This window comes from Brevundimonas sp. SL161 (assembly GCF_049896985.1).
In the GTDB taxonomy this organism is placed as follows: Bacteria; Pseudomonadota; Alphaproteobacteria; order Caulobacterales; family Caulobacteraceae; genus Brevundimonas.
Genome location: NZ_JAFCVJ010000012.1, coordinates 56126 through 104351 on the forward strand (window position 1 = coordinate 56126; position 48226 = coordinate 104351).

Below are 48226 nucleotides of genomic sequence, written 5' to 3' on the forward strand. Positions count from 1 at the left end.
ACATGTGCGTGGGGTTCTTCGGGATCCAGATCGGTTTCGGCCTGCAGAACGCCAACACCAGCCGAATCTTCCAGACCCTGGGCGCCGAGGTCGACAGTCTCGCCATCCTGTGGATCGCCGCGCCCCTGACGGGCCTGCTGGTCCAGCCGATCATCGGCCATCTCAGCGACAAGACCTGGACGCCGCTGGGCCGTCGGCGACCCTATTTCCTGGTCGGCGCGGTGCTGACGTCGCTGGCTCTGGTGGCGATGCCGAACAGCCCGACCCTGTGGTTCGCGGCCGCCATGCTGTGGATCATGGACGCCTCGATCAATATCACCATGGAGCCGTTCCGCGCCTTCGTCGGCGACCTGCTGCCCGACGAGCAGCGGACCGCCGGCTATGCGATGCAGAGCTTCTTCATCGGCACGGGTGCGGTGTTTGCGTCGTGCCTTCCGTGGATCCTGTCAAACCTCGGCGTCGCCTCCGTCGCGCCCGAGGGGATCACCCCCGACAGCGTCCGCTGGGCCTACTACATCGGCGCCGCCTGCCTGTTGTCGGCCGTGCTGTGGACCGTCTTTTCGACGAAGGAATACAGCCCCGAACAGGTCGCCGCCTTCGATGCCCACCGCGCCCTGCCCGGCCAGCTTCCCGACGGTGAACAGGCCCCTGCGCGGTCATCGAAATCCTACATCCTCGGCGGTCTGGTCTGGGCCGCCGTCGGCTTCGCGGGCTTCATCGGCGTCGCGGGGGCCGGGCTGGAGAAGGAACTCTATATCGCCGCCGGAGGCATCGCCGCCTTCGGGGTTTTACAGATCGCCGTCGGCGCCCTGCATGCGGCGAAGGCCTCGAACGGCGTGACCGAGATCGTCGATGACATCTTCCGCATGCCCGAGGCCATGCGCGGCCTGGCCGTGGTCCAGTTCTTCAGCTGGTTCGCCCTGTTCGCCATGTGGATCTACACCACCGCCGCGGTCACGGCCGTCCACTACGGCACGAGCGACACCACCTCGGCGGCCTACAACACCGGGGCGAACTGGGTCGGAGTCCTGTTCGGCGTCTACAACGGCGTGGCGGCACTGGCGGCCTTCGTCATCCCGGTGCTGGCCCGGAGGACCGGCCGCCGGGGCGCGCACGCCATCAACCTGGTGCTGGGCGGACTGGGCCTGATCGGCATCGCCATGATCCGCGACCCGGCCCTGCTGTGGGTTCCGATGATCGGCGTCGGCTTCGCCTGGGCCTCGATCCTGTCGATGCCCTACGCCATCCTGTCGGGCGCCGTGCCGGGGGGGAAGATGGGCGTCTATATGGGCATCTTCAACATCTTCATCGTCGTGCCCCAACTCCTGGCCGCGACCATCCTGGGCCTGACGCTGAAGCACTTCTTCGCCGGCGAGGCGATCTGGGCCTTGGTCATCGGCGGCGGGTCGTTCTTCATCGCGGCCGTGTGCGCCCTGTTCGTCAGGGAGCCCGGGGCGGCATGATGGATCGGCGCGCCCTCCTCGTTGCGCTTGCGGCCCTGCCCTTTGCCAGCGCTGTACGGGCCGAGCCCGTGGCCGGCGGGCGGCTTGTCGAATACCCGGACATGAACTCGGCCCAGGCGGCGACGCGCAATGTCACCGTCTGGCTGCCTCCGGGCTACGACGTCGGCGCGGACCGCCATCCCGTCCTCTACATGCATGACGGCCAGAACCTGTTCGACGCGGCCCGGGCCCCGTTCGGAGAATGGGGCGTCGACGAGCATCTGGTCCGGCTGATCGCGACCGGCCAGGTGCGGGCTCCCATCGTGATCGGCGTCTGGAACACGCCGCTGCGCCTGCGCGAGTACGTTCCGTCCGAGCTGATCGCGGCCCTGCCCGACGCGACCCGCGCCGACGTCGAAACCCTCTATGGCGGCGCGTCCCTCTCGGACGGCTATCTGCGGTTTCTGGTCGAAGAGCTGAAGCCCCGCATCGACGCGGACTTCCGAACGCGGCCCGGGCGCGACGACACGGTCATCATGGGCTCCAGCATGGGCGGGCTGATCTCGCTCAGCGCCCTGATGCAATATCCCGACGTGTTCGGCGCCGCCGGCTGCCTCTCCACCCATTGGCCTCTGCGGCGTGACGCGCTGCAGGGAGAAGCCCTGGCGGCCTGGCGCGAGACGGTGGTCGCCGCCTGGTCCGGCGTCATCGCGGCCGGCCTGCCCGATCCGGCGACGCACAGACTGTATTTCGATCGCGGCGACGAGACACTGGATCAGTTCTACGCCTTCTTCCAGTCGCGCATCGACCAGGTGGTCACGGCTGCGGGCTGGCCTGCCGATCGTTTCCGGACCCTGGTCTTCCCCGGCGCCGAACACAACGAGAAGAGCTGGAACAGCCGGCTCGACATCCCCCTGACCTTCCTGCTTCCGCCCCAGTGAAAGTGATCCCGATGCGTAGTCTGACCGCCGCCCTGATGCTGAGCGCCGCCCTCCTGCCGCTGGGCGCCTGCGCTTCGATGAGCGCGGCCCCTGTCGCCGTCGCGCCGCAGATCGCCGAAGGCGTCGCCCCCGGCGCGCCGGGCGCTGTTCCGACCTGGTCCAGCGCCGTCAAACAAGGCGTCGGCGCCTCCTACGAGGCCTATGTCGACCGCCAGTATCGCGACGGCGGCCGCACCGGGACCGTCTCCCGCGTCTGGTTCTCGATCGCCGACGGGGTCCTGACCGAGACCATGTACGGCCTGATCCACGAGGCCCAGATCAAGCAGATGCGCTTCGCCGTGATGACCGGAACCGGTCTGTCCGTCGAAGGAACCGACACCACTTCGCGCATCGAATGCCTGCACACGGACGCGGAAGGCCGCCCCCTGTCGCCCGCCTACCGCGTGATCACCCGGGACAGGCAGGACCGGTTCGAGATCGAGAAGCACGTGTACACCGACCCTGACCGCCAGAGCCTGGTCGTGCGCACGATGATCCGCGCCCTGTCCGGCCCGGTCACCCCGTATCTGCTGCTAGAGCCGCATATGGCCAATACGGGCGTCGGTGATCGCGGCGCGGCCTCGACCCGGTCACTCAGCGCTGTGGAGGGCGACGTCGCCCTGAGCCTCGTGGCCAGCACGCCGTTCGAGGCGGCCAGCGTCGGGTTCTTGGGTGCGTCCGACGGCCTGACCGACCTCGCCGACGGGCGTCTCGATCACGCCTATGCCGCCACAGGGTCCGAGCCGGGCAACATCATGCTGACCGGCGCCCTGCCGACGGTGGGCCGGGGCCAGACCCTGAGCCGCGATTACGTCATAGGCTTCGGCGAGAACGCGGCCGGCGCCGAGGCCCAGGCAGCCGGGACCCTGACCGACCTCGACGGCGCGCTGGAGGCATTCACCGGACAGGGCGAAGCAGTCGGCTGGGAGGACTATCTCGGCTCCCTGACAGAATTGCCGCGCCTGGCGGAGCAGTCCACCGACGGCGGCAAACTGGCCTACGCCTCGGCCCTCATGTTGAAGGTGCAGGAGGACCGCACCCATGCGGGCGCGCTGATCGCCTCCCTCTCCAACCCGTGGGGCGACACGGTGGACGCGACCAACAGCTCGACCGGCTACAAGGCCGTCTGGCCGCGCGACTTCTATCAGGTGGCCATGGCCCTGATGGCGCTGGGCGATGCGGAGACCCCCGTCGCCGCCTTCCGCTACCTGCCCCAGGTTCAGGTGACGGCCGAGACGCCGGGCAATACTGGCGCGACCGGCTGGTTCCTGCAGAAGACCCATGTCGACTGCCAGATCGAATGGGTCGGGGTCCAGCTGGACCAGACCGCCATGCCGATCATGCTGGGCTGGCGCCTGTGGAAGGCGGGCGAGGTGTCCGACGCAGAGATGGCGCTGATGTACACCCGGATGATCAAGCCGGCCGCCGACTTCCTGGTGGACGGCGGCACGATCGCACTCGACTGGAACGACCGCACCATCACCCCGCCGTGGTCGCAGCAGGAGCGCTGGGAAGAACAGGAAGGCTACTCCCCCTCGACCACCGCCGCCGTCATCACCGGCCTGACTGTCGCCGCCGAGATCGCGCGGGCGTCCGACGACGCCGCCTCCGCCCACCGGTACCAGGCCGCCGCCGACGACTATGCGTCGAAGGTCGAGGCGCGGATGTTCACCACCGAAGGGACGCTGGGCGACGGCGACTATTTCGTCCGCCTGAGCCGCAACGAGGACCCGAACGACCACGCCCCGCTGGGTGAGAATAACGGCCAGGCCGCCCTGCCGGAGGATCAGATCATCGACGGCGGCTTCCTGGAGCTGGTGCGCTATGGCGTGCGCCGGGCTGACGCGTCGTCGGTCCTGGCCACCCTGCCCGAATACGACGACCAGACGCGCGAGGATCGCCTGCGCGTCCGCTACGACGTCGGCGGCGCGCCGGCATGGAGACGCTACGGCAACGACGGCTACGGCGAGAACATGGAGACCGGCGGCAACTACGGCCTGGGGGGCATGACGCCGGGCCAGCGCGGTCGCCTGTGGCCGATTTTCACCGGCGAGCGGGGTCACTACGAGCTGGCGCGGGCGCTTCAGGGCGGCGCGTCCGAGGCCGAGATCCGCGCGATCCGTGAGACCTATGTCGCCGGCATGGAGGCCATGGGCAACGACGGCTACCTGTTGTCCGAACAGATCTGGGACGGGGTCGGCGATCCGACGGCCCACCGTTATCAGCCCGGCCAGGGCACCAACTCCGCCACCCCCTTGGCCTGGAGCCATGCGGAGTACCTGAAGCTGTTACGGTCGCTGGCGGACCGGGCGGTCTGGGATCGCTACGCTCCCGTCGCAGAACGCTACAGCCGATAACGAAAACGCCGCCCCGGATCGCTCCGGGGCGGCGTTTTCAGGTTGGTCCAGAGGAAGACTAGAACAGGACTTTCAGCGTGGCGACCGCGCGGCCGTCGTACAGCGGAGCGTTGTCGACGTCTGTGTCGTGATAGCGGACGTCGAAGATCAGGCTATCGGTGAAGGCGTAGGCGGCGCCCACGTTCCAGGTGACGTAGTCGCCGGTGACGTCCAGCCACTGCTTGCCGACGGCGCCGGAGACCGTGACCTTGTCGATCGGCGTGAACGCCACATTGCCTTCGACGTAGGTGGCGGTCTCGTCCACGCCGAAGAAGTCCGGCGAGTAATAGACGGCGACGCCGGCGGTCACCGGGCCGATCGCGCGGGACGCGGCGGCCTTCACCTCGACGTAGTCGTAGTCGGAGGCCTGGTCGTCATGAGCGTAGAAATAGCCGACCGCGCCGAGGTCGAAGGCGAAGCCCTGCGCTTCGAAGCGGAAGCCGCCGTAGGCGTCGATCTCGGCCGAAGTGTCGTCGCCGAAATCGACGGTCGAGGCCCAGACGCCGCTGTAAAGGCCGCCGATGGTCATATCGACACCACCCGAGAGGGCGAAGTTCTCGTTGGACTGGCTGGCGCCGCGGAAGACGTAGTCGTTGGTCGCCGCCGCGTTGAAGGCGAACTCCGCGTCCTGGGCCAAAGCGGCGCCGGCCGTGGCCAGGGTGGCGATCGCGGCGGCCAGGGCCGCGCAGGAAGCTTGCAGTCTCATCTCGGTATCCCCGTGTGTTCTGTTTGAATCTGTCAGATTGGCTACCGGGCGCGAGGAAAGTCGCGCCCGGCGGAACCGTCGTCAGTGTTCCAGGGCTTCGCCGTGGAGTGTGGTGTCGAGGCCTTCGGCTTCCTGCGCATCCGTCACGCGAAGCCCGGTCGTGAACTTGCAGATGATCAGGATGATGAAGGTGCCGACCGCCGAATAGGCGATGGTCCAGGCCAGGCCAAGGGCCTGGGTCGGGATGTTGGCGCCTTCGCCCAGGCTGTTGATCGCGGTCGTGGCGAACACGCCGGTCAGCAGGGCGCCGATCAGACCGCCTGCGCCGTGGATGCCGAAGGCGTCCAGAGAGTCGTCATAGCGGAGCAGTTTCTTGATCCACACCGAGGAGATGTAGCAGACCGGTCCGGCGATCAGGCCGATGATGACCGCACCCTTCGGATCGACGAAGCCGGCGGCGGGGGTGATGGCGACCAGACCGGCGACGACGCCGGACAGCATGCCGATTAGCGACACCTTCTTCTTCTCGATGACCTCGACAATCTTCCAGGTCAGGGCGGCGGCGGCGGCGGCCAGGATGGTGTTCAGCAGGGCGACGCCCATCAGCTCGTTGGCCGCGCCCGCGGAACCGGCGTTGAAGCCGATCCAGCCGACCAGCAGCAGCGAGGCGCCGATCATGGTCAGGACAGGGTTGTGAGCCGTGATGACGTCGGTGCCGTAGCCCTTACGACGACCCAGGAAGAGGGCGCAGACCAGGCCCGCGACACCCGAGTTGACGTGAACGACCGCGCCGCCGGCGAAGTCCAGCACGCCGGCCGAACCGAGGAAGCCGCCGCCCCAGACCCAGTGGCAGATCGGTGCGTAGATCAGCAGCGACCACAGGGCGGTGAACAGCAGCAGGGCCGAATATTTGAACCGTTCGGCGAAGGCGCCGGTGATCAGGGCCGGCGTGATGATGGCGAAGGTCATCTGGAAGGAGATGAACAGGAATTCGGGAATCCCGGGCAGCAGGGCGTTGGCCGTCTGCAGGGAAATGCCGTTCAGGAAAAGGGCGTCGAAGCCCCCGATATAGGGCTGGAGTGCCGGGTCGGCGTTGGCGCTGAAGGCGATCGAATAGCCGGCGATGAACCAGACCAGGGTCACGACGGCGAACACGCCGACCGACTGGGTGATGGTGGCCACGACGTTCTTGCGACGGACCATGCCGCCGTAGAACAGGGCCAGACCGGGGAGGGTCATCAGCAGGACCAGTGCGGTCGAGGTACCCAGCCAGCTGGTGCCGGCGGCGTCGAGCTCGAGCGCGGCCTGGTGGGCCAGAAGCGTGGGAGCGGCTGCTTCTTCCTCGGGAACGATCGCCTCGGCCACCTCGGTGGCGGCGGCTTCGACCGCAGCGGCGGCCTCCGCGATCGGAGTGGCCGGAGCTGCGGCCTCGGTGGTCGGGGCCGGCGCAGCGGCTTCCTGGGCGAAGGCGCCCCCCGTGTAGAAGAGTCCGATGGTTAGAAGACAGAGGGCAAGGATGCCCGGTAGCCGATTGAACAACTGCGACCTGAATGCATCCCCTGTGTGATCTCGCAGTTGCGAACTGTTTACCGCAAACGCGAGAGACGCAAGGGGTTGAGCCGTATCCGGCGCAATTTTCGTGTGCGTGTCGTGGGTTACACAACCATGCACGGCAAGTTATTACCTTAGCCGTCGCTGCGGCGCGCAATCGTTTCGCGCGCCGCAGCTATGATGAAAAGGTTAACCCCAGTGCATCTGAACCCGGTGCGCGGCGGCCCAGTGGATGGCCCGGATTGCGTCGATGATCGCCTCCGCCGCCGCCCGTGTGCCCAGTTCGCCACCCAGGTCCGCCGTCGTGGCGCCAGCGGCCAGCACGGCCGCAACCGCCGCCTCGATCGACGAGGCCTCGTCGTCCAGGTTCAGGCTGTGACGCAGCATCATCGCCGCCGACAGAATGGTTCCGACCGGGTTGGCCAGGTCCTGGCCGGCGATGTCCGGCGCCGAGCCGTGGATCGGCTCGAACAGGCCCGGTCCCGATTCGCCCAGCGACGCCGACGGCAACAGGCCGATCGAGCCGCCCAGTACGGAAATCTCGTCAGACAGGATGTCGCCGAACATGTTTTCCGTCAGGATGACGTCGTACTCTCGCGGCTTGCGGATCAAATGCATGGCCATGGAGTCGACCAGGGCATGCTCCAGCTGGACCTCCGGGAACTCCTCGGCATGGATGCGGGTCACGACCTCCCGCCACAGCCTTGAGGTTTCCATGACGTTGGCCTTGTCGACGGACGTAACCTTGCCGCGCCGTTGCAGGGCGGTCTTGAACGCGGCGCGGGTGATGCGCTCGATCTCGGGCACCGTGTAGATACACAGGTCCGAGGCCATCGTATCGGTGCGGGTCTTTTCGCCGAAATAGACCCCGCCGGTCAGCTCGCGAAAGACGATCAGGTCGACGCCCTCGACGATCTCCTTCTTGAGCGGCGAGCGGTGCGCCAGGACCGGCGATACCTGCAGCGGACGCAGGTTGGCGAACAGCCCCATCGCCTTGCGGATGCCAAGGAGTCCTTCTTCCGGGCGCCGCGCCCCGCCGTCCCACCTGGGTCCGCCGACCGCGCCCAGAAGCACGCCGTCAGCCGCCAGACAGGCAGTTGTCGTCTCCGGCGGCAGGGGATCGCCGGTCGCGTCGATGGCGGCGCCGCCAATCAGATGCTCCTGGAACTCGAACCTGTGGCCGTAGAAGTCGGCAATGACGCGCAGCACGTCCCTGGCCGCCGAGATCACCTCCGGCCCCACGCCGTCGCCGGGCAACAGGACGATGTTGTAGGTCTGGGTATTCGGCATCACGCGGGCTCCGGGGAATGGGTACGCTCGTAGGACTCAATGTCAGGCATGTGTTTCTGGAGCCAGCCCAGGGTGTCGACTCCGTCCAGCAGGCATTGGCGCGCGAAGGGCTCGACCACAAAGGTGACCGGCGCATGGTTGCCCCGGAGGACCTCTCCAGCTTCCAGGTCGATGGTGACGACCTGTTCCGGGTTGGCGACCAGATCCTCCCAGGTCGCCTGATCGACGACGACGGGCAGGAAGCCGTTCTTCAGGGCGTTGGAGGTGAAGATGTCGGCGATCGAGGTCGCGATCACGGCCCGGAAGCCGTAATCGTACAGGGCCCACGGCGCATGCTCGCGCGACGAGCCGCAGCCGAAATTGTCGCCGACGACCAGGATGCGATGCTCGGCCGGATCGATCCGGTTCAGCACCGCTTCCGGCCGCGCCGAGCCGTCGGCCTCGTAGCGCCAGTCGTAGAAGGCCTTCTGACCCAGACCCGTGGCCTCGGTTGTGGTCAGGAAACGCGCCGGGATGATCTGGTCAGTGTCGATGTTTGCTTGCGTGAGGACCAGCGTCCGCGAGGTCAGGATTTTCAGGGGTTCAGGCATGCGCGGTCTCGCTCAGATAAACTCGCGGATCGGTCAGCACCCCGGCGATGGCCGTGGCCGCCGCCGTCGCCGGACTGGCCAGGATGGTGCGGGCGCCCTTGCCCTGGCGGCCTTCGAAATTGCGGTTGGACGTCGACACGGCCAGCTGGCCGGGCAGGACGAAGTCGCCGTTCATCGCAATGCACATCGAACATCCGGGGATGCGCCACTCGGCGCCCGCCTCGGTGAAGACCTTGTGCAGACCCTCGGCTTCGGCGTCGCGGCGCACGGCCTCGGAGCCCGGCACGACCAGCATGCGGACGCCCGGCTTCACCTTGCGCCCCCGCAGCACTTCGGCCGCCGCGCGCAGGTCGGGCAGCCGACCGTTGGTGCAGGAGCCGATGAAGACCACGTCGACCGCCTGGGTCGTCGTCGTCTCGCCGGCCTCGAACCCCATATAGGCCAGGGCCTTGCGGTCGCTGTCGGATTTGGGCTCGGGCACGCGCGACCCGATCGGCGAACCTGCGTCCGGCGTCGTGCCCCATGTCGCCATCGGGCAGATGGCGGCGCCGTCGATCACGATCTCCGCGTCGAAGACCGCGCCCGGATCGGTAACCAGCGTCAGCCACTCCGCCGCCTTCGCCTCATAGGCCTCGCCTTGCGGCACATGTTTGCGTCCCCGCAGCCAGTCGATGGCCACGGCATCCGGCGCGATCATTCCCGCCCGCGCCCCTGCCTCGATCGACATGTTGCAAAGGGTCATCCGCCCTTCCATGTCGAGAGACCGTACCGCCTCGCCGGCGTATTCGATGACGAAGCCGGTGCCGCCGCCGAAGCCCAGTTCGGCGATGACGGCCAAGGCCATATCCTTGCCCGACACGCCCGACTTCAGGGCGCCGGTGACCGTCACCCGCATGGCCTTGGACTTGCGCTGCAACAGGCACTGAGTCGCCAGCACATGGCCGACTTCCGACGTGCCGATGCCGAAGGCCAGCGCCCCGAAGGCCCCATGCGTCGCCGTATGGCTGTCGCCGCAGACGACGGTCATCCCCGGCTGGGTCAGGCCCAGCTCCGGCCCCATGACATGGACAACGCCGCGATCCGGAGAACCCCAGCCGGCCAGGTCGATACCGTGGCGGGCGCAGTTCTCTTCCAGCCGCGTGACCTGAGACTTCGCCTCGGCCGTCACATACGGCCGCTCGCCGTCGATGGCCGGAAGGGTCGGGGTCGAATGGTCCAGGGTCGCGAAGGTCCGATCCGGGCGACGGACCGTCAGCCCCCTCGCCTCGATCTCGGTGAAGGCCTGGGGGCTGGTGACCTCGTGGACCAGATGCAGGTCGATATAGAGGACGCCCGGCGTCTCGGCTGTTTCCGGCGTGACGACGTGGGCGTCCCAGACCTTGTCGAACAGAGTCCGGGGCACGCGGGTGTCAGGCCGCGACATGCGCATGCCTCTGCGTCGCCGTGCAGATGGCGATCAGTTCGGCGTCGTCGATCTCGCCGATCTCATCCGCCCGCGTCTTGAAGGCGGCGAAGGCGTCGTTCAGGTGGTCGCCAGTCAAAGGATAGCCCAGCACCTCGGCCCGCTTCTGCACCGCCGTCCGGCCCGAGTGCTTGCCCAGCACGAAGAAGCTGCCCGAGAAGCCGACATCCTCGGGACGCATGATCTCATAGGTGCGGGCATCGGCGTACATGCCGTGCTGGTGGATGCCGGCCTCGTGGGCGAAGGCGTTGATGCCGACGATGGCCTTGTTACGCACGATCGGCGAGTGGGTGACCTCACTCAGTGTGCGGCTGGTTTCCAGGAGCTTCGTGGTGTCGATCCCGGTCGTGACGCCATAGCGTTCGGCGCGGACGCGCAGGGCCATGACGACCTCTTCCAGCGCCGCGTTGCCGGCGCGTTCGCCGATGCCGTTGATGGTCGATTCGACCTGACGCACGCCCGCCTCGATCGCCGACAGGCTGTTGGCGACGGCCAGGCCGAGGTCGTTGTGGCAGTGGGTCGAGAAGATCACGTTCGGGAAGTTCGGGTGGATCCGCGCGATCAGGAACCGGTACAGGCTCGCGATCTCGTCCGGCGTGGCATAGCCGACCGTGTCGGGCACGTTCAGGGTCGAGGCCCCGGCGCCTGCCGCCGCTTCCAGCACCTCGGCCAGGAACTGCGGTTCGGTGCGGATCGCATCCTCGGCCGAGAACTCGACGTCGTGGAAATGGGTGCGGGCGTATTCGACCGAGCGCACGGCCTGGGCCAGCACCTGATCCGGCGTCATCCGCAGCTTGGCGGCGCGGTGGATCGGGCTGGTGCCGATGAAGACGTGGCAGCGACGGCGTTTGGTCCCCCGCAGCGCACGATAGGAGGCGTCGATGTCACTCTCGTTCGAGCGCGACAGGGAACAGAAGACCGGCCCGCTGTCGTCCTCGGCCATCTCGCCGACGACCGCGCGGATGCAGTCCTCGTCGCCCGGAGAGGCGGCGGCGAAGCCGGCCTCCATGACGTCGACGCCCAGAGCCTTCAGCGAGCGACCCATGCGAACCTTGTCGTCGGGCGACATGGAGAAGCCCGGCGCCTGTTCGCCGTCGCGCATGGTGGTGTCGAAGACGATGACCCGGTTCGGGTCGGTGACTACTCGATCGATAATGGAGCCGGTCATGCTGCGGCGACGCTCTGATAGCCGTATGTCGAGGCGGCGAACCCAACGCGGGTGGCGCCGATCAGCTTGTCGATCTGGCGGGCCAGGTTCTCGGTGCAGCGTCCCTCGTCTCGGCCGCGAACCTGCAGCTGGACGCGGCGCATCGCGCCCTCGTCCGACAGGCTCATGCCGTCGATGTGGAAGCCCCGACGCTCCACGAGACCGATGAGGCGCTGGAGCGAGCCGTCGGCCCGGTCGATCTGGATCTGGATGGTGTCGGTCATCACATGTCTCCTTCGAAGCGCGTGTCGTGCATCATCTCGCCGTTGGACTTGCCCGGAGGGACAAGCGGCCAGACGTTCTCTTTGGGGTCGATCAGAACGTGCATCAGGCACGGACCTGGCGCGGCCAGCAGACGGGCGATGCCGTCGGTGACCTGGTCGCGCTGGTCGATCATGAAGGCCTCGATGCCGAACGCTTGCGCCACGGCGACGAAGTCGGGGTTGTCCGACAGATCGACCTCGGAATAGTTCTCGGCGAAGAACAGCTCCTGCCACTGGCGCACCAGGCCCAGGCTCGAGTTGTCCAGCAGCACGATCTTCAGCGCGACGCCGTAGCGGCGCAGGGTCGCCAGCTCCTGGATGTTCATCATGAAGCTGCCGTCGCCAGAGATGGTGACGACGTGGGCGTCGGGCTTGGCCAGCTTGGCGCCCAGGCCGGCCGGCAGGCCGTAGCCCATCGCGCCCAGGCCGCCAGACGTCAGGTGGGATTCAGGACGCGAAAACGCGCAGTGCTGGGCCACCCACATCTGATGCTGGCCGACGTCGCACGCGGCGATGAAGCTGTCGCCGGCGGCCTTGGACAGTTGGTTCAGCAGGGCCGGGGCATAGACCCCCTCGCCCGGCGCGTCGTAGCGGAAGGCGTTGCGCTTGGCGTTCGAGGTCGAGCGGATGATCCACGGATCGATGGCCAGCGAAGCGCTCGCCATGCGGCCGGTCAGGATCTCGATGCCCGCCTTCAGCTCGCCGATGACCGGGACGTGGACGGCGCGCAGCTTGCCGATCTCGGCCGGGTCGATGTCGAAGTGGACGACCTTCGCATGGGGGGCGAACTCGTTCAGCTTGCCCGTCGCGCGGTCGTCGAACCGGGCGCCGAAGACGATCAGCAGGTCGCTTTCCTGCACCGCCTCGTTGGCCGCCTTGGTCCCGTGCATCCCCAGCATGCCCAGGAAGCCCGGCGCGTCGGTGCGGATCGAGCCCAGGGCGTTCAGGGTCGAGACGCTCGGGATGCCCGTGCGCTCGGCGAAGTCGCGGAGGGCCTCCACGGCGCCGGCGATCTTCACCCCGCCGCCGATGTAGATCAGCGGACGCTCGGCGGCGCGGATCAGTTGCTCCGCCTCGGCGATCGCGGCGTGATCCAGCGGCGTGACTTCGTTCGGATAATGGAAACCGAAGTCCTCCGACGTCATCCCGACCTGAACGTCCTTGGGCAGATCGACCAGGACCGGACCGGGGCGACCCGAGCGGGCGACGTGGAAGGCTTCCTCGATCACGGCCGGGACGTCGGCCGGATCGCGCACGACCCACGAATGCTTCACCAGCGGCAGGGTGACGCCCAGGATGTCGATCTCCTGGAAGGCGTCGGTGCCCATCAGATGGGTGGCGACGTTGCCGGTGATGCAGACCATCGGCACCGAATCCATCATCGCGTTGGCGATGCCGGTGATCAGGTTGGTCGCGCCCGGACCCGAGGTCGCCATACAGACGCCGACCTTGCCGGTCGCCCGGGCATAGGCGTCGGCGGCGAAGGCCGCGCCCTGCTCGTGGCGGACCAGGATGTGCTTCACGCCGGCGCCGGTCAGGGCGTCATAGACCGGCATGATCGCCCCGCCCGGATAGCCGAACACCACATCAACGCCCAGCCGGTCCAGGGTTTGGACGAGCAGCCGGGCGCCGCTCTGGGGAGCGGTTGCGGCCTTGGCGCTGATGGCGGTGGCGACGGCGGTCATTGCGGTTCTGAGGCTTGCTTTTTTGCGGTTGGACTATGCGGCTTCGGCGGTCTTGGGCGCGTGCAGCCAGGCCATCCGCTCGCGCAGACCGGCCCCGACCGACTCGATCAGATGCTCGCTGTCGGCCTTGACCAGGGCGTCATAGGCGCCCTTGCCGGCTTCGTTCTCGGCGATCCATTCGCGGGCGAAGGTCCCGTCCTGGATCTCGGTCAGGATCTCTTTCATCCGGGCGCGGGTCTCGGCGTTGATGACGCGCGGGCCACTGACGACGGAACCCCATTTGGCGGTCTCGGAGATGAACTCGTTCATCTTGCTGATGCCGCCCTCGTAGAACAGGTCCACGATCAGCTTCAGCTCGTGCATGCATTCGAAATAGGCGATCTCGGGCTGGTAGCCGGCTTCGACCAGGGTGGTGAACCCGCTCATGACCAGTTCCTTGGCCCCGCCGCACAGGACGGCCTGTTCGCCGAACAGATCGGTCTCGGTCTCTTCCTTGAAGGAGGTCTCCAGCAGGCCGCCGGTCGCGCCGCCGATCCCTTTCGCATAGCCCATGGCCCGGTCGCGGGCCTTGCCGGTCGCGTCCTGCTCGACGGCGAACAGGGCGGGAACGCCGCGTCCGCGCGCGTACTCGCGACGGACCAGATCGCCCGGCCCCTTGGGCGCGACCAGGATGACGTCCATGTCCTTACGCGGCGTGACGCGGCCGTACAGGATCGAGAAGCCGTGAGCGAACAGGATGGCCACGCCCTTCTTCGCATTGGGCTCGATGACCGTCTTGTAGATCTCGGCCTGGGCCATGTCGGGCGTCAGGATGGCGATGATGTCCGCCCCCTTCACGGCCTCCGAAGGCTCGGCCGTGGCGATGCCATCGGCGGTGGCGTTCTTCCAGCCCTTGCCACCGTGACGGACGCCGGCGACGACGTCGTGGCCAGACTCCTTCAGGTTCTGCGCATGGGCGCGGCCCTGGGAGCCATAGCCGATGACGGCGATGCGCTGACCGGCGATGACGCCGGGACGGATGTCGTCGTTGGTATAGATTTCCATGGCTCAGGCTTCCTGCGTCTGTCGTTGGTCCGCGCGGACTTGAGCCGGCGGCGGGTTGGGAATGGTGACGGCGCCCTGGGCGGCGGAGGCCACTGAGGCGCGGTACTTGGCGAAGACGCCGGTCGCCACGTTCAGCGGCGGCGCGACATGGCCGGTCCGCCGCGCGGCCAGGTCGGCGGCGACATCGATGCGGCGCGCGGTGACGTCGATGGTGATGCGGTCGCCGTCGCGGATCAGGCCGATCGGCCCGCCCGCCGCAGCTTCAGGCGACACATGCCCGGCGACGAAACCGTAGCTGGCGCCCGAGAACCGGCCGTCGGTGATCAGGGCGACGTTATGGATGCCGCGACCCTTCAGGGCTGCGGTGACCTGCAGCATCTCGCGCATGCCGGGGCCGCCTTGCGGACCTTCGTAGCGGATGACGATGACGTCGCCCTCGCCGACCGAACCGTCCTGGACGGCGTGGAAGGCATCTTCTTCCGAGTCGAACACGCACGCCGGGCCTTCGAACCGGTCGACCTTGTGGCCGGTCAGCTTGATGACGGCGCCGTCCGGGGCGATGTCGCCGTAGATCACGGCATAGGAGCCACGCGGGCTGAAGGGTTCGGCGACCGTCGAGACGACCTGCTGGCCCGGAGTCTCCTCGGCCTCGGCGGCCTCGGCGAACAGGCTGCGGCCCGAGACGGTGGGCGCATTGACGATCTTGCCGGCCTCGGCCAGCCGCTGGGTCACCAGACGGGTGCCGCCCGAGGCGAACAGGTGGGAGGCCAGGAAGCGACCGCCCGGCTTCAGGTCGCAGATGACCGGCGTCTCGTCGCAGGCCGTGTTGCAGTCCTCGACGCCGAATTCGATGCCCGCCTCGATGGCGATGGCGGTCAGGTGCAGCACCGCATTGGTCGACCCGCCCGAGGCGGAGACGGCGGCGGCCGCGTTCTTCAGCGAGGCGCGGGTGATGTATTTGCGCGCCGTATCGCCGGCGAAGACGCGCTCGACGATCAGTTCGCCGCAGCGATGACCCTGGGCGCCCTTCATCGGATCAACGGCCGGGACGTCGTTCGCTCCCATGGGAGACAACCCCATGACCGACAGGGCCATGGCCATGGTGTTGGCGGTGAACTGGCCGCCACAGGCGCCGGCCCCCGGGCAGGCCGCCCGCTCGACCAACTTCAATTGCTCGTCGTCGATAGTCCCGGCGCCGTGCGCGCCGATGGCTTCGAACACCTCCTGGATGGAGATCTCCTTGCCGCCGATGACGCCCGGCATGATCGTTCCGCCGTAGTAGACCAGACCCGGAATATCCATCCGGGCCAGGGCCATGGCGGCCGCCGGGATCGTCTTGTCACAACCGACGATGCAGACGACGCCGTCCAGCTGATGCCCCTGGACCGCCAGTTCGATCGAGTCGGCAACGACCTCGCGGGAGATCAGCGAGGCCTTCATGCCCGGGGTGCCCATGGAGATGCCGTCGGTGACGACGATGGTGTTGAAGTCGATCGGGAAGCCGCCGGCCGCGATGATCCCGGCGCGGACGTCTTTCGCGAGCCGGTCCAGGTGCATGTTGCATGGCGTCACAGACGACCAGGTGTTGACCACCGCGATCATCGGCTTCTCGAAATCGGCGTCGTCCATGCCGGCGGCCCGCAGATAGCTGCGAGCCGCGGCGCGGTTGGCTCCTGCGGTCACGACGGCGCTCCGTCGCTGTGGCGACGGGGCCGTATCTTCCGGAGTGAAATCTTGCGTCATGGTCTTGAGGCGTTCCGAGAAGGGTCCCGGATCGGCGCAACAAAAAACCCGCTTCCTTTCGGGAGCGGGTGGCTGCGTCGATCCTGATTTTGCTTGGGTTCAGGTCAGTTGCATCCACGCCGCTCCGGAGAGCAGGCCAAGGAGTACGCTGACAATAAGGGTGGTGAGGGCGGCGGGCGTGACCACAGGGCGCGTCGCTGCGACGGCGCGGGCCGTGTGGCGGATCGGGGTGTGACGGGTCTCGTGGCTCACGACCAACTCCTCATTACCAGGACATAGAGCCAGAAATCGCTGCGCCGCACAACCCGCTTTTGGAATAAACTTCCAATATCTGCCCGTCTGGATATCCAACAGGTAATAATAACCGCCGACTAAAACGCGTCGGGTGAAATCCACCGCATGCACAGCGGTTGCGGGTCGAAACGCCGCGCGCGCTGCTCCTATCCCAATCGGCCGGCACTAACCGGACGAGAGACGGAGTCAGCCATCCACCAATTCCTGCAACATGGGGGCGAGGCGCGCCTTCATGCGTTCGCATTCGTCGGCCGACAGCTTCATGCCGCCGGACAGATCGCGGCCCACGGCTACGCCCATCAGGATACCGGCCAGGATGCGGGCCCGGATCGGCGCGTCCTTGCCGCCGAGCCACTCTGTGAGCGGCTGGTAGAAACACTCCGTCGACAACTGCTGAACTATCTCAGCCGCCTTGGGCGAGCCGGCTGACTTCAGCATGATCAGCAGCCACGCGAGGTCATCGTCCTTGGCCGGGCCATAGACCAGGTCGTCGGCCATCCGTTCGCCAAAGGTCGAGCGGTCGCCCTCCATCAGGTCCTTACCGTCGCAGTCGTCGAGCACGGCCCGGAACAGCTCTTCCTTGGAGCCGAAATAGCGGGAGATCAGGGCGGGATCGACACCGACATCCTTGGCGATGTCTCGCATCCCCACCTGATCATAACTCTCGGCCGTGAACCGTTTGCTGGCCGCGTCGAGGATAGCGCTGCGGGTGGCCGCTGCGTTCCGGGGTCGATGGCAAACAGCGAAACTCAATGTGATCTCCAATAACCGTGGGAAAGGTATGGCTATGTCATCGGCTGTTGACAAGAGCAGCCGATGGACACAAGTAAGTCATCAGGCGATGACCGGGAGCTCCTCCCCCGTGATACCGGTTGCGCCCGACAGAGAATTTGCCCCTCAAGGGAGATTGCGCGCATGCGCAGGCTGAAGATCATCGCCGTGTCCGTCCTTGCGACGGGCGCGCTTTACGGCTGTTCACAACGTTCGGAGGCGCAGGGTCCGCCGCCGGCCGCGCCCGTCACGGTGGCCGTGCCGCTGGCTGAACGCGTCGTCGACTGGGACGACTTCACCGGTCGCTTCGAGGCCACCTCGTCCGTCGAGGTCCGGGCCCGCGTCGGCGGCTTCATCCAGGCCGTGCATTTCCGCGACGGCGCCTATATCCAGCGAGGCCAGCTGCTGTTCACCCTCGATCAGCGTCCGGCCCAGGCCCAGCTGGCCTCGGCCCGCGCCGCCCTCAACCAGGTCCAGGCGCAGCTGACGCTTGCCCGCACCAACCTGGCCCGCTCGGAAGGCCTGCTGGCCAGCCAGGCCGTCAGCCAGGCCGAGGTCGACACCGACAAGGGCGCCGTCCAGACCGCCGAGGCCTCCGTCGCCTCCGCCCAGGCCTCCGTCCGCGCGCGCCAGCTGGAGCTCGAGTTCACCCGCGTCACCGCTCCGGCCTCGGGCCGAGTGTCGGACCGGCGCGTCGATCCGGGCAACGTCATCGCCGGCGGATCGTCCGCTGCTGACGTCCTGACCACCATTGTCTCCTCCTCGCCGATCTACTTCGTCTTCGAGGGGTCCGAAGCCCTGTTGCTGAAGTATCAGCGCGACGCCCGCGCCGGCCGTTCCGCGCCGGTCCGCATCCGACTGCAGGACGAGAGCGACTTCACCCGCACAGGCACGCTCGACTTCACCGACAACGCGGTCGACGCCGCCTCCGGCACCATCAGCCTGCGCGCAGTCATTCCGAACGGCGACGGCTTCCTGAAACCGGGCATGTTCGCCCAGGCCCGCGTCGCCGGCGCTGGCGCCTATGACGCCCTGCTGGTGCCGGATTCGGCCATCGGCACGGATCAGGCCCGCCGCGTCGTCTCGGTCGTCGCCGCCGACGGTTCGGTCACCCCGACTCCGGTCCAGCTCGGCCCGCTGGTCGATGGCCTCCGCGTCATCCGTTCGGGCCTCCGTCCGACAGACCGGATCATCATCGATGGTCTGCAGCGCGCCATGCCGGGCATGAAGGTGGCCCCCACCAACGGCCGCATCGCGCGCCAGCCACGCCCGGAATCCGTCCCGACCACCTATGCGCCGCCAGCGGCGACCGGCACCCCCGCCGGCGCCCTGACGCAATCCGTCATCGTCGGCGACTGAGGCCAGACGCATGAACATCTCTCGCTTCTTCATCGACAGACCGATCTTCGCGGCCGTCCTGTCAGTGTTCATCACCCTGGTCGGGATCTTCGCCTATCCGCTGCTGCCGCTCGCGCAGTATCCGGAGATCGCGCCCCCCACCATCACCATCAACACCGCCTACGCGGGAGCCTCGGCCGAGACCCTGGCCGAGACTGTGGCCGCCCCGATCGAGCAGGAGGTGAACGGCGTCGAGAGGATGCTCTACCTCTCCTCGTCCTCGACCTCCGACGGCGCGGTGGCGATCACCGTAACCTTCCAGCCCGGCACGGATCTCGATTCGGCCCAGGTGCTGGTCCAGAACCGCGTCGCCCTGGCCGAGCCCCGCCTGCCCGAGGCCGTGCGCCAGGTCGGCGTGATCGTGAACAAGCAGGAATCCGGCTTCCTGATGATCCTGGGCCTGACCTCGCCCGGGAATGTCCTGAACAACGACTATGTCGGCAACTACGCCAACTCGACCCTGCGCGACCGGCTGTTGCGCATCGAGGGCGTCGGCAACGTTACCGTCTTCGGCGGCGGCAACTATTCGATGCGCGTCTGGATCGACCCGGCCAAGGCCGCCGCCCGCAGCCTGAACGCAACCGATATCGTCGGAGCCCTGCGCGGCCAGAACATCCAGGCCGCCGCCGGCTCCATTGGCCAGCCGCCATTCGCCACCAACGCCTCGGCCTTCCAGCAGCCGATCCAGGTCCAGGGCCGTCTGTCCAACCCGGACGAGTTCGCCGAGATCGTCATCAAGACCGACGCCGAAGGCAGAGTCACCCGGGTTCGCGACGTCGCCCGCGTCGAACTCGGCGCTCAGGATTACGGCATCCAGGGCTATTTCGACGGCCAGCGCGGCGTCGGCATCGCCATCGTTCAGCAGCCGGGCGCCAACGCCCTGGGCACCGCCGAACGTGTGACGGCCGAGATCGAACGCATAAAGGCCGACGCCCCAGAAGGTCTCGACATCGGCATTCCGTACAACCCGACGGAGTTCGTCGCCGCCTCGGTCGAGTCGGTGCAGCACACCCTTATCGAGGCGATCATCCTGGTCGTACTCGTCGTGCTGATCTTCCTGCAGTCGTGGCGCGCCGCGATCATCCCAATCGTGGCCATCCCGATCGCCCTGGTCGCCACCTTCGCGGTCCAGCTGGCGCTCGGCTATTCGATCAACTCCCTGTCACTGCTGGCCCTGGTGCTCGCGGTCGGGATCGTGGTCGATGACGCCATCGTCGTGGTCGAGAACGTGGAACGCTACATTCGCGAGGGCCTGTCGCCCAAGGACGCCGCCTACAAGTCCATGCAGGAGGTGTCGGGCGCCCTGATCGCCATCGGCCTGGTGCTGGTCGCGGTGTTCGTTCCGACCATGTTCGTGCCCGGGATTCCGGGCATCTTCTACCGCCAGTTCGCCGTGACCATCGCGGCCGCCTCGGTGACGTCGCTGTTCGTCTCCCTGACCCTGTCCCCGGCCATGGCCGCCCTGTTGCTGAAGCCGCACGAGGAGCACGACGAGCATGCGGCCCGTCCGACGACCGTTCTGGGAAAGGCCCGCTACTATGGCGGTTGGGCGGGTCGGAAATTCAACGAGGGCTTCGACTGGCTGGCGCAAAAGTACGGCCGTCTGACCGCTCGCCTGGTACGCACGGTCGCTGTTGTTCTGGTCGTCTATGTCGGCCTGCTCGGCCTCACCGCCTGGCGCCTGATCGACACCCCGTCGGGCTTCATCCCGGACCAGGACCAGGGCTTCCTGATCGGCGTGATCCAGCTGCCAGCCGGCTCCTCGCTGGAACGCACCAATGCGGTGATGACCAGCGCCCGCGAGATCATCGAGAATACCGAGGGCGTCGACGGCACCGTGGCCTTCTCCGGCCTGGACGGCACAAGCTTCTCGTTCGGCTCCAATGCCGCGACCATCTTCGTCCGTCTGAACGACTTCCACGACCGGACGACGCGGGAGACGACCGCCGCAGCCCTCGCCGGCGCGATCACCGGCGCGGCCCAGGGGATCCAGAACGCGAACATCTTCGTCATCGCGCCGCCGTCCATCCAGGGCCTGGGCACTGGCAACGGTTTCGCGATGATGATCCAGGACAGGTCGGGCGCCGGCTATGGCGCGCTCGAGGGCGCGACCTTCGCCATGATGGGCGCCGCGGCCCAGGCGCCGACCGAGGTTCAGCAGGTCTTCTCGACCTACAACACCGCCTCGCCGCGCGTCGAAGCCGACGTGGATCGCGATCGCGCCCTGATGATGGGGGTCCAGCCCTCCGACGTGTTCAACACGATGGGGATCTATCTAGGCTCATCCTACGTCAACGACTTCAACATGCTGGGCCGCACCTTCCGGGTCACGGCGCAGGCGGAGCCGGCCTATCGCGACGACATGGCCGACATCGCCAATCTGAAGGTTCGTTCGACCTCGGGCGCCATGGTGCCCCTGGGTTCGGTCGCCACCTTCCGCGAGAGCGCGGGGCCGTCCCGGATCGTGCGCTACAACCTGTTCCCCGCAGCCGAGCTGCAGGGTCAGGGCGCGCCGGGCGTCTCGTCCGGTTCTGCTCTGGGCATCATGGAGACCATGGCGGCGACCACCTTGCCGCCGGGCTTCTCCTACGAATGGACCGGTCTGGCCCTGCAGGAGAAGACGGCTTCCGGCGGCGCGACGATCATCTTCGTGGTCGCGGTGCTTCTGGTCTTCCTGGTGCTCGCCGCCCAGTACGAGGCCTTCACGCTTCCGCTGGCCGTGATCCTGATCGTGCCGATGTGTCTGCTGGCGCCCATGCTGGGGGTGAACGCCCTCGGACTCGACAACAACATCCTGGTCCAGGTCGGACTGGTCGTGCTGATCGCGCTGGCGGCCAAGAACGCCATCCTGATCGTCGAGTTCGCCAAGCAGAACGAGGACGAGCACGGCCTGGACCGCTGGGACGCCGCCGTCGCGGCCGCCAAGACCCGTCTTCGTCCGATCCTGATGACGTCGTTCGCCTTTATCCTGGGGGTTCTGCCCCTGGTGTTGTCGGAGGGCGCCGGTGCCGAGATGCGTCGCTCCCTCGGAGCGGCGGTGTTCTTCGGCATGATCGGGGTGACCGTCTTCGGCCTGCTGTTCACGCCGGTCTTCTATGTGATCTGCCGGGGCCTGGCCGCGAAGATTCCGCAGCGCCCTGCAGCACCCAGCGCGACCCCGACGACGGCCTCGCCCTCAGACGACGCCATCCGCAACCAGCCCACGCCAGCGCTCAACGCGCCCCGCACGGGAGACGCCGTATGACTTCCCGCCTCACCCCCATCCTGACCGCATGCGCCGCTGCCGCCCTGTTGGCGGCCTGCGCGGTCGGGCCGAAGGCGCCCGACGCCCCTCTCCCCCCTCTCGCGTCGGGCGCCTTCGTAAGCTCGCCGCTCGGGTCCGCCAGCGTCGCGACCTCGACGGCGGAGGCCCGCAGCGACTGGTGGCGGCTCTATGCGGACCCGACGCTGGACGGCTTGATCGAACAGGCCTTCGCACAGAACAACGAGTTGGAAGCCGCCGTCGCCAATCTGCGCGCCGTCCGGGCGAGCCTGTCGGAAGCCCGCTCGGGTCTGTTCCCGACGACCAACACCTCGGCGTCCGCGACCCGCGGCCGCGCCTCGGCCGCGACCACGCCCGGCCTCCCCGCTGGTCAGCAAGCGCCGGAGGTCGATATTTATGCCGTCGGCCTCGACGCCTCCTACGAGATCGACCTGTTCGGTCGCGTCGCCTCGACCATCCGCGCCGCAAATGCCGACGCCGAGGCCCAGGCCGCGGTACTCGACGTGATCCGCGTCACGGTCGCGGCCGAGACCGCCCGCGCCTATGCCGACACCTGTTCCGCCAACGCCCAGATCGCAGTCGCCGAACGCACCCTCGGCCTGCAGCGGAACACGGCCGACCTGACCCAGCGCCTGTTGGAGGGCGGCGCCGGCACAGGCCTCGACACCGCCCGCGCCCGGTCCCTGCTGGCCTCGACCCGCGCGCAGTTGCCGACTTTGCGGGCCCAGCGCGACGGCGCCCTCTATCGCCTCGCCACCCTGACCGGCGTCGCGCCGGCCGAAGCTTCCCAGGCCGCCCGGTCATGCCAACGTCCGCCGCAGCTTTCACAGCCGATCCCGGTCGGCGACGGCGCGGCCCTTCTGGCCCGTCGTCCCGACGTCCGCCAGGCGGAGCGCGCCCTCGTCGGCGCCGCTGCACGGGTCAATGTCGCCACGGCCTCTCTTTTCCCGACCATCTCGCTCGGCGGGTCGATCGGCTCGACCGCGCTGGAGGCCGGCGATCTCAGTGACGACACGTCGTATCGCTTCTCGTTCGGCCCGCTGATCAGCTGGAGCTTCCCCAACATCCAGGCCGCCCGCGCCCGGATCGAAGCCGCCGACGCCCGCACCGACGCGGCCCTGGCGACCTTCGACCAGACGGTGCTGCTGGCCCTGCAGGAGACCGAGACGGCCCTGACCAACTACGCCAACGAACTGGACCGCCGCGCGGCCCTGACCGAGGCGCGGGACCAGGCCACCAATGCCGCCCGTCTGGCCCGCCTGCGCTTCGACGCCGGCGCCGACAGCTTCCTGACCGTCCTAGACGCCCAGCGGACGGAAGCCGCAGCGGACACGACCCTGGCCCAGTCGGACGCTCTCATGACCACCTACCAGATCGCCCTGTTCAAGGCTCTGGCGGGCGGCTGGGACCAGAGCTGAGACCTGCCAAAAGACTCTCCCTCCCCCTCGGGGGAGGGTCGTCGCGAAGGGGTGGGGTGGGAACAACCGGCGATGCAGATACCGGCCTGTGATGATTTGCCTTGCCGCCCCCACCAGGTCTCCGATTCGCTTCGACCATCCTCCCTGACCGGGGAGGGTGAAATCCGCGAGCCACTCGCAATTGCGCGCATATTTCATGCGCATTACGGATGAATTGACCCCGGATCGGGGAAATCATTTGCGCTGACAGCCCTGTCTCGCCTTATATGTTGCCATGCAACAGAAAGGCCCATCCGGACCGCAAGGGTTCGTCGTCCAACCGCGCCGCCTGCCCAAGGCGGAGGCGGCCGTGCGCGTGCAGGATTTCGGCGAGATCATCGTCAAACCGACCACCGAGAACGTCGAGATCCAGGCCGGCCGCTGCACCGACTGCGGCGTGCCCTTCTGCCAGACCGCCTGCCCGTTGCAGAACAACATCCCCGACTGGCTGGGCCTGTCCGCCGAGGACGAGATGCGCGAAGCTTGGCGTATCGCCTCGGCCACCTCGACCATGCCCGAGATCTGCGGCCGCATCTGTCCGCAGGACCGGTTGTGCGAGGGCTCCTGCACCCTGAACCAGTCCGGCTGGGAAGCCGTGACCATCGGCTCGGTCGAGGCCTTCATCGGCGACACCGCCTTCGACAACGGCTGGGTCGAGCCGATCCGTCCTCTGCATGAGCGAGCCCAGTCTGTCGCCATCGTCGGCGCCGGCCCCGCCGGCATGGCCGCCGCCGACCGGCTGCGCGAACAGGGCTATCAGGTCACCGTCTACGACCGCCACGACCGCCCCGGCGGCCTGCTGACATACGGCATCCCCGGCTTCAAGCTGGAGAAGCGCGTCGTCCAGCGCCGCATCGATCGCCTGATCGACGGCGGCGTGACCTTCGTCACCCACTGCGATGTCGGGACCGACATTACCCTTGCCGAGTTGCGCGAGCGCCACGACGCCGTCCTGCTGGCCATGGGCGTCTATCAGGCGCGGGCCCTGCAGGTGCCCGGCGCCGGTCCTGGCGACACGATCCCGGCGCTCGAGTTCCTGATCCACCAGAACCGCCGCGACTTGGGCGAGGCCGACGACGACACCGGCCATCATGCCCGGGGTCGCAACGTCGTCGTCATCGGCGGCGGCGATACGGCCATGGACTGCGTCCGCACCGCCATCCGCCAGGGGGCCGAGAGCGTCACCTGCCTGTACCGCCGCGACCGCGAGAACATGCCCGGGTCGGCACGCGAGGTCCTGAACGCCGAGGAAGAGGGCATCCACTTCGAATGGCTGGGCGCGCCCAAGGCCCTGATGTCGCGTGACGGCTCGGTGTCCGCTGTCCGCGCCGCGCGCATGGCACTGTCGGAACCCGAGTTCGGCAAGCGCCGCGAGATCGTGCCGGTGCCGGGCGCCGACTTCGACCTGAAGGCCGACCTCGTCATCGAGGCGCTGGGCTTTGAGCCGGAGAAATTCGCCGCCCATCACGACGACCTCAGCCTGACCGAATGGAACACGGTGGCCACCGCCCGGTCCGGCTTCGCCACCAGCCTGCCCGGCGTCTATGCGGCGGGGGACGCGGTCCGTGGCGCATCGCTCGTCGTCTGGGCCGTTCGCGATGGTCAGGACGCCGCCGCCGAGATCGACCGTTACCTGCGTACCCGGACGGCGGAGGTCGCGGCGTGACACGTCAATCTCCGTGCATCCCCGCGAAGGCGGGGACCCAGTCCTTTGGGCGGGCTCGTATTTTCGCGTGCCCGCTGACCCCCATCCCAACCGCCCGTGCCTCACAAAAGCACTGGGTCCCCGCCTTCGCGGGGATGAGCGGAGAGTACGCATGACCTGGCTGACCAAGTATCAAGAAGACCGACAGCGCCTGATCGACGCCCACGCCTACGAGCCGTCGTCGGAGAAGGACGCCTGCGGCGTCGGCCTCGTCGCCGCGATCGACGGCAAGCCGCGCCGCGAGGTGGTCGAATTGGCCATCAAGTCGCTGAAGAACGTCGCCCACCGGGGCGCGGTCGATCCCGACGGTCTGTCCGGAGACGGCGCCGGCCTGATGGTCGAGGCGCCCCAGGCCTTCTTCGCCGAACAGGTTCGCGTCATCGGCCAGACGCTCAAGCCCGGGCCCATCGCCATCGGCCAGATCTTCCTGCCGCGCACTGACCTCGGTGCCCAGGACCGCGCCCGCGCCATCGTCGAGACAGAGGTCCTGCGCGCCGGGTTCACCATCTACGGCTGGCGCCAGACACCCATCGATCTGTCCGTCGTCGGCTCCAAGGCCGATGCAACCCGGCCCGAAATCGAACAGATCATGCTGGCCGTCCCCGCCGATCTGACGGACGACGGCGAGGCGCTGGAGCGCGAACTCTATCTGGTCCGCCGCCGCATCGAGAGCGCGGTAATCGCCGAAAGCGTGCCCGGTTTCTACATCTGCTCCCTGTCGGCGCGGTCGCTAATCTACAAGGGCATGGTCCGGGCGGAGCTGCTGGATCAGCTCTATCCCGACCTGCTGGACCCGACCTTCCAGGCCGCCTACGCCATCTTCCACCAGCGCTATTCGACCAACACCTTCCCCGAATGGCGGCTGGCCCAGCCGTTCCGGATGCTGGCCCACAATGGCGAGATCAACACGCTGAAGGGCAACCTGAACTGGATGCGGTCGCACGAGATTCGCATGACGGCCCAGGCCTTCGGCGACAGGGATGGCGACGTGAAGCCCGTTGTCCAGCCGGGCGGCTCCGACTCCGCCGCCCTCGACAACGTGTTCGAGGTCCTGGTCCGCGCCGGCCGTCCCGCCCCCATGGCCAAGGCCCTGCTGATCCCCGAGGCCTGGGCCCGCGACGAGGGCCTGATGAAAGCCGAGCACCGCGCCCTCTACGCCTACTGCAACGCGGTGATGGAGCCGTGGGACGGCCCCGCCGCCATCTGCGCCACCGACGGCCGATGGATCGTCTGCGGCAAGGACCGCAACGGCCTTCGTCCCCTGCGCGCCATGGAGACCCATGACGGCCTGCTGCTGGCGGGCTCCGAGGCGGGCCTTGCCGGTCTGCCGGAAAGCCGCATCAAGCGCCGCCTGCCGATCGGCCCGGGCCGCATGATCGTCGCCGACCTCCAGAACGGCGTCCTGCTCGACGAGATCGAGACCATCGACGCTCTCGCCGCCGATCATCCCTATACGGAATGGCTGGAGAACATGGTCGATCTGGAGCCGATCATCGGCCCCGGACCCGAGCCGCGCGCCGCCACCGGCGAGGCCCTGACCCGCCGCCAGATCGCCGCCGGCTTCAGCCGCGAAGACCTCGACCTGCTGCTCGATCCGATGATCAAGGACGGCAAGGAAGCGGTCGGTTCCATGGGCGACGACACGCCCCCCGCGGTGCTCTCCGCCCTGCCCCGGCCGCTGGCGCATTACTTCCGCCAGAACTTCTCCCAGGTCACCAACCCGCCGATCGACCCCCTGCGTGAAGCGGGCGCGATGAGCCTGAAGACCCGGTTCAAGAACCTCGGCAACATCCTCGCTGCGGAAGAGGCCCAGACGAATGTCTTCGTGCTCGACAGCCCGGTCCTGACGACCGGCATGTACGAGCGGATGCTCGACGTCGTCGGCGCCGGATCGACGGTGGTGATCGACTGCTCCTATCCCCTCCCCGAGGCCGATGCGCGCCCGGGCGGCGGCCTGCGCGCCGCGCTGGACCGCATCAAGGACGAGGTCGAAGCCGCCGTCCGTCACGGCTCCAGCCTTGTCGTCTTGACCGACGAGCGCGCGTCCGAGTCCAGCCTGTCAGTGCCGATGATCCTGGCCACCGCCGGGGCGCATCGCCGCCTGACCGACACCGGCCTGCGCAGCTTCGTCTCCATCGTCGTCCGCTCGTCCGAGGTTCTGGACCCGCACGGGTTCGCCGTCCTTGTCGGCGTCGGCGCCACGGCCATCAATCCGTGGCTGGCGCAGGAGATGTTCCAGGAGCGTCTGGATCGCGGCGCCTGGCCGGGCCTCTCCCTCCGCGACGCCTGCCTGAACTACAAGGCCGCGCTGGAGGCCGGTCTCATGAAGACGCTGGCGCGCAAGGGCATCAGCGTCATCTCAGCCTATCGCGGCGGCTGCGAGTTCGAGGTCCTGGGACTGTCCCGCGCCGTCACGGCCGAGTTCTTCCCGGGCGCCCCCTCGCGCATCTCCGGCATCGGCCTGGCCGGCCTGGAACGGGCCGCGTTGCAACGCCATGCCCAGGCTTGGACAGAGGCCACCCCCTCCCCCGCCGTCGGCGGCTTCTTCCGCATCCGCGCAGGCCAGGAAGCTCACGCGCACGATGCGAAGACGATCCACCTGCTGCAGGACGCCTGCAATCGCGGCGACTACAAGCGCTTCAAGCAATACTCAGAGGCCGTCCGCGACCAGCCGGACCTCGCCCCCCGCGACCTCCTCGACTGGCGCGAAGGCCTGAAGCCCGTCCCGGTCTATGAGGTCGAATCCGTCTCCGACATCAGGAAGCGTTTCCTGACCCCCGGCATGTCGCTCGGCGCCCTGTCGCCCGAGGCGCATGGGGTGCTCAACGTCGCCATGAACCGTATCGGCGCCCGCTCTGTCTCGGGCGAGGGCGGCGAGGATCCGGACCGCTACGCCACCCGCCCGGACGGCGACAACATGAACTCGGCGGTCAAACAGGTCGCGTCGGGCCGGTTCGGCGTCACCGCCGAATACCTGAACCAGTGCCGCGAGATCGAGATCAAGATCGCCCAGGGCGCCAAGCCCGGCGAGGGCGGCCAGCTGCCCGGCTTCAAAGTCACCGAATTCATCGCCCGGATGCGCCATTCGACCGTCGGCACGACCCTGATCAGCCCGCCGCCACACCACGACATCTATTCGATCGAGGATCTGGCCCAGCTCATCTACGACCTGAAGTCGATCAACCCGGACGCCCGGGTGACGGTCAAACTGGTCTCCGCCTCGGGCATCGGCGCCATCGCCTCCGGTGTCGCCAAGGCGAAGGCCGACTGTATCCTGATTGCGGGCCACAACGGCGGCACCGGGGCCTCGCCCCAGTCGTCGATAAAGCACGCCGGCCTGCCGTGGGAGATCGGCCTGGCGGAAACCCATCAGGTCCTCAGCCTCAACAACCTGCGCAGCCACGTCGTGGTCCGCGCCGACGGCGGAATGCGCACCGGCCGGGACATCGTCATCGCCGCCATCCTGGGCGCCGAGGAGTTCAACATCGGCACGGCCAGCCTGATTGCCATGGGCTGTCTAATGGTGCGCCAGTGCCACTCCAACACCTGCCCGGTGGGGGTCTGTTCGCAGGACCCGCGTCTGCGCGAGAAGTTCACTGGCACGGCCGACAAGGTCGTCAACCTGTTCAGCTTCATCGCCGAAGAAGTCCGCGAATACCTGGCCATGCTGGGTGCCCGCTCGATCGACGAGATTGTCGGCCGCACCGACCTGCTGCGACAGGTCCGTCGCGGCGGCGCTCACCTGGACGACCTCGACCTCAACCCGCTCCTGGTCCGCGTCGAGGCCGCCGAGAAGAAGACCTGGGCCGAGAAGGGCCGTGCCGAGGTTCCGCCGACCCTGGACGCCCGCGTGCTCAACGACGCCTGGGCCTTCCTCGATCGCGGCCAGACATCGGAGCTGACCTATCCGATCTCCAACGTCATGCGCACCATCGGCGCGGGCGTGTCCTCGGCCATCGTGCGTCGATGGGGTCCAACTGGACCGACCGGCGTCCTGACCCTGAAGCTGCAGGGTTCGGCCGGGCAATCCTTCGGCGCCTTCGCGGCCAAAGGTCTGAAACTCGAGCTGACCGGCGAGGCTAACGACTATGTCGGCAAGGGCCTGTCCGGCGCCGACATAGTGGTCAAGCCGATCGAGTGGCGCGAGCACCAGCCCGCCATCGGCAACACGACGCTCTACGGCGCCACCTCAGGCCGCCTGTTCGTCGCCGGTTCGGCGGGCGAGCGGTTCGCGGTCCGCAACTCCGGCGCCGAGGCCGTGGTCGAGGGCGCCGGCGCCCACGCCTGCGAATACATGACCGGCGGCCGCGTCGCGATCCTGGGCCCCGTCGGCTGGAACCTGGCCGCCGGCATGTCGGGTGGCGAACTGTTCGTCCTCGACGAGGCGGGCCGGACGGGTCTCGCCCTCAACGGCGATCTCGCGGCCTTCGCTCCCGTCACCCGGGCGGCGGGCGAGCGGCTGAAAGCCCTGATCGAGGCTCATCTGGCGGCGACTGGATCGCCCCTGGCGCGTCGTCTGCTCTCGGCCTGGTCGGACAGCCTGAAGCGGTTCGTCCGCATCGTCCCGATCCCGGTCGCCGAGGCCGAGCGCAAGCTTGACCATGGCGAAGCGGTCCCAGCATGATCCGTCTTCCCTGACGTTCCAGAGGCCTCCCCGCCGATGACACTCGCCGCCGCGCCCGCCCTCCTCGTCCATCAGGCGCCGCTCGTCATCGACGGCGCGGCGACCGCCTGGATCCTCGTCTCGATGGCCTTCGTGCTGATGATGACCCTGCCCGGGCTGGCGCTGTTCTACGGCGGCATGGTGCGCAGGAAGAACATCATCGCCACCATCGCCTCATCGACGGCGGCGCTGATGGTGGTGACCATCCTGTGGTTCATCGCCGGCTACAGCCTGTCGTTCGGGACCTCAGGCCCGGCGACCAACGGCTTCATCGGAGGGCTTCAGGCGGTCTTCCTCGACGGCGTGCGGATCAACACGGCGCACAGCCTGGCGCCTGCTCTGCCCGAATACCTGTGGATCGCCTACCAGCTGACTTTCGCCATCATCACCCCGGCCCTGATCGCCGGGGCCTTCGCCGAGCGGATGAAGTTCTCGGCGTCCCTGCTGTTCTTCGGCCTGTGGCATCTGATCGTCTATGCGCCGATCTGCCATCAGGTCTGGGGCGGGGGCTACCTCGGCTCGTGGGGCGTGCTCGACTTCGCAGGCGGCGCCGTGGTGCACGTCAATGCGGGTGTCGCGGGCCTCGTCTGCGCTCTCGTCCTCGGTCCGCGCTATGGTTTCGGACGGGACAATATGGCGCCCGCCAATCTCGCCTACACCGCCATCGGCACGGGCCTGCTGTTCGTGGGCTGGCTGGGCTTCAACTCGGGGTCCGCCTGGGCCGCCGACGGCAACGCCGCCGTCGCCGCCCTCAACACCCTCATCGCCCCCGCCGCCCTCGGCTGGATGGTGATCGAGTGGATCGAGAAGAAGCGTCCTACGCTTCTGGGACTTCTCTCCGGCATCGTCGGGGGCCTGGTCGCCTTCACGCCCGCGGCCGGCTTCGTCGATCCCAAGGGCGCCTTCCTGATCGGCCTGATCGGCGGCCCGGCCTGCTACGCCGGCGCGGTCTGGCTGAAGCACGCCCTGAAATACGACGACAGCCTCGACGCGTTCGGCATCCACGGGGTCGGCGGTATCGTCGGCGCCATCCTGACCGGCGTCTTCGCCACCACGGCTATCAACGGCGCAGCCGAAGGCGCGGACTTGGTGAAACAGATCGTCGGCCCGGCCGCCGTCATCGCCTGGAGCGCGGTCGGCACCTTCGCGGTCCTGATGGTGTGCAAGTTCACAACCGGCCTGCGCCCGACCAAGGACGGCGAGGTCGAGGGGCTCGACTACTCCGAACACGGCGAGAGCATTCACTGAGCGTCCCTGTCCCGCCGGGAGAGGGAACCGCGCCCTAATCCACCTTCCGCACGTTGTCGTCGGAGTTCCGGTCGATCCACTTGTTGTACGGATCTGCCCCCGCGAAGGTCGGCTTCGTCGCCGTCGTGAACCGGAACGTCTGCACCCCGCCCCTCAGCGGCCGCCGCTCGAACAGCAGCACGTTGCTGGCGTCGAACTCGCCCTTGCCCGGTTCGGCCGAGAACAGGCCGATGTCGAAGGTCTCGTTCAGCGGCGATTCCGTCTCCACGCCCTTGCCGTCGGCGTAAAGTTTGCGCGCCTCGACCGTGACCGTCACATCCCAGCGTCCATCACGGCGTTCGGTGGCTGTCGTCGCCGTGGTCTTCACGTCGTACAGGGTGATCTTCTCGAACAGGTCGGTAATCAGGGCCCGTTTGTCGGCCGGGGCATTGGCCCGGATCAGGTTGATCAGGTCGACCGAGCGCGGATAGGGCGCGGACTTGAAGGCGTGGGCGGCCAGAAACTGGGACAGCGCCCGATTCACATTCGCCTCGCCGATCTGGTCGGCCAGCAGGTACATGACCACCGCGCCTTTGCGGTAGTGGATGTACTGTTGGTTCTCCATCCGGTTCAGCGGCAGCTCCTCGATCAGCTCGGTCCCGCGCGAGCGCAGGTAGCGGTCCAGCTCGAACTTCAGGAACCGGCGGATCTTGTCGGGTCCGTACATCTCCCGCATCACCATCAGGGCCGAATACTGGGCCAGGGTTTCGGACATCAGGGTCGCGCCCTGCATGTTCGCCCCGACCACCTGGTGCGCCCACCACTGGTGCGCGAACTCGTGCGCTCCGATGTAGGTGACGTAGTCGATCTTGGTGTCGTCCCGCAGGTCGGCGATGAAGCCGAGGTTCTCGGACCAGGCGAAGGTGTTCGGCATCGACTGGGCGAACGAGCCGTAAGGGAACTCGCTGATGCGCGCCTGACGGAACTGGTAGGGCGAGAAGTTCGTCTGGAAATAGTCCAGCGCGTTTTCCAGCGCCGTCATCATTCGGGGCACGTTACGGCCGTGCTGCGCGTCATGGAAGACGACCATCTCCACGCCGTTGTGCATCTGGCGCGCGATCTCGTAGCTGGCCGACTGGACCGACAGGAAATAGAGCACGGGGCTCTCGGTCACGAACCGCATCGTGCGGCGACCATTGGCCGTCGTGTCGCTGCGCACCTGGCCTGGCGCCAGCGGAGTCTGGTCGGCGTCGGTGGTGACGGTGACGTCGGCCGTGACCCAGTCGGCGCCGATATAGTTGCGGCCCGTCGCCGTCAGGTCCTCGAGCTTGGCGAGACGCAGTTCTGGCGGAAGACCGTTCTTGCGGCGCTTCGAGCGGTCCTGAAGCAGGCCGATGGAGCGATCCATGCCGATCATTGGCGCGAGCTCCATGTTGTTCACGAAGGTCCCGTTGTCGACGATCCGGGTCGTATTGCCGCTGTTCTTGAAACCGCGCTGTTCCAGCACGGTGTCGAACGACACCGTACGCCGTTCGCCGGGGGCCATCGGCGTGTCGAAACGGTAGATGCGATAGTCGAACTCGGGCCACTCGCGCACCATTCGCGCGCCCTGGACCGTCAGCGCCTTCATCTCCAGTTCGTCGTTCCAGCGCATGTGCATTTCCGACAGAGGCGCGCCGGTGCGGTTCTCGACCACATAGGTTCCGGTCGTCTCAAGGCGCGGGGTGCGCGGGTGCAGGTCGAGGTTCAGTTTCACGTCGACCAGCGTGGGCTGGGGCGTGGTCTCGAAACGCAGCAGGGTCTTCTCGTACTCGGCCTGCAGCTTCTCCTGCTGGCCCTGGCTGCGATACTCGTTCCAGACATTGGTGTTGACGTAGATGAAGACGCCCAGGCCGATGAAGGCGACCAGGGCCAGGCCGCCGACGACGCCCGCAGGCCCCATCAGCCGGTGCGGAAGACGCTTCAGCCGCGGCATAAAGCGGGTCTCGGTCCCCCGCCGCCACAGGGCATAGCCGAGGGTCAGCAGGATGATGGCGGCCATCGTCCAGTAGGCGTCCAACCAGGCGGCAAAGCCGGCGTAGTCGTCCCGGCCGTTCATGTCGGACAGAGGCTGACCGACGCCCGAACCGTAGCGGTACAGCACATGGTCGAAGCCCATGTTGGACGCCACGATGGTGGAGATCATGTAGACCACCATGATCGCCCAGCCGACGAACTTGTTGGGCGACAGCGACTGCACAAAAATGGCGAGCACCGCCAGAAGGGCGAAGTTGATCGTCTGCGGCACGACGTACCACATCAGGTATTTGTCGAACTCGTAGTCAGTGTAGCCCTTGAAGGTCTGAACAGCGACGCCGGCCACGACGCCCGCGATCGAGATCGAGGCCAGCACCAGGATCAGCGCCAGGGTCTTGGGCAGCAGGAAGGTCCAGTCGGGCGTCGACGAGGCGTCGATGATCTCGTGCACCTTGCGCTCGCGATCACGCCAGACCAGCTCGCCGGAATAGTAGATGGCCACGATCATCGCGATCAAACCGAACGGCAGGCCGTCGATGACTACGCGCGTCACCAGCAGGACGGGCGCGCCGTAGATCTCGCCGAGGAACAACAGGGTCGTGACCGCGAAGGCGAAGCCCAGCAGGATCAGGACGAAATAGGCCGGGCTCTTGAACACCAGGCTCATTTCGAACGCCGTGCGCGAGGCCAGCCGCGTCCAGCCGGCGGCGAAGCCCTCGGTCGGCGTGGGCAGCGGGCGGTTCGGCGTCAAGGCGGGCGCAGCGGTCTCGGCCATCTTGCGCAGCTTGTCGGTCTTGCCCTCCTTGGCCCCGCGAATGGCGGGGCGATACAGGGCGTAGGCGACCGCGAGGATTCCCGCGCTGATACCCAGCCACAACAGTCGGTTCCACAGGAAGATTCCCTCCAGCGGGATGTTCAGCGTGTTCCGCTCGGCGGACGTCCAGTATTTGGTCGCCAGGCCGAAGGCTGCGGCGCCGAAGGGCTCGCCCCATGCCATCGCCGTCTCAAGCTCGGGCTTGTTTCCCAGAACCCCCGACGCCGCCAGGTAGAGGATGAAGACCGCCACCACGCCGACATAGGTCGCCATCATCGACCGGGTCACGGTCGCCAGGGCGAAGAACAGGGCCGAGGTCAGGAACACGCCCGGAAGGCCCAGCACGAGGTAGTTGTAGAGGTAGTCCCATGGCCGGAAGGCGTCGATCGTCTCCTTGTCGACCCAGGGTGCGATCGTGCCCGCGATGACGCCCAGCGAGATGACCGCGAAGCACAAGGCCGTCGCCAGGAAGGCGCCCGTGAACCGCCCATAGAGGTAGTCGAACTTCGTGATCCGGGTGGACTGGACCATGGGCCCGAAGCCCGTCTGGATGTCCCGCACCACGACATTGGCGACGATCGCCGTGGTCGCCAGCATGAAGAACATCGACATGATCGCGTTGATGCTGGCCAGGGCGTAGGGCGCGTTCTTGTGGACGTTGCCGCCCGCGCCGATGGAGATGTTGTCCGAGGCGGCGACAAGGCCGAAGCCCATCAGGCCGAAGATGATGGCGATGACCCAGAAGGCCGGCTGGCGCAGCTGGTAGCGGAATTCGAAGGCGGCGATTTTCCCGAACATGGTCTTACGCCGCGACCTTGCGCGAGGCTGACAGGGTCGAGAAATAGACATCCTCCAGCCCGCCCGGCACGGGCTCGAAGCCTTCGCCCGGACGACGGTCGGCCAGGACGTGGATCACGGTCTTGCCGGCGAACAGGCGCGTCGAGATGACCTCGTGTCTGGCGCGGTTTTCCTCCAGCGCCTCCTTGTCGATGGTCTTCTTCCAGACCCGGCCGTTCAGCTGTTCCATCAGGTGGGCGGGCGCGCCTTCCAGCTGGATCTTGCCGCCCGCCAGCACCGCCATGCGCGGGCACAGATCGGCCACGTCCTCGACGATGTGGGTCGACAGGATGATGACCACATTGTCCGCAATCTCGGCCAGCAGGTTCAGGAAGCGGTTGCGCTCCTCCGGATCCAGACCCGCCGTCGGCTCGTCGACGATGATCAGTTTCGGATTGCCGATCAGGGCCTGGGCGATGCCGAACCGCTGGCGCATGCCGCCCGAGAAGCCGGCCAGGGCCTTCTTGCGCACCGACCAAAGATTGGTCTGTTGCAGCAGGGTCTCGACCGTTTCCTTGCGATCCTTGCCCGAGGCGATGCCCTTCAGCACCGCCATGTGATCAAGCATGTCGTAGGCCGAGACGCGCGGATAGACGCCGAAATCCTGGGGCAGATAGCCCAGGGTGCGGCGCAGCTTTTCCGGGTCCTTGATCACATCGATGCCGTCGAAGTCGATCGAGCCGGAGGTGGGCGTCTGCAACGTCGCGATCGACCGCATCAGCGTCGATTTGCCCGCGCCGTTGGGACCCAGCAGGCCGAACATGCCGTTGGGCACGCTCAGCGACACATCATCGAGCGCCCGTGTCCCGTTGCCGTAAACGTGGACGAGATTCTTGATCGTAAGCATGAGCAGCCCCCTGACAGTCAAGCGACCTTGTCACGTCGGTCGGGGGCTCGGCAAGTTACGATTGAGTCACGGTTTGCCGGAAATGCAGGGCCGACCGCCGATCGACGAGTTCGCGGTGATTTCGACCATGCCGAGGTCGCCATGTTCCGGCGATTTCGACCAGCACGGCTATGCAGAATTCTGACGAATCGGGCAGAGGCCGCATTCGGCTCAGGACATCGGCGCCCGGCTGAGCGTGAAGCCGCCCGAGGTCGCCGCAAAGGCGTCCTCGCCGGTGCGATGGAAGGCCATCGCTACCGATCCGTCAGCGGCCAGCATCTCGAACCCATTCGCCGTCGCGCGCCAGCTCTTCGCCCGCGTCGCTGCGGGTATGCCGCAGTTCTCGGCCAGCACCGGCCGGACGCCGTCGATCACGAGGTTGGCCAGCGACACCTGGCAGCGCGCGCCGTCGGGCCCGCGCAGGGACCAGAAGCCGGCGACCTGATCCACCGCCAGCACCCGCCCCTGCGGCTCCGACGAAGCCGGCGGCGCGGCGCAGCCGGTCATGAGGATCGCTCCGGCGACAGCGCAGATGATGGATCGGTCACGGATCATGCTTTCCTCTCTAGACGATCAGCTTCCGCCGCGATCGGGGCAGAGACAAGGCCGTATCAGCCCGCCTTCGCCCTGAGCCGATACGCATGCAGCAACGGCTCGGTATAGCCGTTCGGCTGCTCCACCCCCTCGAACACCAGGGCCCGCGCCGCCTCGTACGCCAGCGACCCATCGGGGTCCGGCGCCATCGCCCGGTACAGGGGATCGCCCGCGTTCTGGGCATCCACCCTGGCCGCCATCCGCAGGAAGGAGGCATCGGCCTGAGCCGCTGTGCACACCCCGTGCAGCAGCCAGTTGGCGATATGCTGCGAACTGATCCGCAGCGTCGCCCGGTCCTCCATCAGCCCGACATCGTGGATGTCCGGCACCTTGGAACACCCCACCCCCTGGTCGATCCAGCGCACCACGTAGCCGAGGATGCCCTGGGCGTTGTTGTCCAGCTCATCAGCGACCTCCTGCTCCGACCAGTTGGCCCCATTCGCCAACGGCGGGGTCAGCAGATGCTCAAGCCCCGGTGTCGGCCGCCCCGCCACGTCCTTCTGCACCGCGAACACATCGACCGCGTGATAGTGCAGCGCGTGCAGGGTCGCGGCTGTCGGCGAGGGCGTCCAGGCCGTGTTGGCTCCGGTCCGTGGGTGGCCGATCTTCTGCTCCAGCATGTCCGCCATCCGGTCGGGCGCGGCCCACATCCCCTTGCCGATCTGGGCCCGGCCCGAAAGACCGCAAGACAGGCCGATGGCGACGTTGCGCGCCTCATAGGCGGCGATCCATTTCGAACTCTTGATGTCGGCTTTTCGCACCACCGGCCCGGCCTGCATCGCCGTGTGGATCTCGTCGCCGGTGCGGTCCAGGAAGCCCGTGTTGATGAAGACGATCCGGTCCTTCACCGCATGGATACAGGCGGCCAGATTGGCCGAGGTCCGCCGCTCCTCATCCATCACCCCGACCTTGATCGTATGCCGCGCCACACCCAGCAGGTCCTCGACCGCATCGAACAGCTTGTTCGTGAACGCCGCCTCGTCCGGCCCGTGCATCTTCGGCTTGACGATATAGACCGACCCCGCGCCGGAGTTGGTGAAGGCGCCGATGCCCTTCAGGTCGTACATTGCGATCAGCGACGTCACGATGGCGTCGAGAATCCCTTCCGGCGCCTCGGTCCCGTCCGGCAGGCGGATCGCCGGATTGGTCATCAGATGGCCGACGTTGCGGACGAACAGCAGCGACCGGCCCTTGAGCGTCACCGCCCCTCCGCCCGGCGCGGTGAAGGTGCGGTCCGGTTCCAGCCGCCGCTCCAGCGTCTCTCCGCCCTTCTGGAAGCTGGCCGACAGGTCGCCCCGCATCAGCCCCAGCCAGTTGCGGTAGGCGGCGGTCTTGTCCTTGGCATCCACCGCCGCGACCGAGTCCTCGAGGTCGCAGATGGTCGAGAGGGCGCTCTCCAGCACCACGTCCGACAACCCCGCAGGATCGCTCCCACCGATCGCGCTGGACCGGTCGATGACCAGCTCAACGTGCAGCCCGTTGTTGACCAGCAAGATCGAGGACGGCGCCGACGGCTCGCCCAGATAGCCCACGAACTGAGCCGGACCCCTCAGCCCCGGCTTCAACCTGCCGGCCGCCACCGACCAGCCCGTCACCTGCGAATGCGATCCCGTTTCCAGCGGAACCGCATCGTCGAGGAAGGCCCTGGCCCGCGACACGACCCGCGCTCCGCGCGCCGCATCATACGGCCCGGCCGGCGGCAGATCGCCCAGCGCGTCGGTACCGTAGAGGGCATCGTAGAGGCTGCCCCACCGCGCATTGGCCGCGTTCAGCAGGAAGCGCGCATTGAGGATCGGCACCACCAGCTGCGGCCCCGCCAGCCGCGCCAGTTCGTCGTCGACCCGTTCCGTCGTCACCGAGAAGGGCGCCGGTTCGTCGACCAGATAGCCGATGTCGCGCAGGAAGCTCTCGGTCCCTGCCGGTTCGTGCGCCTGTCCCTTGCGGTCTCGATACCAGCTGTCGATCCGCGCCTGCAGGTCGTCCCGGCGCTTCAGCAGTTTGCGGTTCTCCGGGGTGAATCGCGCGAACACCTCCGCCACGCCGGTCCAGAACCCGTCCGCCCCGATCCCGAGCCCCGGCAGGACATCGTCCTCGATGAAGCTCGCCAGTTCGGCGGCCACTGACAGGCCGGCGCGGTCATGGTGGGTCATGCGGATCTCCAGCGCAGACCGGCTGGGGAGGCGGCCTGTAACAATGCGTGATCGCACTAGAGCGGAGCGGTGTGCAGGCCGCAAGAGGTGTTTCGGCTGACACCGGTGACAGCGGTGCTGTGGCGGGCCTAATGTCAGCGATCGCGGTGGCGCCGCTCTCCGTGCGCCCCGGCGAAGGCCGGGGCCCAGAAGGCGGATCCGGTCGTCGGGACAGCGATGCAGGCGGCCCCTTCCGGCCGCCCCGTTTTGGGATCTGGACCCCGGCCTTCGCCGGGGTGCACGGAGTTTGAGATGAGTGTTTCGCGTCGTTCCGTGGTCGCCGCCGCCCTGATCCTGCCCACGCTCGCCGTGCCCGCCTTCTCTCAATCCGACCACCCGGTGGTCGCCACCACCAACGGGCCGGTGCGCGGCCAGACGGACGCCGGGATCGCGGTGTTCAAGGGCCTGCGTTACGGCGCCGACGCCGGACCGCGCCGCTTCCAGCCGCCCGTCCGCCCGACCTCATGGACCACCCCTGCCGAGGCCTTCGCCTATGGGCCCGCGAGCCCGCAGGGCGGGACTGAAGCCAGTCAGTCCGAGGACTGCCTCTTCCTCAATGTCTGGTCTCCGGGGCTCGACCACGAGCGGCGGCCGGTGATGGTCTATATCCACGGCGGCGCCTATTCGAACGGCTCGGGCTCCAGCCCGCTCTATAACGGGACGCGGCTGGCGAGGCGCAACGACGTGGTCGTGGTGACCCTGAACCACCGGCTGAACCTGTTCGGCTACGCCTATCTGGCCCGCATCGCGGGCGCGCCCTTTCTCGACAGCGGCAACGCCGGACAGCTCGATCTGCACCTCGCGCTGGAATGGGTGCGCGACAATATCGGAGCCTTCGGCGGCGATCCCTCCCGCGTCATGGTCTTCGGCCAGTCCGGCGGCGGGGCCAAGATCGCGACCATGATGGCGACGCCGGCCGCCGCCGGCCTGTTCCATCGCGCCGCCACCATGAGCGGCCAGCAGGTCACCGCCTCCGGCCCCTGGAACGCGACCCGCCGCGCCGAGGCCTGGCTCGACGCCCTTGGCCTGCCGAATGACCGCGCCGCCGAGGCCGCGACCCTGCCGGTTGAAGATTTGCTGAAGGCCTCCGAGGCGACCGATCCGGTGCTCGGCTTCGGCGGCCTCTACTGGGGGCCGGTGCTCGATAACCGCAGCCTGACGCGTCACCCCTTCTATCCGGATGCACCCTCCCAGTCGGCCCAGATCCCGATGATCATCGGCAACACCCACGACGAGACCCGCGCCTTCCTTGGCAATGACCCGGCCAATTTCGCCCTGACCTGGGACGACCTGCCCGGCAAGTTGACGAACCGGGAGTTCCGCATCGACGTCGCCCCCGAACCCGTCATCGCCGCCTATCGCCGGATGTATCCCGCCTACTCTCCGTCCGACGTCTTCTTCTCCGCCACCACGGCGGCCCGCTCATGGCGCGGCGCTGTGATCGAGGCCGAGGTCCGCGCCGCGGCCGGAACCCCGGCCTGGGTCTACCAACTGGACTGGACATCTCCGATCGACGGCGGCCGGCGCGGCGCCATGCACACCGACGACATCCCCCTGGCGCTCGACACCGTCAGGGCGACCGGCAGCCGCGCCCAGGGACCGGAGGCGCAAGGCATGGCCGACCGCCTGTCGAGGGCCTTTGTCGCCCTGGCCCGCGACGGGGATCCCAACCACCCAGGCCTGCCGAGCTGGACCCCCTACGATCTGACCCGCCGCCAGACGATGATCATGGACGCGCCGCCCCGGATGGAGGACGATCCGCGCGGCGCCGAACGTCGCCTGTTCGCGGCGATCCCCTACATCCAGCCCGGAACCTGATGGCCCAGCCGCCCGCCCCGCCCGAAGCCCGCCCGCCGTTCCGGGTGCTGCGCCTGCATGGCGTGTTGCTGGCGGGTCTGGCGACCGCGGCGGTCATCACCCTCGCCGCCCCGGTCGAGTGGCGCTGGACCGTGCGGCTCGCGGCAGGCTGGGATGCGGGCGTGGCCCTGTTCCTGCTCCTGACCTTCCTGAAGCTGGCCCGGACGCAGTCGGTCGAAGCCATCCGCGCCCGGGCGGCCGAACTGGACGAGGCCGGGGTCGCAGTCCTCCCGCTCAGCCTGCTGGCCGCCGCCGCCAGCGTCGCCCTGGTCATCTCCGAGGCCGCCACGGCATCGGCGGGCATCGACAAGGGGATCGAGGCCCTGCTGACCCTCGGCACCGTCGCCGCCTCCTGGCTCTTCGTCCACGTGCTGTTCGGCCTGCACTACGCCCATCGCTTCTATGCGCCGGACAAGACGGGCGATCGTGGCGGCCTGCTGTTTCCGGGAGAGACCGAGCCCGACTACTGGGACTTCCTGCACTTCTCCCTGATCCTCGGCGTCGCCTCCCAGACCGCCGACGTCCAGATCGCCGACCGGGGCCTGCGTCGGCTCTCGACGGTGCACAGCGTGACGGCCTTCGTGTTCAACACCGTGCTGGTGGCGCTCGCGGTCAACCTGGCGGTGAGCCTGATCTAGGCCGGTCGTCTCCTCCCCGTCGCTGCGCGACAGGGAGGAGACGACAGCCGTCCGCCTTGACTTCGCCGCAGTGTGCGCCCATTTGCGCTGCGTCGCACAATTGCGATCCCCGGCGTCTCCAGCGCGTGTGGGTCTTGCTTCCGAGCGAAGACCTGACTGTAGCAGCCGCCGGACCCTCAAGATTCATTCGCTGCCCGGACACGCGGGGCGGCGCCCGATCCACCCCGCGAGCCCCACTCTGGTGCTCCGTCGGGACTGGCGGTGCGCGGCCTTATCGGCGTTGAGCCATGGCTGATGCGCGTCGCCGCCTACGCGAAAGAAACATAGCTCCCATGAGCATTACCTTCGAATCCTTCGGCCTTAACAAGGCCCTGCTGCAAGCCCTCACGACCGAGGGCTACACCATCCCCACGCCGATCCAGGCCCAGGCCATTCCCGACGTCATGCTCGGCAAGGACCTGCTGGGCATCGCCCAGACCGGCACCGGCAAGACCGCCGCCTTCGCCCTTCCGATCCTGCATCGCCTGGCCGAAAATCGCGTCGCCCCCCTGCCGCGCACCACCCGCTGCCTGATCCTGTCGCCGACGCGTGAACTGGCCAGCCAGATCGCCGAGAGCTTCAAGACCTACGGCCGCCACCTCGGCTTCAAGGTCGCCGTCGTCTTCGGCGGCGTGAAATACGGCCCGCAGGAACGCGCCATCCAGGGCGGCCTCGACGTCCTCGTCGCCACCCCCGGTCGCCTGCTGGATCATATGCAGCAAAAGACGCTGGACCTGTCCTCCACGGAAATCTTCGTCCTCGACGAAGCCGACCAGATGCTGGACCTCGGCTTCGTCAAGCCGATCCGCCAGATCGTCTCGCGCATTCCGGCCAAGCGCCAGAACCTGTTCTTCTCCGCCACCATGCCGACCGAAATCGGCAAGCTGGCCGGCGAGCTGCTCAAGGATCCGGTCAAGGTCCAGGTGACCCCCCAGGCCACCACGGTCGAGCGCATCAACCAGTCCGTGGTCCACGTCGAACAGGGCCGCAAGCGCGCCCTGCTGACCGAGATGTTCGCCGACGACAACTACACGCGCTGCCTGGTCTTCACCAAGACCAAGCACGGCGCCGACAAGGTCGCGGCCTATCTGGAGGCCGGCGGCGTCCAGGCCGGAGCGATCCACGGCAACAAGAGCCAGCCCCAGCGTGAACGCACCCTGGCCGCCTTCAAGGCCGGCAAGCTGCGCGTTCTGGTCGCCACCGACATCGCCGCGCGCGGCATCGATGTCGACGGCGTCTCGCACGTGGTGAACTTCGAACTGCCCTTCGTGCCCGAAGCCTATGTTCACCGCATCGGCCGGACGGCCCGCGCCGGCGCCGACGGCTCGGCCATCAGCTTCGTCGCCGGCGACGAGATGAAGCTGCTCAAGGACATCGAGAAGGTCACCCGCCAGAAGATCCCGGCCACCGACCGTCGCAACGACAAGTCGCTGGGCCTGCTGGACCAGTCGATCATGGCCGCCGGCGTCGGCACCAAGGCCACCATGCCCGACCGCGAGGATCGCCCGCGCGGCGATCCTCGCGGTCCGCGCAACCCGCGTCGCGACGGCGTCAAGCCGGCCCACGGCGGCCAGCCGCATCGCCAGCGCAAGCCGGCTCCGGGCGGCAACCGCGAAGGCGGGCGCGATGGCGGACGCGATCAGAACCGCAGCCACAACGGCGACCGTTCGATCACCAACGTCACCCCGTTCGATCCCCTGGCCGCCGACCGCGCCCGCTCTGCCGCCAACGCCAACCGTCCGGTCGCGGCGCCCAAGCCCGACGGCGAGATCAGCCGCCGCCCCCGCGGCCGTCGCCCGTCCAACGGCGGCAAAGGCTACGTCGCCAAGGCCTGATGCTTTGAACTGAAATGAGACGGCGGGCCTCGCGAGGAGCCCGCCGTTTTCATGTCTGGAGCGCCGTCGCGATCCCGGCCGCGCCAAGCGCCCCCGCCAGCGCCTGGACTGCCGCCTCGACCTTCGCCGCATCCCGGCCGCGCACCACCAGATTCGTGCCCAGCTCGCCGTCCGACCCGGCTCCGAACGGATAGCTGCCGAACGACAGGTCGCAGTCCGCCTTCGCCGCCTCGGCCAGGGGCGCCGCGATAGCGCCTTCGCCGACGCCGGTGACCCTCAGCGTCCGCTGATGCACCACCGCCCCGGTCCGCAACCTGGGCGCCACATCCTCCAGCATCCCGGTCATGATCTTCGGCACGCCCGCCATGACGAAGACGTTGCCGATCTGGAATCCCGGCGCATCCGTCACGGGATTGGCGATCAGTACGCCGCCGTCCGGAATCCGCGCCATTCGCCGTCGCGCCTCGTTGAGTTCGTCACCATAGCGCCGCTCCAGGATCGCCAGCGCGTCTGCACGTTCCGCTATGCCGACGCCGAACGCCTCGGCCACGCAGTCCGCCGTGATGTCGTCGTGCGTCGGGCCGATCCCGCCGGTGGTGAAGACATAGTCGTGCGCGGCGCGCAGCGCGTTCAGCGCCTCCACGATCTGCGGCGGTCGATCCCCGACCGTTCGCGCCTCCAGCAGGTCGATCCCCAGCGCGCCGAGGAACCGCGCGATAGAGTTCAGATTGGTGTCGGCCGTCCGCCCGGACAGGATTTCATCGCCGATGATCAGGACGGCGGCGGTCGGTGCTGCGTGGGTCATGCGCCACACCTACGCCGCCGCGGCCAGCCGACAAGGGCTCGCCGTCACAGCCGCTGAAAAGGCTTGAGGAAGCGTGCTACACTGCCCACATAAGCTCCGACGGCGCTGACCAGCGCGACCCCGAGACCGCCGAATGTACGAAACGCCCGAGCTGGCTGAAGAGACCTTCACGCGGACCAGCGCCATCCGTCTGTATGAGCCCGGGGATTTCGAAGGCATGCGCGTCGCCGGCCGTCTGGTGGCCGAGGCGCTCGACATGATCACGCCGTTCGTCGTGCCCGGCGTGACGACCCAGGAGATCGACGACCGCATCCGCCAGTTCACCCTGGACAAGGGCGGCCTGCCCGCCTGCCTCGGTTACAAGGGCTATATGAAGACCGTCTGCACCTCGATCAATCACGTGGTGTGCCATGGCATTCCGGGCGACCGGGTGCTGAAGGACGGCGATATCGTCAACATCGACCACACCGTCATCGTCGACGGCTGGCACGGCGATTCCAGCCGCATGTACGCCGTGGGCAACCTGGCCCCTCGCGTGAAGAAGTTGGTGGATGTCACCTATGAATCGCTGGCTCTCGGGCTGGAGCAGGTGAAGCCGGGCAATACGTTCGGCGACATCGGCTTCGTCATCCAGCGCTATGTCGAGGCCAACCGCATGAGCGTCGTGCGCGACTTCTGCGGCCACGGCATCGGCCGCCTGTTCCACGACAGCCCCAATGTCCTGCACTATGGCCGCAAGGGCGAGGGCGCAGTGCTCAAGCCCGGTATGTTCTTCACGATCGAGCCGATGGTGAATCTGGGCAAGCCGCACGTGAAGGTGCTGACCGACGGCTGGACCGCCGTGACCCGCGACAAGTCCCTGTCCGCCCAGTGCGAGCATACGGTCGGGGTGACCGAGGACGGCTGCGAAATCTTCACCGCCAGCCCGGCCGGCCTGTTCAACCCGCACTAGAAACCCCCTTGAACCGCGCCCGCCACCGGTTAGCCTGACTACGTGTCAGCAGAGGGCGTCGTGACGGATCAGGGCGATCAACCGACAACGACCACCGCCATGGTCGTCCCGCATTATGTGGGACACCGCGAACGGCTGCGCGAGCGCGCCCGAACCGCCGGCCTGCACCATCTGCCCGACTACGAACTGCTGGAGCTGTTCCTGTTCCGCAGCCAGCCGCAGGGGGATGTGAAACCGGTCGCCAAGGCCCTGCTGTCGCGGTTCGGATCCTTCGCCGCCGTCCTCGCCGCCTCGGTCGAGGACCTGATGACCGTCCGCACTGAGGACACCCGGGGCCGCAGAAAGGGCGTCGGCATGGAGACGGCCCTGGACCTCGCCGCCCTGCACGAGGTCGCGCAGCGCGTGGCCAGGGAGCCGAACGTCAAACGGCCCGTCATCTCGTCCTGGACGGCACTGCTCGCCTACGTCCGCGTCGCCCTCCAGCACGAACCGCGCGAGCAATTCCGCGTCCTCTATCTCGACAAGAAGAACCAGCTGATCCTCGACGAGATCCAGAACCGGGGCACGGTCGACCATGCCCCGGTCTATCCGCGCGAGGTTGTCCGCCGGGGCCTGGAGGTCAGCGCCGCCGCCATGATCCTGGTCCACAACCACCCGTCCGGCGACCCGACCCCCAGCCGCGCCGACATTGACATAACCAGACAGATCATCCAGGCGGCGAAGGCCCTCTCCGTCGAGGTCCACGACCACCTGATCGTCGGCCGCGAGGGCGTGACCAGCTTCAAGCAACTGGGACTGATGTGACCGGACCCGTCCTGACCACGCCGCGCCTGACCCTGACGCCCGTCGCCCTGAAGGATTTCGACAACCTGGCCGAGCTTTGGCGCGACGCGCGGTTCACCCTTCCCATCGCAGGGCGGGGACCGATGACCCGCGAAGAGGTCTGGTTCCGGCTGCTGCGCGATCTGGGCCACTGGCAGGCGCTGGGCATGGGCAACTGGGCCATTCGCATGACCGACACCGCCCACTATGTCGGCAGTGTCGGGGTGCTGGACTACCGGCGCGAGACGCATCCGCCAATGGACACGCCGGAACTCGGCTGGGGCGTCGGGGTCCGCTTCCAGGGGCTGGGGTTGGCGCGAGAGGCTCTGGAGGCGGCGCTGCACTGGTGCGATCATTCGCGCAGGCTGCCCCGGACCGTCTGCATGATCGATCCGCCGATTGCGCCTTCGCTGAAGCTGGCCGGCCGCACGGGCTTCACTGCCTATGCGGAGGGGACCTATCAGGACAAGCCCGTGATCTTCCTGGAACGGCCGGCGGCCCGATGATCTCATCCTCCCTCGAAGGGAGGGAGGTCGCCGTCGCCGCTAGCCAGCCATTAAGGTTTACCGGCCATTGTCCACCCCATGCCGATGCCCGTCGAAACCCTGCATGCCTATCTGATCGAGGCGTTTCCCGACGCCGAAATCGTGATCGACGACCTCGCCGGCGACGGCGACCACTACAAGGCGCGTATCGTCTCAACCGCCTTCGCCGGCCTGCCGCGCGTGAAACAACACCAGCTCGTCTATGCCGCGCTCAAGGGGCATATGGGCGGCGAACTGCACGCCCTCGCGCTCGAAACCTCCGCCCCCTCCACGACAGGCTGATCCGCCATGCGCTATCGCCCCTTCGGCGCATCCGGCGCCGCCATCTCGACCCTGACGCTCAGCCTCGGCGTCGAAAATCTGGCGCGGGGGGTGGCGGCCGCCAACGACCTGATCTTTTCGGCCCTGGAGGCCGGTATCAACTCCTACAGGCTGGAGACGGCCGACCCGGTTCTCGCCGAAGTGCTTGGTCAGGCCCTGGCCAACGTCGATCGCAAGCTCCTGAACGTCAGCCTTCAACTGGGCGTCGGCGACGGCCGTCGGGGTTCCGCCCGCGACTTCTCGGCCGAGGGCATGACCGGCGCCATCGACCGCTGCCTGCATGTCTCCGGTCTCGGCTGGATCGATGTCGCCATGCTTCAAGAGCCCGGCGAGGACGAACTGCCGCAATCCTCCCTGAACGCCCTCAAGGCCCTGCGCGCCACGGAACGCGTCCGCTTTCTCGGCGTCTCCGGCGAGGGCGAGGTCATGGACGCCTATGTCTCGACGGGCGCCTTCGATGTTCTCGGCACGCCCTTCCACGTCAATGTCGACTGGAAGATCCGCTCTCGCCTCCGCGCTGCGCGCGAACAGGACATGGCCATCCTGGCCTATGATTATTTCCCCGCCGAACTCGATACCGAGAAGAAGGCCGCAACCCTGCATGAGCCCAAGAAGGGCCTGTTCGGCTTTGGCGGCGGGTCGAAGACGAAGGACAACCCACTGGCCCATGCCGGCACCTTCGCCTTCCTGCATCGCACGCCGCACTGGACCGCGGAGGCCATTTGCCTCGCCCACACCATGACCGACCCGGCGATCTCCAGCGTCCTGATCACCGCCCGGGATGCCGAACGCCTGAACGCCCTCGCCGCTGTGCCCGAGCGCGACATGCCGCCTGGCCTTTCGGCTCAGATCGAGATGGCCCGGGTCGCCGCCTGATATGCCTCTGGACACGCAGGCTTGAGGCTCGCCTCCCTTGACCGGCGCCCCCGCCATCCCTAGCTGACGCCTTCAACGAAAGGCGTCTCCCTGTGTCCGAACAAGCCCTCGATACCGCCGCCGATCCGGCCCACGCCTTCATCGCCCGGACCGTGGCCCAGAACGACGTCGTCCTGTTCATGAAGGGGACGCCCGACAGCCCGCGTTGCGGCTTCTCCTCGCTCGCCGTCCAGATCCTCGACCATGTCGGCGCGCCTTTCGTCGGCGTCGATGTTCTTCAGGACGACGGCCTGCGCGACGGCATCAAGGCCTTCACCGACTGGCCGACCATCCCCCAGCTCTATGTGAAGGGCGAATTCGTCGGCGGTTCGGACATCGTGCGCGAGATGTTCCAGGCTGGCGAACTGACCGCCCTGATGGTCGAAAAGGGTGTTCCTCTCGGCGAGGCGTAAGCCTTGGCCCGCCCGACCCTGACGCCGCGCGAGGACCGCGAGGTCTTCGAGGTTCCCCTCGATATCCGTTCCGAGCACATCGACGACAACGGCCACGTCAACAACGTCGTCTACGTCGGCTGGCTGCAGGAGGCGGGCACTACCCATTGGAACGCCCGGTTCGACAAGGCGACGCGCGCGAAATGGTCCTGGGTCGCCCTTAGGCACGAGATCGACTATCTGCGCGCGCTCCTGCCCGACGCCACAGCTGTGGCCCGGACCTGGGTCGGCGATCCGCAAGGTCCGCGCTTCGCCCGCTATGTCCGTATCGAGGACGGCGAGGGCCGGCTGTGCGCCCAGGGCGTTTCGGAATGGTGTCTGGTCGATGCCACGACAATGCGGCCGACGCGCATCCCGGCCGACATGCTGCCGACCTTCGAGCGGCGCTAACGCACTCACGGGATCCGCGTTCCCGACTTTCCGCGATTCTTGCGTTGAATCCGAGTCATGCGTGCTAGGTGATGTGGACAAAGTGGATTCCCAAATCAGCTGATCGCTGATTCAAGGCTGTTCTTTGCGGAGAGCAGCCATGGTTCGTGGTTTGATGTCGGATGCGGAGTGGGCGTTCTTCGA

At 67.6% G+C, this 48226-nt stretch carries 36 protein-coding genes (1 of these 36 only partly in view); 19 read left to right on the plus strand and 17 right to left on the minus strand.

Going from position 1 to position 48226, the window contains the following annotated elements; translation table 11 throughout:
- From ACP7AU_RS10295 to ACP7AU_RS10305, 3 genes are all read left to right on the plus strand, one after another.
- Nucleotides 1-1463: the 3' portion of an MFS transporter gene (locus tag ACP7AU_RS10295; protein ID WP_426037734.1), read on the plus strand. The gene continues 4 nt to the left of window position 1, outside the view; only the last 1463 of its 1467 coding nucleotides appear in the window; the start codon falls outside the window, past its left edge; its stop codon occupies nt 1461-1463.
- Nucleotides 1460-2383 carry an alpha/beta hydrolase gene (locus ACP7AU_RS10300; RefSeq protein WP_426037494.1) on the plus strand — a complete coding sequence of 308 codons (924 nt, stop codon included), beginning with the start codon at nt 1460-1462 and terminating at the stop codon, nt 2381-2383. The genes ACP7AU_RS10295 and ACP7AU_RS10300 overlap by 4 nt, the downstream gene beginning before the upstream one ends.
- A 77-nt stretch (nt 2384-2460) precedes the next feature.
- On the plus strand, nt 2461-4779 hold the full coding sequence (locus ACP7AU_RS10305; protein ID WP_426051370.1) for a glucan 1,4-alpha-glucosidase: 2319 nt from the start codon (nt 2461-2463) through the stop codon (nt 4777-4779).
- A gap of 58 nt (nt 4780-4837) precedes the next feature.
- Here the strand turns inward: ACP7AU_RS10305 and ACP7AU_RS10310 are convergent, their stop codons facing one another.
- From ACP7AU_RS10310 to ACP7AU_RS10365, 12 genes are all read right to left on the minus strand, one after another.
- Nucleotides 4838-5524, minus strand: a complete 687-nt coding sequence (locus ACP7AU_RS10310) for a TorF family putative porin (protein ID WP_426037492.1) — start codon at nt 5522-5524, stop codon at nt 4838-4840.
- An 81-nt stretch (nt 5525-5605) separates the two neighbouring features.
- Nucleotides 5606-7063, minus strand: coding sequence for an ammonium transporter (locus ACP7AU_RS10315; protein WP_426051346.1), 1458 nt, complete (start codon nt 7061-7063; stop codon nt 5606-5608).
- Between the two features lie 201 nt (nt 7064-7264).
- Complete coding sequence (gene leuB, locus ACP7AU_RS10320; protein WP_426037488.1) at nt 7265-8365, minus strand: 3-isopropylmalate dehydrogenase; 1101 nt, start codon at nt 8363-8365, stop codon at nt 7265-7267.
- Nucleotides 8365-8955 carry a 3-isopropylmalate dehydratase small subunit gene (leuD, locus tag ACP7AU_RS10325; protein WP_426051347.1) on the minus strand — a complete coding sequence of 197 codons (591 nt, stop codon included), beginning with the start codon at nt 8953-8955 and terminating at the stop codon, nt 8365-8367. Before leuD ends, leuB begins: the two co-directional genes overlap by 1 nt.
- Complete coding sequence (leuC, locus tag ACP7AU_RS10330; protein WP_426051348.1) at nt 8948-10378, minus strand: 3-isopropylmalate dehydratase large subunit; 1431 nt, start codon at nt 10376-10378, stop codon at nt 8948-8950. Before leuC ends, leuD begins: the two co-directional genes overlap by 8 nt.
- The gene (locus tag ACP7AU_RS10335; RefSeq protein ID WP_426051349.1) at nt 10365-11585 is read right to left on the minus strand and encodes a 2-isopropylmalate synthase; all 1221 of its coding nucleotides are present in this window, start codon (nt 11583-11585) and stop codon (nt 10365-10367) included. The genes leuC and ACP7AU_RS10335 overlap by 14 nt, the downstream gene beginning before the upstream one ends.
- Nucleotides 11582-11848 (minus strand): ACT domain-containing protein, encoded by a 267-nt coding sequence (locus tag ACP7AU_RS10340; RefSeq protein ID WP_426051350.1) that lies wholly within the window; start codon nt 11846-11848, stop codon nt 11582-11584. The genes ACP7AU_RS10335 and ACP7AU_RS10340 overlap by 4 nt, the downstream gene beginning before the upstream one ends.
- Entirely contained in the window at nt 11848-13572 is a 1725-nt protein-coding gene (gene ilvG, locus ACP7AU_RS10345) for an acetolactate synthase 2 catalytic subunit (protein ID WP_426051351.1), read from the minus strand. Before ilvG ends, ACP7AU_RS10340 begins: the two co-directional genes overlap by 1 nt.
- A 33-nt stretch (nt 13573-13605) precedes the next feature.
- On the minus strand, nt 13606-14616 hold the full coding sequence (ilvC, locus tag ACP7AU_RS10350; protein WP_426037476.1) for a ketol-acid reductoisomerase: 1011 nt from the start codon (nt 14614-14616) through the stop codon (nt 13606-13608).
- Nucleotides 14617-14619: 3 nt separating this feature from the next.
- A complete protein-coding gene (locus tag ACP7AU_RS10355) occupies nt 14620-16359 on the minus strand; it encodes a dihydroxy-acid dehydratase (RefSeq protein WP_426051352.1) in 1740 nt (579 codons plus the stop codon).
- A gap of 99 nt (nt 16360-16458) precedes the next feature.
- Entirely contained in the window at nt 16459-16611 is a 153-nt protein-coding gene (locus tag ACP7AU_RS10360) for a hypothetical protein (RefSeq protein ID WP_426051353.1), read from the minus strand.
- Nucleotides 16612-16839: 228 nt separating this feature from the next.
- Nucleotides 16840-17418: a TetR/AcrR family transcriptional regulator gene (locus tag ACP7AU_RS10365; RefSeq protein WP_426051371.1), complete on the minus strand. Its 579-nt coding sequence runs from the start codon at nt 17416-17418 to the stop codon at nt 16840-16842.
- A gap of 150 nt (nt 17419-17568) precedes the next feature.
- Here ACP7AU_RS10365 and ACP7AU_RS10370 point away from each other — a divergent pair, with 150 nt between their 5' ends.
- The 6 genes from ACP7AU_RS10370 to ACP7AU_RS10395 all read left to right on the plus strand — a co-directional run bounded on the left by ACP7AU_RS10370 (nt 17569) and on the right by ACP7AU_RS10395 (nt 31157).
- Nucleotides 17569-18783 carry an efflux RND transporter periplasmic adaptor subunit gene (locus tag ACP7AU_RS10370; protein WP_426051354.1) on the plus strand — a complete coding sequence of 405 codons (1215 nt, stop codon included), beginning with the start codon at nt 17569-17571 and terminating at the stop codon, nt 18781-18783.
- A gap of 10 nt (nt 18784-18793) precedes the next feature.
- Nucleotides 18794-22066: an efflux RND transporter permease subunit gene (locus ACP7AU_RS10375; protein ID WP_426051355.1), complete on the plus strand. Its 3273-nt coding sequence runs from the start codon at nt 18794-18796 to the stop codon at nt 22064-22066.
- Nucleotides 22063-23502, plus strand: a complete 1440-nt coding sequence (locus tag ACP7AU_RS10380) for an efflux transporter outer membrane subunit (RefSeq protein WP_426051356.1) — start codon at nt 22063-22065, stop codon at nt 23500-23502. Before ACP7AU_RS10375 ends, ACP7AU_RS10380 begins: the two co-directional genes overlap by 4 nt.
- Nucleotides 23503-23776: 274 nt before the next feature.
- Entirely contained in the window at nt 23777-25207 is a 1431-nt protein-coding gene (locus tag ACP7AU_RS10385; protein WP_426051357.1) for an NAD(P)-dependent oxidoreductase, read from the plus strand.
- A 151-nt stretch (nt 25208-25358) separates the two neighbouring features.
- Nucleotides 25359-29870 (plus strand): glutamate synthase large subunit, encoded by a 4512-nt coding sequence (gene gltB / locus ACP7AU_RS10390; protein WP_426051358.1) that lies wholly within the window; start codon nt 25359-25361, stop codon nt 29868-29870.
- Nucleotides 29871-29906: 36 nt separating this feature from the next.
- Nucleotides 29907-31157: an ammonium transporter gene (locus ACP7AU_RS10395; RefSeq protein WP_426051359.1), complete on the plus strand. Its 1251-nt coding sequence runs from the start codon at nt 29907-29909 to the stop codon at nt 31155-31157.
- A 34-nt stretch (nt 31158-31191) separates the two neighbouring features.
- On the opposite strand, the gene ACP7AU_RS10400 is transcribed toward ACP7AU_RS10395, so the two are convergent.
- The 4 genes from ACP7AU_RS10400 to ACP7AU_RS10415 form a co-directional block, all read right to left on the minus strand.
- The gene (locus tag ACP7AU_RS10400) at nt 31192-34764 is read right to left on the minus strand and encodes a M1 family aminopeptidase (protein ID WP_426051360.1); all 3573 of its coding nucleotides are present in this window, start codon (nt 34762-34764) and stop codon (nt 31192-31194) included.
- A gap of 4 nt (nt 34765-34768) precedes the next feature.
- Entirely contained in the window at nt 34769-35650 is an 882-nt protein-coding gene (locus tag ACP7AU_RS10405) for an ABC transporter ATP-binding protein (RefSeq protein WP_426037456.1), read from the minus strand.
- 210 nt (nt 35651-35860) lie between these two features.
- A complete protein-coding gene (locus ACP7AU_RS10410; RefSeq protein ID WP_426037454.1) occupies nt 35861-36244 on the minus strand; it encodes an AprI/Inh family metalloprotease inhibitor in 384 nt (127 codons plus the stop codon).
- 56 nt (nt 36245-36300) lie between these two features.
- Nucleotides 36301-38433 (minus strand): malate synthase G, encoded by a 2133-nt coding sequence (locus ACP7AU_RS10415; protein WP_426051361.1) that lies wholly within the window; start codon nt 38431-38433, stop codon nt 36301-36303.
- Nucleotides 38434-38724: 291 nt separating this feature from the next.
- On the opposite strand from ACP7AU_RS10415, the gene ACP7AU_RS10420 reads away from it, so the two are divergent.
- The 3 genes from ACP7AU_RS10420 to ACP7AU_RS10430 all read left to right on the plus strand — a co-directional run bounded on the left by ACP7AU_RS10420 (nt 38725) and on the right by ACP7AU_RS10430 (nt 42841).
- Nucleotides 38725-40290 (plus strand): carboxylesterase/lipase family protein, encoded by a 1566-nt coding sequence (locus ACP7AU_RS10420; protein ID WP_426051362.1) that lies wholly within the window; start codon nt 38725-38727, stop codon nt 40288-40290.
- On the plus strand, nt 40290-40967 hold the full coding sequence (locus tag ACP7AU_RS10425) for a DUF1345 domain-containing protein (RefSeq protein ID WP_426037448.1): 678 nt from the start codon (nt 40290-40292) through the stop codon (nt 40965-40967). The genes ACP7AU_RS10420 and ACP7AU_RS10425 overlap by 1 nt, the downstream gene beginning before the upstream one ends.
- 332 nt (nt 40968-41299) lie before the next feature.
- Nucleotides 41300-42841 (plus strand): DEAD/DEAH box helicase, encoded by a 1542-nt coding sequence (locus tag ACP7AU_RS10430; RefSeq protein ID WP_426051363.1) that lies wholly within the window; start codon nt 41300-41302, stop codon nt 42839-42841.
- Nucleotides 42842-42890: 49 nt separating this feature from the next.
- Here ACP7AU_RS10430 and ACP7AU_RS10435 read toward each other — a convergent pair whose 3' ends face one another.
- Nucleotides 42891-43646, minus strand: coding sequence for a competence/damage-inducible protein A (locus ACP7AU_RS10435; protein ID WP_426051364.1), 756 nt, complete (start codon nt 43644-43646; stop codon nt 42891-42893).
- A 133-nt stretch (nt 43647-43779) separates the two neighbouring features.
- Between ACP7AU_RS10435 and map the strand changes: the two genes are divergently transcribed.
- The 7 genes from map (at nt 43780) to ACP7AU_RS10470 (ending at nt 48043) form a co-directional block, all read left to right on the plus strand.
- Nucleotides 43780-44598, plus strand: coding sequence for a type I methionyl aminopeptidase (gene map, locus ACP7AU_RS10440; protein ID WP_426051365.1), 819 nt, complete (start codon nt 43780-43782; stop codon nt 44596-44598).
- A 99-nt stretch (nt 44599-44697) separates the two neighbouring features.
- Nucleotides 44698-45402, plus strand: coding sequence for a RadC family protein (gene radC / locus ACP7AU_RS10445; RefSeq protein ID WP_426051372.1), 705 nt, complete (start codon nt 44698-44700; stop codon nt 45400-45402).
- Entirely contained in the window at nt 45399-45926 is a 528-nt protein-coding gene (locus ACP7AU_RS10450; protein WP_426051366.1) for a GNAT family N-acetyltransferase, read from the plus strand. The genes radC and ACP7AU_RS10450 overlap by 4 nt, the downstream gene beginning before the upstream one ends.
- Before the next feature lie 78 nt (nt 45927-46004).
- Nucleotides 46005-46247 (plus strand): BolA family protein, encoded by a 243-nt coding sequence (locus tag ACP7AU_RS10455; protein ID WP_303694033.1) that lies wholly within the window; start codon nt 46005-46007, stop codon nt 46245-46247.
- A 6-nt stretch (nt 46248-46253) separates the two neighbouring features.
- Entirely contained in the window at nt 46254-47162 is a 909-nt protein-coding gene (locus ACP7AU_RS10460) for an oxidoreductase (RefSeq protein ID WP_426037438.1), read from the plus strand.
- 92 nt (nt 47163-47254) lie between these two features.
- Nucleotides 47255-47614 (plus strand): Grx4 family monothiol glutaredoxin, encoded by a 360-nt coding sequence (gene grxD, locus ACP7AU_RS10465; protein ID WP_303694035.1) that lies wholly within the window; start codon nt 47255-47257, stop codon nt 47612-47614.
- Nucleotides 47615-47617: 3 nt separating this feature from the next.
- Nucleotides 47618-48043 (plus strand): acyl-CoA thioesterase, encoded by a 426-nt coding sequence (locus ACP7AU_RS10470; RefSeq protein ID WP_426051367.1) that lies wholly within the window; start codon nt 47618-47620, stop codon nt 48041-48043.
- The last annotated feature ends 183 nt before the right edge of the window (nt 48044-48226 follow it).

Coding starts and splice junctions, on each gene's coding strand:
- ACP7AU_RS10385 (WP_426051357.1), top strand. CDS start 23,777: ATGCAACAGAAAGGCCCATCCGGACCGCAAGGGTTCGTCGTCCAACCG.
- ACP7AU_RS10305 (WP_426051370.1), top strand. CDS start 2,461: ATGAGCGCGGCCCCTGTCGCCGTCGCGCCGCAGATCGCCGAAGGCGTC.
- ACP7AU_RS10435 (WP_426051364.1), bottom strand. CDS start 43,646: ATGACCCACGCAGCACCGACCGCCGCCGTCCTGATCATCGGCGATGAA.
- map (WP_426051365.1), top strand. CDS start 43,780: ATGTACGAAACGCCCGAGCTGGCTGAAGAGACCTTCACGCGGACCAGC.
- ACP7AU_RS10460 (WP_426037438.1), top strand. CDS start 46,254: ATGCGCTATCGCCCCTTCGGCGCATCCGGCGCCGCCATCTCGACCCTG.
- ACP7AU_RS10300 (WP_426037494.1), top strand. CDS start 1,460: ATGATGGATCGGCGCGCCCTCCTCGTTGCGCTTGCGGCCCTGCCCTTT.
- ACP7AU_RS10430 (WP_426051363.1), top strand. CDS start 41,300: ATGAGCATTACCTTCGAATCCTTCGGCCTTAACAAGGCCCTGCTGCAA.
- radC (WP_426051372.1), top strand. CDS start 44,698: ATGGTCGTCCCGCATTATGTGGGACACCGCGAACGGCTGCGCGAGCGC.
- ACP7AU_RS10420 (WP_426051362.1), top strand. CDS start 38,725: ATGAGTGTTTCGCGTCGTTCCGTGGTCGCCGCCGCCCTGATCCTGCCC.
- ACP7AU_RS10395 (WP_426051359.1), top strand. CDS start 29,907: ATGACACTCGCCGCCGCGCCCGCCCTCCTCGTCCATCAGGCGCCGCTC.
- ACP7AU_RS10375 (WP_426051355.1), top strand. CDS start 18,794: ATGAACATCTCTCGCTTCTTCATCGACAGACCGATCTTCGCGGCCGTC.
- gltB (WP_426051358.1), top strand. CDS start 25,359: ATGACCTGGCTGACCAAGTATCAAGAAGACCGACAGCGCCTGATCGAC.
- ilvC (WP_426037476.1), bottom strand. CDS start 14,616: ATGGAAATCTATACCAACGACGACATCCGTCCCGGCGTCATCGCCGGT.
- leuB (WP_426037488.1), bottom strand. CDS start 8,365: ATGCCGAATACCCAGACCTACAACATCGTCCTGTTGCCCGGCGACGGC.
- ACP7AU_RS10400 (WP_426051360.1), bottom strand. CDS start 34,764: ATGTTCGGGAAAATCGCCGCCTTCGAATTCCGCTACCAGCTGCGCCAG.
- ACP7AU_RS10355 (WP_426051352.1), bottom strand. CDS start 16,359: ATGACGCAAGATTTCACTCCGGAAGATACGGCCCCGTCGCCACAGCGA.
- ACP7AU_RS10310 (WP_426037492.1), bottom strand. CDS start 5,524: ATGAGACTGCAAGCTTCCTGCGCGGCCCTGGCCGCCGCGATCGCCACC.
- ACP7AU_RS10410 (WP_426037454.1), bottom strand. CDS start 36,244: ATGATCCGTGACCGATCCATCATCTGCGCTGTCGCCGGAGCGATCCTC.
- leuD (WP_426051347.1), bottom strand. CDS start 8,955: ATGCCTGAACCCCTGAAAATCCTGACCTCGCGGACGCTGGTCCTCACG.
- ACP7AU_RS10380 (WP_426051356.1), top strand. CDS start 22,063: ATGACTTCCCGCCTCACCCCCATCCTGACCGCATGCGCCGCTGCCGCC.
- ACP7AU_RS10340 (WP_426051350.1), bottom strand. CDS start 11,848: ATGACCGACACCATCCAGATCCAGATCGACCGGGCCGACGGCTCGCTC.
- ilvG (WP_426051351.1), bottom strand. CDS start 13,572: ATGACCGCCGTCGCCACCGCCATCAGCGCCAAGGCCGCAACCGCTCCC.
- ACP7AU_RS10405 (WP_426037456.1), bottom strand. CDS start 35,650: ATGCTTACGATCAAGAATCTCGTCCACGTTTACGGCAACGGGACACGG.
- ACP7AU_RS10370 (WP_426051354.1), top strand. CDS start 17,569: ATGCGCAGGCTGAAGATCATCGCCGTGTCCGTCCTTGCGACGGGCGCG.
- ACP7AU_RS10425 (WP_426037448.1), top strand. CDS start 40,290: ATGGCCCAGCCGCCCGCCCCGCCCGAAGCCCGCCCGCCGTTCCGGGTG.
- ACP7AU_RS10335 (WP_426051349.1), bottom strand. CDS start 11,585: ATGACCGGCTCCATTATCGATCGAGTAGTCACCGACCCGAACCGGGTC.
- leuC (WP_426051348.1), bottom strand. CDS start 10,378: ATGTCGCGGCCTGACACCCGCGTGCCCCGGACTCTGTTCGACAAGGTC.
- ACP7AU_RS10455 (WP_303694033.1), top strand. CDS start 46,005: ATGCCGATGCCCGTCGAAACCCTGCATGCCTATCTGATCGAGGCGTTT.
- ACP7AU_RS10415 (WP_426051361.1), bottom strand. CDS start 38,433: ATGACCCACCATGACCGCGCCGGCCTGTCAGTGGCCGCCGAACTGGCG.